49 protein-coding genes and 2 pseudogenes (2 of these 51 running past the window's edge) are annotated in these 56,717 nt (G+C 74.9%); 28 read left to right on the top strand and 23 right to left on the bottom strand.

Annotated features, from left to right (window positions below; genetic code table 11):
* The 3 genes from AB0953_RS22895 to AB0953_RS22885 all read right to left on the bottom strand — a co-directional run.
* On the bottom strand, positions 1–78 hold the 5' end (the start) of the coding sequence (locus tag AB0953_RS22895; protein WP_366861383.1) for a helix-turn-helix transcriptional regulator. Its footprint begins 810 nt before the window's first position; only the first 78 of its 888 coding nucleotides appear in the window; the start codon lies at positions 76–78; its stop codon lies off the left edge, out of view.
* Positions 79–356: 278 nt separating this feature from the next.
* The gene (locus AB0953_RS22890) at positions 357–836 is read right to left on the bottom strand and encodes an NUDIX hydrolase (RefSeq protein WP_366861382.1); all 480 of its coding nucleotides are present in this window, start codon (positions 834–836) and stop codon (positions 357–359) included.
* Positions 837–1,489: 653 nt separating this feature from the next.
* Positions 1,490–1,708, bottom strand: coding sequence for a hypothetical protein (locus AB0953_RS22885; protein ID WP_366861381.1), 219 nt, complete (start codon positions 1,706–1,708; stop codon positions 1,490–1,492).
* A 367-nt stretch (positions 1,709–2,075) separates the two neighbouring features.
* On the opposite strand from AB0953_RS22885, the gene AB0953_RS22880 reads away from it, so the two are divergent.
* Positions 2,076–2,288, top strand: coding sequence for a hypothetical protein (locus tag AB0953_RS22880; protein WP_366861380.1), 213 nt, complete (start codon positions 2,076–2,078; stop codon positions 2,286–2,288).
* Between the two features lie 132 nt (positions 2,289–2,420).
* Here the strand turns inward: AB0953_RS22880 and AB0953_RS22875 are convergent, their stop codons facing one another.
* On the bottom strand, positions 2,421–3,020 hold the full coding sequence (locus tag AB0953_RS22875; protein ID WP_366861379.1) for a GNAT family N-acetyltransferase: 600 nt from the start codon (positions 3,018–3,020) through the stop codon (positions 2,421–2,423).
* Positions 3,017–4,009, bottom strand: coding sequence for a MerR family transcriptional regulator (locus AB0953_RS22870; protein WP_366861378.1), 993 nt, complete (start codon positions 4,007–4,009; stop codon positions 3,017–3,019). Before AB0953_RS22870 ends, AB0953_RS22875 begins: the two co-directional genes overlap by 4 nt.
* A gap of 137 nt (positions 4,010–4,146) precedes the next feature.
* On the opposite strand from AB0953_RS22870, the gene AB0953_RS22865 reads away from it, so the two are divergent.
* Positions 4,147–4,974 carry a class I SAM-dependent methyltransferase gene (locus tag AB0953_RS22865; protein WP_366861377.1) on the top strand — a complete coding sequence of 276 codons (828 nt, stop codon included), beginning with the start codon at positions 4,147–4,149 and terminating at the stop codon, positions 4,972–4,974.
* Between the two features lie 53 nt (positions 4,975–5,027).
* Here AB0953_RS22865 and AB0953_RS22860 read toward each other — a convergent pair whose 3' ends face one another.
* Entirely contained in the window at positions 5,028–6,284 is a 1,257-nt protein-coding gene (locus AB0953_RS22860) for a hypothetical protein (RefSeq protein WP_366861376.1), read from the bottom strand.
* 316 nt (positions 6,285–6,600) lie between these two features.
* Here AB0953_RS22860 and AB0953_RS22855 point away from each other — a divergent pair, with 316 nt between their 5' ends.
* Together AB0953_RS22855 and AB0953_RS22850 are read left to right on the top strand one after the other, a co-directional pair.
* On the top strand, positions 6,601–7,377 hold the full coding sequence (locus AB0953_RS22855; RefSeq protein ID WP_366861375.1) for a PIG-L deacetylase family protein: 777 nt from the start codon (positions 6,601–6,603) through the stop codon (positions 7,375–7,377).
* A gap of 84 nt (positions 7,378–7,461) precedes the next feature.
* Positions 7,462–8,112 carry an HAD family hydrolase gene (locus tag AB0953_RS22850; protein WP_366861374.1) on the top strand — a complete coding sequence of 217 codons (651 nt, stop codon included), beginning with the start codon at positions 7,462–7,464 and terminating at the stop codon, positions 8,110–8,112.
* A gap of 22 nt (positions 8,113–8,134) precedes the next feature.
* Here the strand turns inward: AB0953_RS22850 and AB0953_RS22845 are convergent, their stop codons facing one another.
* The gene (locus tag AB0953_RS22845; protein ID WP_366861373.1) at positions 8,135–8,902 is read right to left on the bottom strand and encodes a flavodoxin family protein; all 768 of its coding nucleotides are present in this window, start codon (positions 8,900–8,902) and stop codon (positions 8,135–8,137) included.
* 150 nt (positions 8,903–9,052) lie between these two features.
* Between AB0953_RS22845 and AB0953_RS22840 the strand changes: the two genes are divergently transcribed.
* Both AB0953_RS22840 and AB0953_RS22835 read left to right on the top strand, forming a co-directional pair.
* Entirely contained in the window at positions 9,053–9,949 is an 897-nt protein-coding gene (locus tag AB0953_RS22840) for a LysR family transcriptional regulator (protein WP_366861460.1), read from the top strand.
* Between the two features lie 256 nt (positions 9,950–10,205).
* Positions 10,206–11,546: a hypothetical protein gene (locus tag AB0953_RS22835; RefSeq protein WP_366861372.1), complete on the top strand. Its 1,341-nt coding sequence runs from the start codon at positions 10,206–10,208 to the stop codon at positions 11,544–11,546.
* A gap of 71 nt (positions 11,547–11,617) precedes the next feature.
* Here the strand turns inward: AB0953_RS22835 and AB0953_RS22830 are convergent, their stop codons facing one another.
* Complete coding sequence (locus tag AB0953_RS22830) at positions 11,618–13,462, bottom strand: transglycosylase domain-containing protein (protein ID WP_366861459.1); 1,845 nt, start codon at positions 13,460–13,462, stop codon at positions 11,618–11,620.
* Positions 13,463–14,026: 564 nt separating this feature from the next.
* On the opposite strand from AB0953_RS22830, the gene AB0953_RS22825 reads away from it, so the two are divergent.
* The 5 genes from AB0953_RS22825 (at position 14,027) to AB0953_RS22805 (ending at position 18,630) form a co-directional block, all read left to right on the top strand.
* On the top strand, positions 14,027–15,175 hold the full coding sequence (locus tag AB0953_RS22825) for an amidase domain-containing protein (RefSeq protein ID WP_366861371.1): 1,149 nt from the start codon (positions 14,027–14,029) through the stop codon (positions 15,173–15,175).
* Positions 15,176–15,358: 183 nt separating this feature from the next.
* Positions 15,359–15,970 carry a sugar O-acetyltransferase gene (locus tag AB0953_RS22820; RefSeq protein ID WP_366861370.1) on the top strand — a complete coding sequence of 204 codons (612 nt, stop codon included), beginning with the start codon at positions 15,359–15,361 and terminating at the stop codon, positions 15,968–15,970.
* Positions 15,971–16,014: 44 nt separating this feature from the next.
* Positions 16,015–17,385, top strand: a complete 1,371-nt coding sequence (locus tag AB0953_RS22815; protein ID WP_366861369.1) for a pyridoxal-dependent decarboxylase — start codon at positions 16,015–16,017, stop codon at positions 17,383–17,385.
* Between the two features lie 146 nt (positions 17,386–17,531).
* Positions 17,532–17,960 carry a hypothetical protein gene (locus AB0953_RS22810; RefSeq protein WP_366861368.1) on the top strand — a complete coding sequence of 143 codons (429 nt, stop codon included), beginning with the start codon at positions 17,532–17,534 and terminating at the stop codon, positions 17,958–17,960.
* Between the two features lie 28 nt (positions 17,961–17,988).
* Positions 17,989–18,630 (top strand): endonuclease, encoded by a 642-nt coding sequence (locus AB0953_RS22805; RefSeq protein WP_366861367.1) that lies wholly within the window; start codon positions 17,989–17,991, stop codon positions 18,628–18,630.
* A 351-nt stretch (positions 18,631–18,981) separates the two neighbouring features.
* On the opposite strand, the gene AB0953_RS22800 is transcribed toward AB0953_RS22805, so the two are convergent.
* Genes AB0953_RS22800 through AB0953_RS22790 form a run of 3 tightly spaced genes read right to left on the bottom strand, consistent with a single transcriptional unit; the run spans position 18,982 to position 22,650 of the window.
* Complete coding sequence (locus tag AB0953_RS22800) at positions 18,982–21,312, bottom strand: FtsX-like permease family protein (RefSeq protein WP_366861366.1); 2,331 nt, start codon at positions 21,310–21,312, stop codon at positions 18,982–18,984.
* Between the two features lies 1 nt (position 21,313).
* Complete coding sequence (locus tag AB0953_RS22795; protein WP_366861365.1) at positions 21,314–22,147, bottom strand: ABC transporter ATP-binding protein; 834 nt, start codon at positions 22,145–22,147, stop codon at positions 21,314–21,316.
* Positions 22,144–22,650 carry a PadR family transcriptional regulator gene (locus tag AB0953_RS22790; RefSeq protein ID WP_366861364.1) on the bottom strand — a complete coding sequence of 169 codons (507 nt, stop codon included), beginning with the start codon at positions 22,648–22,650 and terminating at the stop codon, positions 22,144–22,146. The genes AB0953_RS22795 and AB0953_RS22790 overlap by 4 nt, the downstream gene beginning before the upstream one ends.
* Positions 22,651–22,827: 177 nt before the next feature.
* On the opposite strand from AB0953_RS22790, the gene AB0953_RS22785 reads away from it, so the two are divergent.
* From AB0953_RS22785 to AB0953_RS22745, 9 genes and pseudogenes are all read left to right on the top strand, one after another.
* Positions 22,828–24,105: an ABC transporter substrate-binding protein gene (locus tag AB0953_RS22785; RefSeq protein ID WP_366861363.1), complete on the top strand. Its 1,278-nt coding sequence runs from the start codon at positions 22,828–22,830 to the stop codon at positions 24,103–24,105.
* 257 nt (positions 24,106–24,362) lie between these two features.
* Positions 24,363–26,045, top strand: a complete 1,683-nt coding sequence (locus AB0953_RS22780; RefSeq protein WP_366861362.1) for a glycoside hydrolase family 13 protein — start codon at positions 24,363–24,365, stop codon at positions 26,043–26,045.
* A gap of 84 nt (positions 26,046–26,129) precedes the next feature.
* Positions 26,130–27,464 carry an ABC transporter substrate-binding protein gene (locus AB0953_RS22775; RefSeq protein WP_366861361.1) on the top strand — a complete coding sequence of 445 codons (1,335 nt, stop codon included), beginning with the start codon at positions 26,130–26,132 and terminating at the stop codon, positions 27,462–27,464.
* An 11-nt stretch (positions 27,465–27,475) separates the two neighbouring features.
* Positions 27,476–28,819, top strand: coding sequence for an ABC transporter permease subunit (locus AB0953_RS22770; RefSeq protein ID WP_366861360.1), 1,344 nt, complete (start codon positions 27,476–27,478; stop codon positions 28,817–28,819).
* Positions 28,816–29,766, top strand: a complete 951-nt coding sequence (locus tag AB0953_RS22765; RefSeq protein ID WP_366861359.1) for a carbohydrate ABC transporter permease — start codon at positions 28,816–28,818, stop codon at positions 29,764–29,766. The genes AB0953_RS22770 and AB0953_RS22765 overlap by 4 nt, the downstream gene beginning before the upstream one ends.
* A 343-nt stretch (positions 29,767–30,109) precedes the next feature.
* On the top strand, positions 30,110–30,661 hold the full coding sequence (locus AB0953_RS22760) for a hypothetical protein (protein WP_366861358.1): 552 nt from the start codon (positions 30,110–30,112) through the stop codon (positions 30,659–30,661).
* Positions 30,662–30,854: 193 nt separating this feature from the next.
* Entirely contained in the window at positions 30,855–31,955 is a 1,101-nt protein-coding gene (locus AB0953_RS22755; protein ID WP_366861458.1) for a substrate-binding domain-containing protein, read from the top strand.
* 104 nt (positions 31,956–32,059) lie between these two features.
* Positions 32,060–32,281: pseudogene (locus tag AB0953_RS22750) on the top strand (methyltransferase type 11); the annotation flags it as partial.
* A 130-nt stretch (positions 32,282–32,411) separates the two neighbouring features.
* Positions 32,412–32,507: pseudogene (locus AB0953_RS22745) on the top strand (IS5/IS1182 family transposase); the annotation flags it as partial.
* Positions 32,508–32,526: 19 nt separating this feature from the next.
* On the opposite strand, the gene AB0953_RS22740 reads toward AB0953_RS22745, so the two are convergent.
* Positions 32,527–33,009: a MarR family transcriptional regulator gene (locus tag AB0953_RS22740; protein WP_366861457.1), complete on the bottom strand. Its 483-nt coding sequence runs from the start codon at positions 33,007–33,009 to the stop codon at positions 32,527–32,529.
* Positions 33,010–33,220: 211 nt separating this feature from the next.
* On the opposite strand from AB0953_RS22740, the gene AB0953_RS22735 reads away from it, so the two are divergent.
* The 5 genes from AB0953_RS22735 to AB0953_RS22715 all read left to right on the top strand — a co-directional run bounded on the left by AB0953_RS22735 (position 33,221) and on the right by AB0953_RS22715 (position 36,745).
* Positions 33,221–33,937, top strand: coding sequence for a response regulator transcription factor (locus tag AB0953_RS22735; protein WP_366861357.1), 717 nt, complete (start codon positions 33,221–33,223; stop codon positions 33,935–33,937).
* A complete protein-coding gene (locus tag AB0953_RS22730) occupies positions 33,934–35,379 on the top strand; it encodes a HAMP domain-containing sensor histidine kinase (RefSeq protein WP_366861356.1) in 1,446 nt (481 codons plus the stop codon). The genes AB0953_RS22735 and AB0953_RS22730 overlap by 4 nt, the downstream gene beginning before the upstream one ends.
* A 154-nt stretch (positions 35,380–35,533) precedes the next feature.
* The gene (locus AB0953_RS22725; RefSeq protein ID WP_366861355.1) at positions 35,534–35,941 is read left to right on the top strand and encodes a hypothetical protein; all 408 of its coding nucleotides are present in this window, start codon (positions 35,534–35,536) and stop codon (positions 35,939–35,941) included.
* Positions 35,938–36,150, top strand: a complete 213-nt coding sequence (locus AB0953_RS22720; protein ID WP_366861354.1) for a hypothetical protein — start codon at positions 35,938–35,940, stop codon at positions 36,148–36,150. The genes AB0953_RS22725 and AB0953_RS22720 overlap by 4 nt, the downstream gene beginning before the upstream one ends.
* A 139-nt stretch (positions 36,151–36,289) precedes the next feature.
* Entirely contained in the window at positions 36,290–36,745 is a 456-nt protein-coding gene (locus tag AB0953_RS22715; protein ID WP_366861353.1) for a YbhB/YbcL family Raf kinase inhibitor-like protein, read from the top strand.
* 43 nt (positions 36,746–36,788) lie between these two features.
* Here the strand turns inward: AB0953_RS22715 and AB0953_RS22710 are convergent, their stop codons facing one another.
* The 3 genes from AB0953_RS22710 to AB0953_RS22700 form a co-directional block, all read right to left on the bottom strand.
* Complete coding sequence (locus AB0953_RS22710) at positions 36,789–37,745, bottom strand: hypothetical protein (protein ID WP_366861352.1); 957 nt, start codon at positions 37,743–37,745, stop codon at positions 36,789–36,791.
* A gap of 14 nt (positions 37,746–37,759) precedes the next feature.
* Positions 37,760–38,629: a papain-like cysteine protease family protein gene (locus tag AB0953_RS22705; RefSeq protein ID WP_366861351.1), complete on the bottom strand. Its 870-nt coding sequence runs from the start codon at positions 38,627–38,629 to the stop codon at positions 37,760–37,762.
* A 416-nt stretch (positions 38,630–39,045) separates the two neighbouring features.
* Complete coding sequence (locus AB0953_RS22700) at positions 39,046–39,687, bottom strand: sortase (RefSeq protein WP_366861350.1); 642 nt, start codon at positions 39,685–39,687, stop codon at positions 39,046–39,048.
* 483 nt (positions 39,688–40,170) lie between these two features.
* Here AB0953_RS22700 and AB0953_RS22695 point away from each other — a divergent pair, with 483 nt between their 5' ends.
* Entirely contained in the window at positions 40,171–42,624 is a 2,454-nt protein-coding gene (locus tag AB0953_RS22695; RefSeq protein ID WP_366861349.1) for a SpoIIE family protein phosphatase, read from the top strand.
* Positions 42,625–42,626: 2 nt separating this feature from the next.
* Here the strand turns inward: AB0953_RS22695 and AB0953_RS22690 are convergent, their stop codons facing one another.
* From AB0953_RS22690 to AB0953_RS22665, 6 genes are all read right to left on the bottom strand, one after another.
* On the bottom strand, positions 42,627–44,459 hold the full coding sequence (locus AB0953_RS22690) for a thiopeptide-type bacteriocin biosynthesis protein (RefSeq protein ID WP_366861348.1): 1,833 nt from the start codon (positions 44,457–44,459) through the stop codon (positions 42,627–42,629).
* 7 nt (positions 44,460–44,466) lie between these two features.
* Positions 44,467–46,608 (bottom strand): TOMM precursor leader peptide-binding protein, encoded by a 2,142-nt coding sequence (locus AB0953_RS22685; RefSeq protein WP_366861347.1) that lies wholly within the window; start codon positions 46,606–46,608, stop codon positions 44,467–44,469.
* A 167-nt stretch (positions 46,609–46,775) separates the two neighbouring features.
* A complete protein-coding gene (locus AB0953_RS22680) occupies positions 46,776–48,731 on the bottom strand; it encodes a hypothetical protein (protein ID WP_366861346.1) in 1,956 nt (651 codons plus the stop codon).
* Entirely contained in the window at positions 48,728–49,879 is a 1,152-nt protein-coding gene (locus AB0953_RS22675; protein ID WP_366861345.1) for a lantibiotic dehydratase C-terminal domain-containing protein, read from the bottom strand. The genes AB0953_RS22680 and AB0953_RS22675 overlap by 4 nt, the downstream gene beginning before the upstream one ends.
* On the bottom strand, positions 49,876–52,734 hold the full coding sequence (locus AB0953_RS22670; protein ID WP_366861344.1) for a lantibiotic dehydratase: 2,859 nt from the start codon (positions 52,732–52,734) through the stop codon (positions 49,876–49,878). The genes AB0953_RS22675 and AB0953_RS22670 overlap by 4 nt, the downstream gene beginning before the upstream one ends.
* A gap of 251 nt (positions 52,735–52,985) precedes the next feature.
* A complete protein-coding gene (locus tag AB0953_RS22665) occupies positions 52,986–53,174 on the bottom strand; it encodes a thiazolylpeptide-type bacteriocin (RefSeq protein ID WP_366861343.1) in 189 nt (62 codons plus the stop codon).
* Between the two features lie 669 nt (positions 53,175–53,843).
* Here AB0953_RS22665 and AB0953_RS22660 point away from each other — a divergent pair.
* Positions 53,844–54,116 (top strand): SH3 domain-containing protein, encoded by a 273-nt coding sequence (locus AB0953_RS22660; RefSeq protein ID WP_366861342.1) that lies wholly within the window; start codon positions 53,844–53,846, stop codon positions 54,114–54,116.
* Between the two features lie 92 nt (positions 54,117–54,208).
* On the opposite strand, the gene AB0953_RS22655 is transcribed toward AB0953_RS22660, so the two are convergent.
* Both AB0953_RS22655 and AB0953_RS22650 read right to left on the bottom strand, forming a co-directional pair.
* Complete coding sequence (locus AB0953_RS22655) at positions 54,209–54,979, bottom strand: CAP domain-containing protein (RefSeq protein WP_366861341.1); 771 nt, start codon at positions 54,977–54,979, stop codon at positions 54,209–54,211.
* Positions 54,980–55,380: 401 nt separating this feature from the next.
* Positions 55,381–56,178, bottom strand: coding sequence for a class E sortase (locus AB0953_RS22650; RefSeq protein WP_366861340.1), 798 nt, complete (start codon positions 56,176–56,178; stop codon positions 55,381–55,383).
* 456 nt (positions 56,179–56,634) lie between these two features.
* On the opposite strand from AB0953_RS22650, the gene AB0953_RS22645 reads away from it, so the two are divergent.
* Positions 56,635–56,717 carry the 5' end (the start) of a ferredoxin reductase family protein gene (locus tag AB0953_RS22645; RefSeq protein WP_366861339.1) on the top strand. The gene runs 1,222 nt beyond the window's last position, so only the first 83 of its 1,305 coding nucleotides appear in the window; its start codon is at positions 56,635–56,637; its stop codon lies beyond the right edge, outside the window.

The following is a 56,717-nucleotide window of genomic DNA, read 5'->3' as shown; positions in this document are numbered from 1 at the left end:
CGCGATGTCTGCCTGGGTCAGGTCGGCGGCTCGGCGTACTTTGCGGAGCAGGTGTCCGTCGACGTGACGAACAGGCATGAGCTCTCCTGGGCTGGGTCGGCAGGGGACGCACCAACTTTACCGAGTGCGCGACTTGATTGGTTCGCCAAAGCTAGATAACTTCATTTCAGCGAACGGGGGTCGCTCCTCCGGGCACCGGACTGCACCGGCTTCGGCCGTGCATTGCAGTGCCCTGCCGTGGACCGAAGCACAGGGGGTGCTTCGGTCCACGGGTTCGAGGAATCCCGTACCGACACCGGTGACGAAGCCCGCAGACCGCAGAAACCGCAGAGTCGGCCGGTTGCCGCTGGGGCGGCTCAGCTCTCCAGGTAGGTCACGGTGCCCGTGCGCCGGGCTTCATCGGTGGCCTTGAGCCGGGCGAACTGGCCGGCGTCCATGATGCCCTCCCACTCCTGAAGGGTGTGGACGCGGAGTTCGGTGTGCTCGTTCGGGTCGAGCGTGAGGGCCGAGATCTGTTCGTCGGTGAGCCGGCCGCCGTCGAAGATGACGCCGAACCTGTTGAGCGGCCAGCCGTCGCCCTGGGTGGTGAAGCGGACCGCGAGCAGCCTCTGCGGTCCCGTGAACGTCATCTGCGTTTCCTCGAAGCACTCCCTCAGGGCGCACTCCCAGGGCGTCTCGCCGGGATCCATGTTCCCGCCGGGCCACTGCCACGCGTCCTCGTCGCGGACGGCGCGGAGCTGGAGCGGGCGACCGGCGGTGTCGGTGAAGTAGAGGCCCGCGTAACTGGTGGCGTTCGCGATGGTCTTGACGTACTCCTCGGGCGGGATCCAAGTCATGCCGAAGCCTCCTTCTCGGCGGAGCGGTAGTACGTTACCCGCATACGCCGCCGGCCGTGGGCCGAAGCCGCCTCCAGGCCCACGCGGCCGGCAAGACCGCGCGCCTGCGCGTCGGCATGATGCCGTTCCACGTGTACGAACTGCGCCGCTGCCGGGACACCTTCCGCTCCCGTCACCCCGGTGGGAGCTGCAGGTGCGCCGGGCGTCCTTCATCGACCCGTTCGCCAGGCTCCGCGAGGGCGACATGGACGTGCTCCTCTCGTGCTGCCGGTGGAGGAGCCCGACTTGACCGTCGGCCCGATCGTCTTCCGCGATTGCCGCGTCCTCGGCGTCGCTGCCGAACACGACCTCGCGGGGCGGCACCGCGCACTGCTCGATCCACGGAACTGAGGCGCGGCCCCTCGTTGGTTCGCGTTCGCTCGACGCGCGCGGGGGCGCGCCCGTTCCCGCGGACGTCCTCGGCTTCGCGTGGGTGGACTCCCGCATGGCGGGCACGGTCGAGGTGGCGTTGCGGTGGCGCGGCGCGCGCCACGCGGACGCCGACGCCCTGACGGCGGCCTTCGCCCCGGCCGGACGGCTTGGCCGCGTTCAGCGACCGGCGGCACGGGGTCGGTGGCCCGGGCAGAGCGCGGGCCCTGCCCCGCGCTGCGGGGCTACGGAGGTGATTCGGCCCAGGTCTCCGGGCCGCCGCCCCGCCATTCGACGAGGGTGGGGTCGGTCAGGTCGAGGTCCTCGGCCCCCGTCACGCCGGCTGCCGTCAGGAAGGCCGCGATGTCGGACGGCTTCTGCGCCACGCCGATGGCAACGCCGTCCCAGCGCACGCGCCGCCAGCCGTTCTCGTCGGGCGGGTAGATGACCAGGCGGGCAGACATGCCCACCAGTCTTCCGGCGGCGGCACGGCGGTGCACCCCGGGGCCGCCCGTTCGTGGAGCGGGAGCCTCTCTCCCCCTCGTCCTCTTCGTCCGCTCAGGTGACCCTGCACGCGGCGGCCCAGGTCAGGGTGGGTGGGCCGGCGGGGCTCACCTTGGCTGCCCCTGGTGCGCGTCCGCTGCCGGCACTCCCCGACCCCTCCGCCCGGGAGGCGGACGAGCGCACCGGCCGCGTCCGTCAGGAGCACGCGTCGGCGGCGCCCGTGGCGGCGGGGCTGCTGCGGCGGGCGGTGAAGCCCCACGTGATCACCAGCCGGTACACCCCTCCGCTGCTGGTCGCCCGTGAGAGAAGCCGCCCGGGATCGCGGCCGTGGCGATCACGCCCGGTTTCCTGCGCTCGGAGGCCGCGCTGGAGCAATTCGCAGTCGCCGAGGCCGACTGGCGCGACACCGCGTCCCAGGAGCCGAATTTCAGCCATTCCCAGCCCCCTGACTACCTGGGCCGCGCCGTCGCCGCACTGGCCGCCGCCCCCCCCCGACGTCAGGGCCAGGACCGGCCGCGCCCTGGCCACCTGGCCCTGTAGCGGGCGTACGGCTTCACCGACGCGGACGGCACGCAGCCGGACCGCGCCGCGCACCGGGCCGAGAACCTGGCGGAGCAGTACGGGCCCTGGGCAGGCCGCTGTAGGGCATGCAGTTGGCGGCCCCGCACCCGCTCAGGGGGCCGCGTGCCGTACGTGGAGATGGCCCTCGAGGGGGAAGGCGGGCGGGGCCGGCGGCAGGAGCCCGGCGAAGGCGTAGCCGCTCTTCTGCGCGACCCGGCAGGAGGCGGCGTTGTCCGTCCGGTGGATGAGCTCGACGCGTTCCAGGCCCTCGGCCCGGAAGGTGTCGAACGCCCAGGCGGTGACCGCCTCCAGGGCCCGCGGCGCCACACCGCGGCCGCGCGCCGGGCCGGCCGTCCAGTAGCCGACCTCCGCCGACGGCGCGCCCGGCACGACCTCCTTGAGCACCGCACTGCCGGCCAGCCGCCCCGGAGCGCCGTCGGGGCCGGACTCCACGACGGCGAAGCAGAAGCGATCGCCCGCAGCCCAGCGCCGCTCCTGTTCCCCGACCCACCGCAGTCCGTCGGCCTCGTTCGCCATGCGGTGGCTCGTCCAGCGCAGCAGCTCGGGATCCCGGTAGGCCTCGACCAGCGCCGGTGCGTCCTGCGGGCGCCAGGGCCGCAGGAGGAGGGCCGGAGCGGTCGGCGTCGCAGCCGCCGTCAGGGTCAGGCCGCTCGGCGGGTGCGGGTACGGTTGCGGGAGCCGCCCCGTCATCGCTCGACCCGGTCGCGCAGGGCCCGGACGGACCAGTCGAGCGCAGGGTGCAGACCCTGCGGGCCGGGCCATCCGTTGACGACCGCGAGGAGGCGGAAGTAGCGCTCCCTGCGCGGGTCGTTCAGGCCCTCCAGCCGGGCGAGGAGCGGCCGCAGGGGAGCGACGGGGCCGCCGCCTCCGCCTTCACCTCCGCCTCCGCGTCCGCCTCGGCACAGGTTCACCAGCTGCGCGACGAACGGGTCGGCCTCGGGGGAGTCGGGTTCGACACCGGCCGCCAGGGCAGGGGCGACCGCGTCGCGGACGGTCGCCGCGAGGTCCCGGCTCCTGCTCGGCGGCACCCCCTGCCCGCGCCCGGCCACATGGTCGCGGACCATCTGGCGTACGTGGTCCCGGAAGCCGGGGTCCTGCGACAACTCGGCCAGTTCCAGCCAGGCCTCGATCTGGTCCGGACGGGGGTCCGCGGGGAGCTCCGGAGTCATGGAGCACATGACCGCCGAGAAGACGGCGTCGTCCGCCGGTGCGTGCTCACCACCGCCGTCGCTGTCGCTGCCGCTGCCGTGGAAGACCGCCCGGAGGAAATCGTCGACCAGCTCCCGGCGTTCGGAATCGGACAGTCCGGCCAGCTTGTGCATGAGATGGGTCTCCTCAGGGGTGGCCCCGCGCTTCGCCACGGCGGTCAGCACCGCGCGCCGCAACCGCAGGGTCCGGATCTGCACGTCCAGCGCCTCGGCCTGGGCCGCGGCGACCTCCGGGAGCTCCCGCTCCCGGTCCATGACCTGCCGGATGGCCGGGAGGCCGAGCCCCAGGTCCCTGAGGGTGCGTACGAGTTCCAGGCGCGCGAGGGCGTCGCCGCCGTACTGGCGGTGGCCGGCCGGGGTGCGGTCGGCGGGCGAGACGATGCCGGAATCGGAGTAGAACCGGATGGTCTTGACCGTCGTACCGGTCTGCCGGGCCAGCTCGCCGATCGAGTAGAGCGTGTCGCCGTTCATGCCCCCACCTTCGGATCTCCCCTTACGGGAGACGCAAGCCCCCTTCCGCCTCCGGCCGAGTCTCTCACGGGTGACGCCACGGCCGGTTCGCCCGTGTCTGCCCGGCGGCGGGGCGTCCGGTCGGGGAGGGTGGCGGGGTGGAGGAGCAGCGGTTCGACGTGTGGGCTGCCGGTGAGGCGTACGACCGGTACATGGGGCGGTGGAGCCGCCTGGTGGCGGAGGAGTTCCTGACGTGGCTCGGCTGCGCGGACGGCCTGCGGTGGCTGGACGCGGGGTGCGGTACGGGCGCGTTGACCGCGGCCGTGGTGCGGCGCTGCCGGCCGCGGAGGGTGCTGGGGGTCGACCGGTCCGCCGGGTTCGTGGCCGCGGCCCGCGCGGCCGTCCCTGCGCCGGCGCGCTTCGCCGTCGCCGACGCGCTGTCGCTGCCGGTGCGCGACGGCGGTTGGGACGTGGCCGTGAGCGGATTGGCACTCAACTTCCTCCCGGACCCCGGCGCGGCGGTGGCCGAGGCGGTCCGGGCCGTGCGGCCGGGGGGCGGGATGGTGGCGGCGTACGTCTGGGACTACTCCGGCGGCATGGGCTTCCTGAACGCCTTCTGGGCCGCGGCGGTCGCCCTCGACCCGTCGGCTGCCGCACTGGACGAGGGGCGCCGCTTCCCGCTGTGCCGTCCGGATCCGCTGCGCGCCGTGTGGGAGGCGGCGGGGCTGGCCGGTGTCGCCGTCGCCCCGGTCGAGGTGCCCACCGTCTTCGCCGGTTTCGCGGATCTGTGGGAGCCCTTCCTGGCCGGGCAGGGGCCCGCTCCCGGCTACGCCGCGGCCCTGGCCCCGCCCGCCCGGGACCGGTTGCGCGACGCGCTCGGCCGGGCCGTGGCGAAGCGGCCGGACGGCTCGATCGCGCTCACCGCCCGCGCCTGGGCGGTCCGGGGAACCCGGCCGCCCCGGCCCGGCGCGCGACGGCCGGCCTGACGGAGGCTGCGGTCCGGTACCCCTGACGCCGTTCAAGCAGAGGGAGACGAAGGTCAGAAGTGGTTGCTGGGGACCGGGCCCTTGGAGCTCAGCGGGGTACGGGGGCCGGTCAGCCAGAGCGGGGCGACCGCCGTGACGAAGTCGCGGAACGCCGCGTCCTCGTCGGCGGGGCCCTCGCCGTCGCCCGGGTCGGCCGACGGGTCGGCGGTGACGATGTCCCGGGCGATCTCCGCCTCGGGTCGGCCGTCGGCCGGACCGCGCCCCTCGGCGCCGAGCTGTTCGCCCCACGGCTCGGCTCCGAACTGGCGCTGCAGCGTGCTGAAGTCCGCCGGCACGGCAGCCGGTTCGGTCCAGGTGTTCGCGTGCTCGTACAGCACCTGACCGGGGGCCCGCTCCCGCAGCCCGGCCAGCAGCTCGGGCTCGTGGTCGCCCAGGTCGTAGGCCACGACCAGGGTGCCCGGGCGATCGGGAGCGTACGGCACCTGCGGCAGGTCCAGCAGGTCGGCCGCCGCCAGGGCCAGGATCCGGTCGGAGCGGCCGGGCAGGGCGCTCACGGCCGTCGGGCGGTGCCCTGCGCAGTCGAGGGCCGTCGCGAGGCGGTCCAGCCCGCGGCGGCAGGCCTCGTAGGTGTCGCTGAGGTAGGCGTAGCGGCCGGTCATGACCTCGAAGCCGTACGGGGAGAGCGTGCCGAGCACGGTGCCGGTGAGGGCGAACTGCCAGCCGCGCAGGTCCGTCCGGTCGAGCGGCGTGGTGCGGGAGGCGGCTTCGGCGCGGCCCACCATCGCGCGGAGCCGTTCATGGGCCCAGCTCCAGGTGGTGTCGGCGGGTTCGGGCAGCCGGGCGGTGCGGGCCCGGGCGGAGGCGAGGTCGCCGGCCAGGAGGCAGTTGTAGGCCAGCAGGTAGCCGCCGGGCCAGGGTTCCAGTGCGGCCTCGTGCCGGAGCAGGACCTCGGCGGCCTCGGCGTGGCGGTCCTCGGCCTCGAAGGCGGCGACGAGCTCGTCCAGCACGGGCCGGGCGCCGGGGGAGAGGCGCAGCGCCTCGCGCAGCGCGGGCACGGCGAGGAAGGCGATCCCGCGCTCGACGCAGAGGTAGCCGAAGTCGTGGAGGCACCGGGCGTCGCCGGGCTTGCGGGAGGCCTTCTTCGCGGCGCGCGCCAGGTCGTCGAAGCCGACGGCCTCGGCCAGGGCGCGGACCTCTGCGGCCAGGTCGCGCAGGGGCGCCGTGTCGGTGAGGGGGCGCAGGGCGCGGACGGCCGCGGGTATGTCGCCGGTGCCCAGCAGGCGCCGTACGTCGTCGAATGAGTTCGTCATCAGGGGTGATGATGTGGGGGAGCGGCGTCGAGGGCAACGTGATTTTCCCGGGGGTGCGGGCACGCGCCCCCGGGCGTCCGCCGGGCTTCGCGCCACCGCGATGGCGGCCGCCGCCCGCCGCGGATGCCGGGACGCACCGCGGCTGCGGAGCACGGAGCCCCTTCACCCGCCCGTTCACCCCGATCACCCGATCAGGCGGCATGCCGCCGGCGCCGGGCCCCCTGGCCCCCGACCCCGTAGCCTGGGGCCTTCCGTACCCCGGCCGCGGCCGCGCACGCACCCCCGGGCCGCGCAGCGCAGAGAGGTACCCGTACCCGTGCCCGAGCCCCCTTCCCCGCCCGCCGTCCTCGCGGTCTTCGCGCATCCCGACGATGAGTCCCTGGTGGCCGGCGGCGTGCTCGCCCGGCACGCCGCCGCGGGCGCCCGTACCGCCGTCGTCACCGCCACCTGGTCGGCCGGGAGCCACCGGGCCGCCGAACTCGCCGACGCGCTGGCCGTCCTCGGCGCCGGCGAGCCGAGGCTGCTCGGGTACGCCGACGCCCGCATCCCGCAGTCGGCGCCGCTGCGGCCGCGCTTCTGCGATGCGCCGATGGACGAGGCGGTGGCGCGGCTGGTGTCCCACGTGCGCCGGTTCCGGCCGGACATCGTGGTCACCCACGACGCGCACGGCGGCCTCACCGGCCACCCGGACCACGTCCACACCCACCGGGTGACCGCACTCGCCGTCCACGCCGCCGGGATCGAACACCTCTACCGGGACTGCGGACCACCGTGGCGGCCACGCGCCCTGTACCTGGCCACCCACCCCGCCTCGGGGGCCGGCGCGCTGGGCGGCCTGCTCGCCGGGGTGGGCAAGCCGGTGCTCACGGTCCCGGACGAACAGATCACCGCGACCGTCGACGTCGGTCCGTGGCTGGAGCAGAAGTGGGCGGCCGTCCTCGCGCACCGCAGCGAAGTCCAACGGGACCGCTCCCTTCCGGCCGTCCTGTCCCGGCTGCCGGAGGACGTCCGCCGGGGCATCCTGACGACCGAGTGGTACACGCGCCTCGACATCAGGTCCGCAGCAGGCGACCTGCGCGAACTGACCGCATGAGGCAGGCGCCGGCCGCCCCCCCGGCAATGCGCCGCCACGGCCGCGGCCGGACCGCCGACCGACCCCGGCCCCTATGCTGCGGGAATGATCAAGCCCATCGAACTCGTCATATTCGACTGCGACGGCGTGCTGGTCGACAGCGAGCGCATCGCCGCACGCGTACAGGTCGCCCTCGGCGCCGAGCTCGGCTGGCCGCTGACCGAGGACGAGGTCGTCGACCGCTTCATCGGACGCTCACACGCCGCCATCCGCGAGCAGATCGCCGCACGGCTCGGCGAGGACACGGCCGCGGTCTGGGCGGAGCGCTTCGAGGAGCTGCACCGCGAGGCCGTGGACGCCGGGCTGGCGCCCGTCGAGGGCCTGCCGGAGGCGCTCGACGGGCTCGGCCTGCCCACGTGCGTCGCCTCCAGCGGCTCCCACGACAAGATGCGGCACACCCTCGGCCGTACCGGCCTCCACGCGCGCTTCGCGGGCCGCATCTTCAGCGCCACGGAGGTCCCCCGCGGCAAGCCCGCCCCCGACCTGTTCCTTTACGCCGCCCGGCAGATGGGCGTCGATCCCGCAGCCTGTGCGGTGGTGGAGGACAGCCGGCCCGGCGTCGAAGCCGCCCGCGCCGCTGGCATGCGCGCCTTCGGCTACGCCGGCGGGCTGACGCCGGCCGAGCGCCTCGCAGGCCGCGACACCGTCGTCTTCCACGACATGCGCGACCTGCCGGCCCTCGTCGCGGCCCGGTGACCGTTCCCCCCGCCGACGGCGGTCAGACGCCGGTCAGGGCCGGCCGGGCCGTGTGCGTCTCCCTGAGGGAGGCCGACAGGGCGCGGGCCTCGTGTTCCGTCATCCGCGAGGTCTCGTACGGGACGGCGTTCACCCAGCGCTGGGTCAGCCGGGCGATCCGCTCGCCGTACCGCCGGGCGGTGAGCAGGTCGCCGCGCGAGCCGGCCTGCTCCGGCCCCTGGTCGGCGTGGCTCTGGCTCATCAGACCCAGCCACGAGCCCAGCCGGTTCACGTCATCGCGGGAGCCGCCGCTCCAGTTGTTGCCCGGCATGTCGCCGACACCGATCCACTGCATGCCCATCTGCGCGCCGAAGACGGCCAGTTGCTCAAGGACGGCCAGCTTGTCGCCGCTCTGCGAGGCGGACATGGTGAACCCTCCGGCCAGCTTGTCCTTCCACGCCTGCGTCGTGAACGGCGTGAACGCCGCCTCCATGAACGCCTTGAACACCGCCGACACGCTGCCCATCAGCGTCGGGCAGCCGAGGACGATGGCATCGGAGCGTTCCAGCATCGCCAGTGCCTCCGCATCGTGCCAACGGCCCGCGGTGACGTCCTCGGCCCGGATCTCGACGAGCTCCACCCGGGCGCCGGGCACCAGGCGCGCCCCCTCGGCGAGGTGCTCGGCCAGGACCCGGGTGTGCCCGTGCACCGAGTGGTAGACCACGGCCACGGTCACCGTGCCCGTGCCCGCATCCGTGCCCGTGGCCGTCGGTGCCGCACCGTGCTCGGGTGCGATGTCATGGAACGTCATGTGCTCTCACTGCTTCCGCTTGTGTGTGGGGGCTTCCCCCCTGCCTGCCCAGCCATCACACCCCGCGGACGGCACGGCATCAACGCCGAACTCCGGCATGCAGCGATCGGTCCCGCCGATCGATCGCGTTAGCCTTTTCCCGTGGACAGGATGGAACTGGAATCGTTCGTCGCCGTCGCGGAAGAACTCCACTTCGGCCGGGCCGCCGCGCGCCTGCACCGGGGCCAGCCCACCGTCAGCGACGCCGTCCGGCGGTTGGAGAACACCCTGGGCGGAAGGTTGTTCCACCGCACCAGCCGTCGGGTGTCCCTGACCGAGCTCGGCGAAGCGCTGCTGCCGGACGCCCATGCCGCCCTGGCCCAGCTGCGCCGCTTCCAGCAGCGCGGACGCTCCCTGGCCGCCGGGGACCGGATCCGCTCCACGCTCGTCGTCGGCCACGCCGAGTTCACCGGCCAGCAGCTGCTGTTGCGCTGCCTGCCGCAACTGCGCGACCGCTTCCCCGACGTCACGATCGTGCCGGAGGCCATGTCGACCGCGGCCCAGGTGACCGCCCTGCGGGCCGAGGCCATCGGACTGGGCATCGGCTGGGCGACCGGCGACGTCACCGGCGTACGCGCCCGGGTGCTGTCCACCGAGCGGTTCGTGGCGCTCGTCCCCGCGGCCCACCCCCTCGCCGGACGCGCCGAGCTGAGCGCGTCCGAGCTGTCCACCACCGACCTGCTCACCTGGCCCCACCAGATCAACAGCGGTCTCTGCGACCGCCTCCTGTCCGCCTTCCGCATCGGGGGAGCCGACCTGCGCATCATCAGGACCGCCGACAGCGTGCACGCCATCGCCGCGCACGTCGCCGCGGGAACGGGCATCGGCATCACCGTCGAATCCGCACTCGACCACCGGCCGCCCGGCCTGCGCACCATCCCCCTCACCGGCCCGTCGACCACCGTCGACCAGGTGGTCCTCACCCCCGCCGAGCCGTCGGACGCCGCCACGGCACTGCGCGACCTGCTGCTGCACGCCTCGGCGGAGCCGCCCGCGGCCGATCACTGAACGTCCTCCCTGCACCCCGCCGCGCGCGGCGGCGATCCCCTCGCGCGGGGTGGGGGGACCAGACGATCAGGCTGCCCTATTCGTCGGTTCTATGCCCATACGATCCCGATTCGGGATCCGGGCGCACTGTGCGTTGGCTGTGAAGTGGCGGAATGAGGGGGTCCGGGGTGGGGGAGCTGTTCCGAGAAGTTCTATATTCGTACGAACCATCCATGCGCGGCCCTGCTGCGGTTGATTCAGGAGGGGTGCGACCGCGATGGTCGAGACCGAAGGCGCTCCCGGCGCCCCAGCGGAATCCCGCTCATCCCGCACGGCGCGCAGGAAGGCGCAGAACCGCAAGCGCCTCGGCATAGGCGCCGCCGTCATCGCCGCGGGCGGGATCGCCGCCACCGCGGTCGCCTTCACCTTCGGCGGTTCCTCGGGCGCCGAGGCCGGGGGAGACGCCCGGCTCGCCGCCCCCGCCGCCTCGGGCGGGCCGGCCGGCGCCGGCAGGCCGGGTGCCGGAAAGGGCCCCAAGGAGAACTGGGACGGCAAGGTCGAGGTGCTGGGAGACGGCTCCACCTCCTACACCGGCCCCCAGCCGGGGCAGCTCAAGCCCGAGAAGCTCAAGCCCGGCGAGAAGCCGCCGCAGTTCGTGGTCTTCTCCTGGGACGGCGCGCTCGAGGGCGACGACCACCTCTTCTCGCACTTCCGCCAGGTGGCCCGCGAGAGCAAGGCGCACATGACCTTCTTCCTCACCGGCATCTACCTGCTGCCGGACGGCAAGAAGGCGCTCTACCGCCCGCCGCAGCACAACCAGGGCGCGGCGGCCATCTCGTACCCGACCCCCGAGCACGTGAGGACCACGCTCGGGCAGCTGCGCGGGGCCTGGACCGACGGCAACGAGATCGGATCCCACTTCAACGGGCACTTCTGCGGCCCCAAGGGCGGCGGCGACTGGAGCCCGCAGGAGTGGAAGAGCGAGATCGACCAGGCGTACGCGTTCATGAAGAACTGGAAGACCAACACCGGGTTCACCAAGGAGGCGCCCCTGCCCTTCGACCCGGACCGGGAAGTGGTCGGAGGCCGCGCGCCCTGCCTGGAGGGCCAGAAGAACCTCATCACCGCGATCAAGCCGTACGGCTGGCGCTACGACGCCAGCTCCTCCGGCGATTTCCAGATGTGGCCGTCCAAGCAGAACGACATATGGAACTTCCCGCTCCAGCTCGTCCCGTTGCAGGGCAAAGAGGTGCAGGTCCTCTCCATGGACTTCAACTTCCTCTACAACCAGTCCGGCGACAGCACGCAGGGTGATCCGGCGAAGTTCTCCGCCTGGCAGACCCAGACCCGGATGTCGTACATGAACGGCTTCAACCGCGTCTACAACGGCAGCCGGGCCCCGATGTTCATCGGCAACCACTTCGAGGACTGGAACGGCGGCATCTACATGAAGGCCGTCGAGGACGTCATGCGGGACGTCTGCCCGCGCCAGGACGTGCGCTGCGTGTCCTTCCGGGAGCTGTCGGACTGGCTCGACGCCCAGGACCCCAAGGTCCTGGCCCAGCTGCGCATGCTCGACCCCGCGCAGGCCCCGGACTGGAACACCCTGATCAAGTAGCCGGTCGGTTGGCCGGTCGGGCGGGCTCCCGCCCGACCCGCCCCGGCCCGCACCGATCCGCCCGGTTGGTCCTACTTGACCGCCTTGATGTAGTCCGCCCACAGGGCCACCGCCCGCGCACTCCCGGGCGTCGCCGGCGAGTCCCCGCCCAGCCCCGTCAGCGGCAGCGGGATCAGGTCCGTCAGCGACATGCGGTAGACCACCACGGCCGTGGACTCCTGCTCGGTGCTGGCCACGAACCAGCCCGCCGTGTTCGCCGCCGTCGTGCCGGTCTTGCCGGCCGCCCCCGGGTGGGCCTTGGCCGCCGCCTTCGCCGAGCCCTCGGTCAGGGTCGCCCGCAGCGCGTCCGTCACCGCCCGGGCCGTCTTCGCCGACATCGCCCGGCTCGGCTTCGGCCCGTCCAGCGGCACCGCGGCGCCGCCGCGGGTGGCCGAGCGCACCGAGTAGGGGTCGGTGTGCATGCCGTCCGCGGCGAAGGTCTGGTAGGCCGTGGCCATGCGGATCGCGCTGGGCGTCGAGTTCTCCCCGAGCGCGAACGTGGGGATCCGCGGCCCGAGGCTCGGCCCGAGCAGCCCCGACCGCTCGGCGTAGGACTCCACCCGGTCCAGGCCCACGTCGAGGCCGAGCTGCAGCATCGGCGTGTTGATCGAGTCGGCCACGGCCTGGCGCAGGGTCACCTGGCCCCAGTTGCGGTTGCCGTCGTTGTGCCCCTTGACCACCTTGCCGCTGCGGTCCCAGTAGGGGCCCTCGGGCGTCTGCACGGTGACCTGGTCGTTGCCGTCGTACGTACTGGACGGGGAGACGGGCGTGCGGGCCTTGCCGCGCGTGCGCAGCACCCCGTCCTCGAGCGCGGCGGCGTACACGAGGGGCGTGAACGCCGTCCCGGCGGGGATGGTCGTCGCATTCGACTCGTTGAAGCCCTGCTTGAGGTAGTCGGGCCCGCCGTACACCGCGAGGAGCCGCCCGTCGGGGGCGATGCTCGCAGCGCCGATCTTCGCGTACTTGTCCGTGTCGGGGCGCTTCTCGGCGTCGAAGTCCTTCTGCGCCTCCTGGACCGCCGTGGTCAGGGCGGTCATCCGGGCCTGGTCGAAGGTGGTGTAGATCTGGTAGCCGCCGAGATCGAAATCGGACTCCTTGATGTGCCCGGCCTTGATCGTGTACTGCTTGGCCAGCTCCACCAGGTAGCCGGTCTGCGCGCCGGGCATGCCGGCGAGGGACTGGCTCGACGGCTCGGGGAACGCCTTGTACGCGGCCCGCTCGGACGCCGAGAGCTGACCGGTCTCCACCATGCGGTCCAGGATCCAGCTCCAGCGCTCCACGGCCCGCTCGTGGTTCTCCTTGCCGAGGGTGGGGTCGTACAGGCCCGCGCCCTTGAGGAGGGAGGCGAGGAAGGCGCCCTCGCTGGCGTTGAGCTGCGAGACGTCCTTGCCGTAGTAGGCCTGGGAGGCGCGCTGGATGCCGTACGTGCCGCGCCCGAACCAACTGGTGTTGAGGTAGTCCTGGAGGATCTGCTTCTTGCTCGTCCGGTTGTCCAGCTTCAGGGCGAGGAGGATCTCGGTGAACTTCCGGGAGAGGGTCCGGTCCTGGTTGAGGTAGGCGTTCTTCACGTACTGCTGCGTGATGGTGGAGCCGCCCTGGGTCTCGCCGCCCGTCACCGCGGCCCGCACGGCGCGCAGGACGCCGGAGGGGGAGACCCCGGGGTCGGAGTAGAAGCTGGCGTTCTCGGCCGCGAGGACGGCTCCCTGGACCTTGGGGGGCACCTTGTCCAGGGGCATCTCCTGCCGGCTGACCCAGCCCGTGCGGGCCATCGTGGAGCCGTCCGCCCAGTAGTACACGTTGTCCTGCTGTGTCGCGAACGAGTTGAGGTCGTCGGGTATGTCCGTCACGGCGTACGCGATCGTGACGAAGCCCGTCATGCCCAGGAGCGCGTACACGCAGGCGCCCAGCCACTGGCGCCACGACGGCACCCACCGGCGCCAGCCGCTGCGGCCCGGCCTCGGGTACGCGGGCCGCAGGCGGCGCAGCTGCGGGCGCACCGCGGCGAGGACCGGCGCCAGGGCCGACACGAGCGCCGGCGGGAGCGCCCGGCGCCGCCCGGAACCCGTACGGGGCCGACGCCGCGTGCCGGAGGCCCGGCGGCGGCCGGCGGGGGATCCGCCGGTGCCCTCCGGGGTCGCCTGACCCCCGCCTGACCGCCCTCTTCCGGACGTATCCTTCCTGCCCACTGCGAATGCCCCTCTGCCGTGCTTTTCCCGCACACCCTAGAGGGAGATCCTGTGGGCCGTGACGGGTGGTGGGTGCCTTCGCGCCGCAGCCGCCGCCGACGGCGGCCCGGCGGCGAAGCGGAGGCGGCAGGGGCGGGCGCGGGGCGGGTGCCGCCGGAGAGCAGACGCAGAAGCGGAACGCAAAGAAAACGTCGCCTACTTGTGCGAAGATTCCGTCCCCCGGTTCGAGTGGACCGGGTGACAAGGGGAAATGCAGTGATACCAAAGAGGTTCAGGCTCGCCGCCGGTGCGGCCCTGACCGTTGCCCTGGTGTCGGGAAGCCTGTTCGCCTACTCCGCCACCGCGGAGCCCGGGCCACACGACGCCGACCGCGCGACCGCCGACACCTTCGGCCGCCTCGCCACCGACGTGCTGTCGCAGCGCACCGACGCCCTCGTCGAAGACCAGGCAGGGCGCCACAATTCCGGGCATTCGGGTCATAACTCCTCGAAGGCCCGGATGTCGGACCAGCTGAAGAAGGACGAGGCCGCCGCCCTCCAGTCGCTGCGCTCGCGCAAGACGCGGCTGGCGGAGCTCGGCGAGGCCTACACCGACGCCGACACCACCGTCGCGGTGGACAAGGCCACGGTCGCGGGCGGCAAGGCGACCGTCCAGGTCACCGAGCACACCACGCTCACCTACAAGAAGCTGCGCGGGGACGAGCCGGCCAACACGGACTTCAAGACGAAGTACGAGCTGACGCTCACCAGCAAGAAGGGCGGAGCCTGGGAGCTGACCTCCATCAAGTCCCAGGACAGCGGCCCCGTCGCGGTCAACGAGCCCGTGACGGCGAAGGTGGCGACCGTCAACGACGACGGCAACCAGTACCCGGACGGCACGCCCGCCTCCACCAAGTACCCCGCCCCCGCCAATCCCAAGGCGAAGACCGGCGGCGCCTACGACTACGCCGCCATGGCGAAGTACGCGGAGAAGTACTGGAGCAGCTACAACCCGGCGTACCGGAAGTTCAACGGCGCCGGGGGCGACTGCACCAACTTCATCAGCCAGGCGCTGAAGGCGGGCGGTTGGAAGCCGGTTCCCGGCTCCTCCTCGGACTACCGCAACTGGTGGTACGACGGCACCCGCCAGTCCGACTCCTGGGTCGGCGCGAACGAGTGGGCCTGGTTCACGCTGTCCAACCAGCGGGCCGCCAACCTGGCCAACGTCTACCAGGCGGACGTCGGTGACATCGTGCAGGTGGACTTCAACAAGGACGGGTCCAAGGACCACTCCATGATGGTGACGTACCGCAGCGGCGCCGGAATGCCGTACCTCACCTACCACTCCACCAACACGTACCGGAAGTCGCTGGCGAGCATCATCGCGTCCTACCCGGACGCGCGCTACTTCGCGTACCGCACCTGACCGGTGCCGCCCGGCCCCTCCTGCCGCGGAGCCACCCGGCAGGAGGGGCCGGCGGCCGCACCGCTCGCGGACCCGCGCGCCGCGCCGACGGCCCCGCCGCCTTGACGCGCGGCCCGTTGCCCGGCGAGCGTACGGGGCGGCGTGCAAGGTCAGGCGCAGAGGCTTTCCGAGCGGAGGTCACCCGTGGGCGAGAACAAGCGGCGCATGCTGGCCGGCGACTGGTACCTCCCGGACGATCCCGAGCTCGCCGCCGAGACCCTGCGCCGCACCGAGCTCTGCGCGCGGTACAACGCCCCCGGCCCGCTCACGCCCGGGGAGCGGGACGCCATCCTGCGGCAGCTGCTCGGCTCGGTGGGCGAGGGGGTGCGGATCCGGCCGCCCTTCCACTGCGACTTCGGCCGGTACGTCCATATCGGCGCCGGTACGTTCGTCAACTTCAACGCGGTCTTCCTCGACACCGCACCGATCACCGTCGGCGCCGACGTCCAGATCGGGCCGAACGTCCAGCTGCTGACGCCCACGCACCCGCTGGACCCGGAGCCCAGGCGGGCCGGCTGGGAGCGCGGCCTGCCGGTGAGCGTGGGGGACAACGTCTGGCTGGGCGGCGGCGTGATCGTCTGCCCCGGCGTCACCATCGGCGAGAACACCGTCGTCGGCGCCGGATCCGTGGTCGTGCAGGACCTGCCGCCCGGAGTGCTGGCCGTCGGGAACCCCGCCCGGATCGTGCGCACCCTCGGCCCCGGCGAGTCGGGGCCCGGCCGCCCGGCCCGCGTCGGCGCCGGCCCGGGCTCCTGACGGACGGCTTGCGGCAGTGCGGCGGCTGTCCCATAGTCCGAGGTATGGACGCGCGCGAAGCCGCGCTCCGGCAGGCGCACGACCACGCCCTGCGCTGGCTGGCCAGCCTGTCCGACCGCCCGGTCCCCGCCCGCGCTGCGGTCGAGGAGATCGTACGCGCGCTCGGCACCGAACTGCCCGACGGGCCGAGCACCCCCGCCGACGTCGTGGACCTGCTGGCCACCGCCTGCGAGCCCGGGCTCACCGCCTTCCCCAGCGGCCGCTTCCACGGGTTCGTGGTCGGCGGTACGGAACCGGCCGCGCTGGCCGTGGACTGGCTGGTGAGCGCCTGGGACCAGAACTGCGTGATGCGCGCCGCCTCACCGGCGTACTCGGCCGTGGAGGACATCTCCGGCGCCTGGCTGCTCGACCTGCTCGGCCTGCCGGGCGGCAGCGCCGTCGGCTTCACCACGGGCGCCACGATGGCCAACTTCACCTGCCTGGCCGCCGGCCGCGACGCGGTGCTGGCCCGCGCCGGCTGGAACGCCGGCCGCGACGGGCTCCCGGGCGCGCCGGCCGTGCACGCCGTCGTGGGCCGGGACCGGCACATGGCCGTCGACATGGCGCTGCGCTACCTGGGGCTCGGCGCCCCCGAAGCGGTGCCGGCGGACGACCAGGGCCGCATCCGGCCCGAGGCCCTGCGGCGCGCCCTGGCGGCCGGGGAGCCCGGCGGCCCGACGCTGGTGGTCCTGCAGGCCGGGGAGATCCACACCGGGGCCTTCGACCCCTTCGCCGAAGCCGTCGCCGCCGCTCGCGAGGCCGGCGCATGGGTGCACGTCGACGGCGCCTTCGGGCTCTGGGCGGCCGCCTCCCCGGCCCTCGCCCACCTCGCGGCCGGCTGTGCCGACGCCGACTCCTGGGCGACCGACGCCCACAAGACCCTGAACGTCCCGTACGACTGCGGGCTCGCGATCGTGCGGGACGCGGCCGCGGTCCGGGCGGCGATGGGCCTGCGCGGCGACTACCTCATCCAGGCCGACGAGGGAGACCCCATCGACAAGGTCCCGGAGCTGTCCCGGCGCGGCAGGGCCTTCACCGTGTGGGCCGCGCTGCGGTCCCTCGGCCGGTCGGGCGTGGCCGAGCTGGTCGAGCGGCTGTGCCGGCACGCCCGGGCCTTCGCCGACGGCATCGCCGCGATCGACGGCGCGAACGTCCTCAACGACGTCGTCTTCACCCAGGTGTGTGCCGAGTTCGGCAGCGAAGCGCGCACGGAGCGGGTCCTCACCCGGCTGCTGGCGGACGGTACGACCTGGATCAGCGGCTCCACCTGGCACGGCCGGCGCGTCATGCGGATCTCGGTGAGCAACTGGTCGACCACGGACGAGGACGTCGCGCGCGCCCTCGCCGCGGTCCGCCGTGCGGCGGCGGCCGCCTGAGGAGCCGCCCCGGGGCGTGGAGGGTCGGGGGCACGGCGTTCGCTGTTCCGGCCGCCGCCGCACGCAGGAGTCGGATGCGGCTGCGGGGGTAGGCGCGTGCGCAGGAGGGAGGGGGCCGGTTCACGGATCAGGGAAGGACGTGCGCCATGCTGGTGCTGGGTTTGCTGCTCTTGGGGGCGACCGGGGTCTTCATCGGGCTGCTGGTCGCGGACAACACCGACGGTCCGATGTACCACGTGACCGTCCTCGGCCAGGGGATCGCCACCCTGAACGGGCTCGCCGTGTTCCTCGCCGGGATCGCGCTGACGCTGATCCTCGGCCTCGCCCTCCTCATGATCAAGGCGGGCGTCGCCTCGGCCCGCCGCCGCAGGCAGCTCCTGCGCGACGGCCGCCGGCCGGCGCCGCCCGCGACGCACGAGCCGTACCCGCCGAACGGGCGCGGCGAGTTCCACGAGCGGCGGCCGGACGCCCCGCAGGACCAGCGGAGCGACGGCGACGCGGACCTCGGCCGCGGCGGCGACGAGGCGCCCGCCCGCACCCGGCGCTCCCGCAGGCGTCTGCGCTTCGGCCACTGAGCTCGGCCACTGAGGAGGAGCGCTTCCGATGGGCACCGCCGAGGTGACCGCCGCACTGCTGCGCGACCACGGCCGGACCTACGCCGACGAAGCCGGGATCACCCTGCGCGACAAGCCCGCCCCGCTGTACCGGTTGCTCGTGCTCACGGTCCTGTGCTCGATCCGGATCCGCGCGGAAACCGCCACCGCCGCCGCCCGGGAGCTCTTCGCGGCCGGGCTGCGCACGCCCCGGGCGATGGCCGGCTCACGTTGGCAGGACCGGGTGGACGCCCTCGGGCGGGCGCACTACGTCCGGTACGACGAGAGCACGGCCACCGCCCTCGGCGAGGGCGCGGAGCTGGTGCTCGACCGCTTCCACGGCGACCTGCGCCGTCTGCGGGAGGCCGCTTCCGGCGACACCGCGGAGCTGCGCGCGCTCGTGCAGGAGGTGCCGAGGATCGGGCCGGTCGGCGCGGACATCTTCTGCCGGGAGGTCCAGGCCGTGTGGCCGGAGCTGCGCCCCTTCTTCGACGAGCGCTCCTGTGCGACCGCGGCCGATCTGGGGCTTCCGCCCACCCGGGAGGGCCTGGGGAAGCTGGTGCAGCCGGAGGACCACGCCCGGCTGGCGGCGGCCCTCGTCCGCGTGAGCCTGACCAGGGGCGCGGCCGAGTCCTTGCGCGCGGCGGCCTAGCGGCGGCCCGCCCGGGCGAGCCCCACCGGGGCGTGGTGTCCGTACTCCGGCCGCACCGAGCCGGGCGCCGCCCCCAGGGCAGTCCTCCACGCCTCGGCGAGGTCCTCGGCGAGGGCGGCCAGGGTGGCGAAGACCCGCGCTTTCCCGCGTCCGCGCGAAACGCCGGGCTCCTCGGACCAGTCGGCTCCGCCGAAGTCGGCCGCGCCGCACAGGGACAGGGCCGCTTCCTCCGGGGGCTCCGGTACGTCCGGCTGCTGCGCGCGCTGCGGCGGCGCGTCCTGCGACGCCGCCGCCCGGGCGCCGGCCCGGCGGGCGTGCCGGCGGGGTCCTGAGGGAGCCGGACCGGCCCGCTCAGAAGGTCTCGTTCAAGGTGTCCGCCGGGCGGCTGCGCGCCGCCCGGGTCGCCGGCAGCGCCGCGGCGGCCACCGCGCCCAGGACCGCCCCGAGGACCACCGCGGCCAGCACGGGCAGCGGCGGCAGGGTCGCGATGCCCGCGCCGATCCCGCTCGCGGCGCCCTGCCGGTCCACCAGCCAGCGACCGGCCAGCGCTCCGACGGCCGTGCCCGCCGCGGCGGACACCAGCGCGGTCAGCCCCGCGGCCGTCACGATCACCGCCCCGATCTGCCGGGGTGTCAGCCCGATCGCCTTCAGCGCGAGCAGGTCCCGGCCCCGCTCGCGCACGCCGGTGCCGATCAGCGTCAGCAGCTCCGTCAGCCCGATCAGGGCCAGCACCCCGATCAGGGCGGCGATCACCGCGCGGGCGGGCTCCAGCCGGTCCGCCGGATTGGGCGTCTCCCGGACCTCCAGGGCGCCGCCCGCCGCCGCGGCGAGCCCGCTGCGCACGGCCCGCGGGTCCGCCCCCTCCCGCAGCACCACGGCGTGGAAGCCGGTCCGCAGCTGCTGATCGCCCTCCCGCAGCGCGTCGAGGGTCGTGGTGATGACGCGGCCGCCCGACTCGGGCTCGAGGGTGCGGCCGACGAGGTGCAGGATCTGCGGCCGTCCCTCGACGGTCATCCGCACCCAGTCCCCGACCCTGACGCCGAGCAGGTCCAACAGCCCCTGACCGGCCACGGCCTCGTCCGGGCCCTCCACCGCGCGCCCCTCCACCACCGTCGAGGGGTACGGGTGCCCGGCCGTGCCCAGCCCGCGGAGGGTGATGGTGCCCGTCTGGCCCGGTACGAGCGCCGCGGTCTCGGCGCCGGGGTGGACGGCGGCCACACCCGGGACCGCCATGAGGGCCTGCTCCACCTCCGCGTCCGAGGGGCCGGCGGGCTGCTCTGCCCGCACGGTCAGCGCCGCGGGCAGCCCCACCCGGGCGGGATGGCTGCGGAACTGGTCCAGGGTCGACCACGAGACGAGGGCGACGGTGATGAGCGCCAGCGGCAGGGCGAGCCGCAGCACCGCCGCCGGCGTCCTGCCCCGGCGCTGGAACGCCGCGCGCCACCCCAGGACCAGGGCGGGGGAGACCCGCATCCCGAGCGCCCGCCTGCCCAACGCGGTCAGCGGCGCGGCAGAGGGCAGCGCCGCCCGGGCCACCGGCACCGGCGGTACGCGTCCGGCCCGCCAGGCCGCGAGCCAGGTGGCCGCCGCGATCAGCAGCAGCGCCCCGCACGGGACGCCGATCATCAGCGCGCCGTGGCCGGGCAGCCCCTGCCACAGCTTCGCCGCGGCCCCGATGCGCCCCGGTATGCGCGAGCCCAGCAGGGCGATCGCCGCCGTTCCGAGGGCCACGCCGAGGAGCGCGAAGGCCAGGTGCTGGAGGAGGAAGCCGCGGACGACCTGCCCGGGGGTGAAGCCGACGGCCTTCAGGACGGCGATGTCCCTCAGCTGGCCGCGGACCCGCGCGGCGATCGCCCCCGATGCGGCGAGCGCCGCCGCGAGCAGCGCCCCGAGCCCGAAGACGGCGAACATCTGCCCCAGGAGCCGGTCGTCGCCGCCCGCCTCGGCCCGGGCCTGCCGCCACGTGGTGACCCGGGCCACCCGGTCGGCACCGAGCGCGGTCACGGCGCGCTGGACGAGGAAGTCGGTGTCTTCCGGATCCGCCAGGCGCAGCCCCACGCTCTGCCCCGTGTCCCCCCGGGCGATCGCATCGAGGGTGCCGGCCGGCACCCAGCCGGTCCCCGGGGCGCCACCGGGCTGGTAGCGGGGCTCGGCCGCCTCCGCGATGCCGCTCACCCGCAGGGCGTGCGCGGCGCCGTCCGGCCCGGTCACGCGTAGCGTGTCCCCCGGCTCGGCCCACAGCGCCCGCGCGACGGAGCGCTCCAGGACGACGCTGCCGGCCCCGCCCGCGCCGCCGCCTTCCGCCGGGGCGGGCCAGCCGCCCGCGGTGAGGAGCGGCCGCGCCGTCTGCGGGGGCTCCGCCGCGGCGGCGCGCAGCGTCACCGCGGCCCGCGCACCATGCGATTCGACGGTGGTCGCCGCCGTGCGGAAGGGCCCCGAGACGGAAGCCACCCCGTCCAGGCCGGCCAGGGCGTCCGTGGGCGCCCCGCCGCGGGTGTGCAGCCAGATGTGCGCGCCCCGGGACTCGTTGAAGATCCGCTGCCAGGGGTGCGCGGCGTACCCGAACAGGGCGCCGGCCAGCAGGAGCGAGGCGATGATCCCGGCGCTGGCCAGGACGACGAAGAGGGCTTCGCCGCGGTGCGCGCGGAAGTCGGCGTGCGCCCAGCGCAGCGTGGCCCGCACGTCAGTCCTTCAGTTCCAGTACGCCGGAGACGCCCCCGGACGCCGCACCGCGCCGCCCGGCGCCGGCGGCGGGCCCGTACCCGAGCGGCGCGTCGTCGGCTATGCGCCCGTCGAAGAAGCTGATGACGCGGTCGGCGGCGCTCGCCATCCGGGCGTCATGGGTGACCATCACGATGGTCTGGCCGCGCTGGTGGAACCGCGAGAGCAGCCGCAGCACCTCGCGCGTGCCCTTGCTGTCGAGGCTGCCGGCCGGCTCGTCGGCGAGCAGCAGGGCCGGGTGGTTGACCAGCGCCCGGGCGAGAGCGACCCGCTGCTGTTCGCCGCCCGACAGCTCCCCGGGCACCGCCCGCTCGCGCCTCTCCAGGCCCAGCTCGGCGAGGAGCTCGCGCCGGGAGTCGCGGGCGGCCCGCGGGGAGGCGCCGGCGAGCAGGGCGGGCAGTTCCACGTTGTCGGCGACGGTGAGGTTCGAGACCAGGTTGAAGAACTGGAAGACGACGCCGATGCTGCGGCGCCGCAGCACCGCCCAGCGGGCCTCGCCGTACCCGTCGACCCGCTGCCCGTCGAGCCACAGTTCCCCGCCGTCGGGCCGCTGGAGCCCGCCGATCAGGTGCAGGAGGGTGGACTTGCCGGCCCCCGACGGCCCGGTGACGGCCACGAACTCGCCGGGCCGCACGGTCAGGTCGACCCCGCGCACCGCGTGCACGGGCCCGCCCTCGCCGTGGTGCGTCTTGGTCAGTCGCTCGGTGCGTACGACGGGCACGACGGGCACGACGGGTCCGACAGGTGCGGTGGGCACGGCGGGAGCGGCGTCGGCGGTGTGGGCGGCGTCGCTCATTCCAGCTCCTCCTGGCAGCGTTCCAGCCAGTCGAGGTCGGCCTGCAGGTGCAGCATGGCGCCCTCGATCAGCAGGTGGGAGATCTTGTTGTCGCGGTCCTCGGCCGCGGCCAGCTTCGACAGGTCCCGCATGGTGTTCAGGTACTGCCGCCGCTGTTTGTTGATCAGCGCGATCGGGTCGGCCAGACCCGACTGCGGCGCGAGGGCGAGCTTCATGAAGAACTCGTCCCGTACCCGCGGCTCCTCGGCGGTCTCCTCGAACCAGGCCAGCACGGCCTCGCGCCCGGCGTCCGTCAGCCGGTAGGTGCGCTTGTTGGGCCGGCCCGACTGCTCGACGTCCTCGCCCTCGATCAGCCCGCTCTTCTCCAGCCGGCCGAGGGTGACGTAGATCTGCCCGACGTTCGGCTGAGGGTACGCGGCCCCCAGGAGCTTCTCAAGGTCCTGCTTCAGCTCGTAACCATGGGCCGGGCCACGGGTGAGGAGTGCCAGGAGCGGCAGCCGCACTCGCTCCCCCTTCCTTCCCGCTCCGTAGTCGACCGTTCACCGGGCGGGGGCCGGTCCGCACCGCCGTCCGGCCCTCCCACCTGGACCTCTAGTATCGCCCATGCCTAACAGGTATATATAGGCCCCACAGTTCGGCGGCCGGTCGGCGCGCAGCCGGACCGTGTACGGGAGGAACCTATGCGGTGGATGCGTGCCGCGGGAAGAGCTCTCCTGGTCGCGGCGGTGGTGCTGGCGGGTCACGCCGGTTTCGGCGCCCGCACCGACTCCGGGGCGGCGGCCGCCGGGGCGCGCGGCCCCATGACGCTCGTGACGGCGGGCGATCTCACCGGCTACCTCTCCCCGCTGCTCGACGACTGGAACCGGGGCCATCCCGGGGAGCGCGTCACCCTCGTGGAGCTGCCCGATTCGGCCGACGAGACCCGGGCCCAGATGATCAGCGAACTCCGCTCGGGCAGCCATCGCTTCGACGTGCTCAACATCGACGTCGCGTGGACCTCGGAGTTCGCCGCCGCCGGATGGATCGCCCCGCTGGAGCGCGCCCGCTTCCCGCTGGAGACCTTCCTGCCGCCGGTCGTCGACACCGCGACCTTCGACGGCCGCCTGTACGCGGTTCCGTACGTCACCAACGCGGGGCTGCTCTACTACCGCAAGGACATCCTGGACCGCGAGGGCGAGGCGCCGCCGCGCACCTGGTCCGAACTGGCCCGCCAGGCCCGCACCATCGCCCCGAAGTACGGGCTGGGCGGATACGCCGGCCAGTTCCTGCCGTACGAAGGGCTCACGGTCAACGTCACCGAGGCCGTGCACTCGGCGGGCGGATCGATCCTGCGGGACGACGGCGCGCTGGTGGCCGTGGACTCGGACGCCGCGCGCGCAGGACTGCACTTCCTCGCGGACGGCGTGCGCGACGGCTGGATCCCCCGTGAGGCGCTCGGCTACAAGGAGGAGGAGTCCCGGCGGGCCTTCCAGGAGGGCCGGCTGCTCTTCCTGCGCAACTGGCCCTACGTGTACGCCGATGCCGGCGCCGCCGGCTCGGAGGTGGCCGGCAGGTTCGGCGCCGTGCCCCTGCCCGGGCCCGACGGGCCGGGGGCCAGCGTGCTCGGCGGCTCCAACCTCGCCGTCAGCAGCCATGCCCGCCATCCCGCCTCGGCGGCCGATCTGATCGCCTACCTCACGAGCGAGCCCGTCCAGCGGCAGGTCCTCACCCGGGGGTCGCTGCCGCCGGTGCGCGCCGCGCTGTACGAGGACCCCGAGCTGGTCCGCGCCTACCCGTACCTGCCCACCCTGCGCCAGAGCGTGCTGTCGGCGGTGCCGCGGCCCAAGAGCCCGCGCTACGACCAGGTGAGCCTCGCCGTGCAGGCCGTGGCGCAGGACCTGCTGGCGCAGCGCCGGACGCCCGAGCAGGCGGTCGCGCGACTCGCGCGCGAGCTCGGATCCATCTCCCGCAAGGGCTGACCCCACCTCCTGCTCCTCCCCGCACTCCGGGTGGGTTCCCGCAAGGGCCTCTACTTACATGTTAAGTAGAGGCCCTTCGTTTTGCATCGGGATGCATCCGTGACGTATCCGCACAAAACACCCCAGATTGCGGCCGTTTCGCGGCGCATCGTTGACACCTTCCGGTTACCGCTACTTAACATGCATGCATAACAGCGCACCTGACAGCGCACCTGCTCAGGGCGCTCTCGCATTCAGCAGAAACAGGTCGACGCGAGATGCTCCGCACCCTTCCGGCCGACATCGGCCACCCCTCCCGCAACGCCCGCACCCCCGACGCCTGGTGGCGCGACGCGGTGATCTACCAGGTCTACGTCCGCAGCTTCCTCGACAGCACCGGGGACGGCATCGGCGACCTGGCCGGCGTCCGGGCCGGGCTCCCCTACCTGCGCAAGCTCGGTGTCGACGGCATCTGGCTCAGTCCCTTCTACCCCTCGCCGCAGCACGACCACGGCTACGACGTCGCCGACTACTGCGACGTCGACCCCGTCTACGGAGACCTCGCCGAGTTCGACCGCCTCGTGGCCGACGCCCGCCGCCTCGGGCTCAAGCTGCTGCTCGACATCGTCCCGAACCACTGCTCCAGCGAGCACCCGTGGTTCCGCGAGGCGCTCGCCGCGGAGCCCGGCAGCGCCGCCCGCTCCCGCTTCCACTTCGCCCCCGGCCGCGGCCCGGACGGCGCGGAGCCGCCCAACAACTGGCGCGCCATGTTCGGCGGCCCCGCCTGGAGCCGGACCACCGCGCCCGACGGCGCCCCCGGCGAGTGGTACCTGCACCTGTTCACGCCCGAGCAGCCGGACCTGAACTGGCGGGACCCGGCCGTCGGCGACGAGTTCGAGCGGGTTCTGCGCTTCTGGCTGGACCGCGGCGTCGACGGCTTCCGCATCGACGTCGCCGCCGGCCTGTTCAAGCACCCCGACCTGCCCGACTCCGACGACCCGGGGGCCGACGAGCGGGCCCGCGACGCCGTCAACCAGCTGGCCTGGAACCAGCCCGAGGTGCACGGCGTGTGGCGCCGCTGGCGCGCGGTCTGCGAGGAGTACACCGCCCGCGACGGCCACGAGCGGCTGCTGGTGGGCGAGGTGTCCGTACCGACCGCACGCGAGCACGCCGAGTACGTCCGCCCCGACGAGCTGCACCAGGCCTTCTTCTTCGACCTGCTCAGCGCGCCCTGGGACGCCGGCGCCTTCCGCGCCACGATCACCGAGGCGATCCGCGACATCGCCGGCACCGGTTCCACCGTCACCTGGGTCCTCAACAACCACGACCAGGTCCGCACCGTCACCCGCTACGCGGGAGAGCCCGGCGTGGAGGGCAGCGGACTGGGCGCCGCCCGCGCCCGCGCCGCGGCCCTGCTGATGCTCGCCCTGCCCGGCGCCGCGTACGTCTACCAGGGGGAGGAGCTCGGCCTGCCCGAGGTCCTCGACCTGCCCGACGAGGTCCTCACCGACCCGATCTTCCACCGCACGGGCAGCCGCAAGCACATCCGGGACGGGTGCCGCGTGCCGCTGCCCTGGTCCGGGCACGCCTCCCCGTTCGGCTTCACCCAGGGCGCGGGCGGCGCCCGGCCGTGGCTGCCGCAGCCCGCCTGGTTCGCCGAGCACGCCACCGACCGCGCCGTCGCCGACACCCGCTCCTTCTGGCACCTCTACCGCGAAGGCCTCCAGCTGCGGCGCAGCCTGCCGCAGCTGGGCGACGGCACCCTGCGCTGGCTGGACGCGCCCCCGCAGGTCCTCGCCATCGCCCGCGGCGAAGGCCTGGTCTGCGCCGTCAACTTCGGCACGGAGCCCGTACCCGCCCCGGTCGCCGGGCCCCCGCTGCTCGCCAGCGGACCCTGCCCGGACGGTCTGCTGCCGCCCGCCACCGCCGCCTGGTGGACGGCGGACTGCCCGACCCCCTGACCCCGCCCCCTGCCGGCGCGACCCCCGCGAACCCCCTCCGCAGCCGGTCCGCAGCCTCCCGACCTCCTCGAAAGGGAACCCCTCATGCGACGACCCAGCACCACGCCCCGACGCACCGCGGCCGCCACGTCCGCCGCCCTCCTCCTCGCCCTCGCCGCCACCGCCTGCGGCGGAGGTACGACCGGCCCCGCATCCGGCGGCGAACTCAGCGGCCAGACCGTGACCGTGGCCGGCGTCTGGACCGGCAGCGAGCAGAAGAACTTCAAGAAGGTCCTGGACGCCTTCACCGCGAAGACCGGCGCCAAGACGGTCTTCGTCCCCTCCGGCGACAACGTCTCCACCTTCGTCGGAAGCAAGATCGAGGGCGGGAACGCGCCCGACGTGGTGATGGTCCCCCAGGTGGGCGTCCTGCAGCAGTTCGCCAAGGCGGGCTGGCTCCAGCCCCTGTCCGACGGGGCCGCAGCCACCGCGGGCTCCACCCTCGCCCCCGTGTGGAAGAACTACGGCACCGTCGACGGCACCTACTACGGCCTGTACTTCAAGGCCGCCCACAAGTCCACCGTCTGGTACGCCCCCGAGGCCTTCTCCCAGGCGGGCGTCGGCGAGCCCAAGAGCTACGCCGACCTGCTCAAGGCCGGCCGCACCCTCGCCGACTCCGGCCGCCCGGCCTTCGCGATAGCCGGCGAGGACGGCTGGACCCTCACCGACTGGTTCGAGAACCTCTACCTCTCCCAGGCGGGACCGGAGAAGTACGACCAGCTCGCCCAGCACAAGATCAAGTGGACCGACGACAGCGTGGTCAAGGCGCTGACCACCCTCGGCGAGCTGTTCAAGGACAAGCAGCTCGTCGCCGGCGGCGCCGAGACGGCCCTGCAGACCGACTTCCCCTCGTCCGTCGAGCGGGTCTTCGGCCCCGAGCCCAAGGCGGGCATGGTCTACGAGGGCGACTTCGTCGGCGGCGTCGCCAAGGACCAGTTCGGCAAGACTCCCGGCAAGGACGCCAGGTTCTTCCCCTTCCCGGCCGTCGACGGCGGCAAGGCCCCGGTCGTCAGCGGCGGCGACGCGGCCGTCGTGCTCAAGCAGGGCAAGAACGCCGCGGCCGGCATGAAGCTGCTGGAATTCCTCGCGAGCCCCGAGGCGGCCGAGGTCTGGGCCGGCGCGGGCGGCTTCCTGTCCCCGAACACCAAGGTCGCCCCCTCCGCGTACGCGGACGACACCGCCCGCGCCACCGCGCAGTCACTCGTCGCGGCCGGCGACTCGGTGCGCTTCGACATGTCGGACCAGGCGCCGGCCGCGTTCGGCGGCACCAAGGGGGCGGGGGAGTGGAAGCTCCTGCAGGACTTCCTGCGCGACCCCTCGGACCCGCAGGGCACGGCCGCCAAGCTCGAGGCCGAGGCCGCCAAGGCCTACGGCAACTGAGGCGACCCACCATGGCTGACACCGCCACTGCCCCCCTGACCGCCCGGGCCGCGGCCGACCCGCGGCGCCGGGCCCTGAGAAGGAAACGCCGCCTCGCGGTCGTCTTCGTCCTGCCGGCCCTGCTGCTGCTCGGCGCACTCGTCGTCTACCCGGTCCTCTTCTCCGTCGGCCGCAGTCTCTTCGACGCCGGCGGCGACCGGTTCGTCGGAGCCGGCAACTACGCGGCGATCGTCCGCGACCCGGCCACCCTCAAGGCGATCCGCAACAGCACCCTCTGGGTCGTCGTCGCCCCGACCCTGCTGACCGGCCTCGGGCTGCTGCTCGCCGTCCTCACCGAGAAAGTGCGCTGGGCGACCGCCTTCAAGCTGGTGCTCTTCCTGCCGATGGCCGTGTCCTTCCTCGCCGCGGGCATCATCTTCCGCCTCGCCTACGAGCAGAACCCCGACCGGGGCGTCCTCAACGCGGCGGTCGTCGCGGTCCACGACGCCTTCCACGACTCCGCCGCGTACCCGACGGCCAGGGCCCGTGAGCACCGCGGGCTGGCGGGTGGACCGGGAGGGCCTTACAGCACCGAGCAGACCGTCCGCCCCGGCGAATCGGTGAGCCTCGGCCTGGTCGGGGTGGCCCCCGAGGCCGTCCCCGCCGGGGCGCGCGCCGCGGCCGCCCCGGCCCCCGGGGCGGGCTCGATCACCGGACTCGTCTACCTCGACTTCGCCCCCGGCGGCGCCGGCACCCCCGGCGCGGTCGACCCCGGCGAGAAGGGCCTGCCCGGGATCACCGTCGAGGCCGTACGGGACGGCCGGGTGGCCGCGACCGCCACCGCCGCCCCGGACGGATCGTTCCGCCTCACCGGACTGGCCGACGGCGCGTACACCGTCCGGCTGCCGGCTGCCAACTTCGCGGCCCCCTACCGGGGCGTGGACTGGCTCGGCCCGGCCCTGGTCACACCGGCCATCATCGGCGCGTACCTGTGGGTGTGGACCGGCTTCGCGATGGTCCTGATCGGCGCCGGACTCTCGGCCATCCCGCGCGACGCCCTGGAGGCCGCCCGGATGGACGGCGCCAGCGAGGGCCAGATCTTCCGCAGGATCACCGTGCCGCTGCTCGCACCCGTGCTCACCGTCGTCTTCGTGACCCTGGTGATCAACGTGATGAAGGTCTTCGACCTCGTCTACATCATCGCCCCCGGCCCGGTCCAGGAAGAGGCGAACGTCCTGGCCACCCGCATGTGGCTGGTCTCCTTCGGCGGCGGCAACGACCAGGGGCTCGGCAGCGCGCTCAGCGTGGTGCTCCTGCTGCTCGTGGTCCCCGCCATGGTCTTCAACATCCGGCGCTTCCGAAGGAGCGGAGCATGAGCAGCCACAGCACCGTCGAGCGCCGACGGCCCCCGCGCACCCGGGCCGACCGGTCCGGGCCCGCCGCCCCGGCCGGCCCGCCGCCCGGCCCGCGCCACCCCCGCCGCCCGCCCCGGCTGCGGCGCCTGCTCGGCAGCTCGGCCGTCCAGGCCGTGCTGGTCCTGGTGGCCCTCGTATGGATCACGCCCCTCGCCGGGCTGCTGCTGTCCTCGATGCGCTCCGAGCAGGACAACGCCTCCAGGGGCTGGTGGACCGCGCTCACCGACCCCTCCCGGCTGTCCCTGGACAACTACACCGCCCTGCTGAAGGACTCGGGCATCGCAGCCGCGTTCGGCAACACCGTCCTGATCTCGGTGCCCGCCACCGTCCTCGTCGTCGGGATCGCGGCACTCGCCGGATACGCCTTCGCCTGGCTGGAGTTCCCCGGCCGGGACGGCATCTTCCTGGTCGTCGTCGGACTGCTGGTCGTCCCCGTGCAGATCGGGCTGCTGCCGGTGGCCAAACTCTTCGGCGCGATCGGGCTGTTCGGCACCATTCCGGGCGTGGTCCTCTTCCACGTCGCCTACGGGCTGCCGTTCGCCGTCTTCCTGCTGCGCAACTACTTCGCCGAGATACCGCGCGAAATGCTGGAGGCCGCCCGGATGGACGGAGGCAGCGAATGGCGGATCTTCTCCCGGCTCGTCCTGCCGCTCGGCCGGCCGGCCATCGCGAGCCTGGCCATCTTCCAGTTCCTCTGGGTCTGGAACGACATGCTCGTCGCGCTGCTCTTCGCGGACAGCGGGTCCCAGCCGCTCACGGTCGCCCTGCAGTCCCAGATCCGGCAGTTCGGCAGCAACATCGGCGTCCTCGCACCGGGGGCGTTCCTGTCCCTGGTCGTCCCGCTGATCGTCTTCTTCGCCTTCCAGCGGCATTTCGTCCAAGGCGTGATGGCCGGCTCGGTCAAATGACGACCCGGCCGGGGCGGGCGGTGCACGCCGCCAGGAGCGGGCAGGGGAGGCGACGGCGGTGCACAGCAGTGCGATGCTCCGCTCGAACCTCGCGTCCTCACTCCACCGGGGCATGTCGGCCCGCCGGCAGCTCCGGCGCCGCGTACTTCCCCGCCGCGATCCCGGCCCCCGGCCGCTGATCCGTTCGGGCAGCACGAAGGAGCGGCCCCTCGCAACCGCCGTGCAGGCGACGAGGGGCCGGCGGTACGGCGGGCAGGTGAAAGCGATGCCGGTGCGGGGGGCGGTCGCCGTGACCGGGTACACGTAGCGGCGACGACCGGACCCGCGGGGAGAGGCTGAAGGCATGACGAGCGACGCCGCGCACGGACCGGCAGCGGCCGCAGAGGACCTGCACACCTCGGCCAAGGGCTGGCACGGCATCCAGCTGGCCGTCCTCGGCTTCATCGGCCTGTGCGGCGTGCTCAAGGGCAGCGGACCGGCAGGGGTTCCGCGCACCGTCCAGGTGGTGGCCGGGCTGCTGGCGCTGAGCTCCCTCGCCACCGCCTGCTGCGCCATCTTCCTCGTCGGCCTCGCTGCCTGGCCCCTGTACCGGGGCGGGGTCCGCCCGGCCGACCCGGGGCGCACCGGTCGTGCCCTGCGCACCGGGATCGCCCTCACCTTCACGGCCGTCGCGCTGCTCGCCCTGTCGGCGGGCGCTTCCTGGTGGCCCACACCCGAGAAGAAGAAGGAGGGCGCGGCGCGCAGCCTCGTCCGCGTCAGCACCGAGGCCGGTACGGTCTGCGGGTCCCTCGGCGAGAGCGACTACGGGCGCGTGGCCCTTCGGACGGCCGACCGCACCGTCACCCTGGCCCTCGGGGAGATCACCGCCCTGCAGCCCGTGTCCTCCTGCGGCTGACCCGCCCGCGGAACAGCGGCATGCCCTCCTCGTTGGGCCTCGGCTTCACACAGTGAAGTGCCCGCGGCTTGGCAACGTTGTCATCTCGATGAGAATCCGCTCCTTGACGGTCCTGGGACTGCCGAGTTGACTGCGTCCACCTCGGCCGCAGGGATACGGCCTCGTCAGGGAGGTTTACCTCGTGAACACGTTCATGCGCCGCCGGGCCGCCGTGGCCGCCGCCGTCTGCGCCGCCCTCGCACTCTCCCTCACCGCCTGCGGCGGCTCGGAGGACGCCGATGCGAGACCCGGCGGCTCCGCGAAGGGCTACGCGGTCAAGATCGGCCTGCTGCTGCCGGAGAACCAGACCGCGCGCTACGAGAAGTTCGACAAGCCGCTGATCGAGAAGGAAGTCGCCAAGCTCACCCGCGGCAAGGGTGAAGTGGTCTACGCCAACGCCAAGCAGAACGCCGCCACCCAGAGCGCCCAGGTCGACGCCATGGTCGCCAACAAGGTGAACGCCCTCATCATCGACGCCGTCGACTCCAAGGCCATCGCCGAATCCGTCAAGAAGGCCAAGGCGGCGGGAATCCCGGTCGTCGCCTACGACCGCCTGGCCGAGGGCCCGATCGACGCGTACACCTCCTTCGACAACGAGGACGTCGGCAGGGTCCAGGGCAAGGCGCTCCTCGACGCGCTGGGCGACAAGGCCAAAGACGGCCAGATCGTCATGATGAACGGCTCGGTCACCGACCCCAACGCCAAGGGGTTCAAGGCCGGCGCGCACGCGGTCCTCGACGGCAAGGTGACCGTCGGCCGGGAGTACGACACCGTCGACTGGAAGCCGGAGAACGCCCACACCAACATGACCGCCGCCCTCACCGCGCTCGGCAAGGGCAAGGTGGTCGGCGTCTACTCCGCCAACGACGGCATGGCCGGCGGCATCATCACCGCCCTCAAGGCCGCCGGAGTCTCCCCGCTGCCGCCGGTCACCGGCCAGGACGCCGAACTCGCCGCCGTCCAGCGCATCGTCGCGGGCGAGCAGTTCATGACCGTCTACAAGCGGTACGCCCCGGAGGCGGCCGCCGCGGCGGAGATGGCCGTCGACCTCGCCCTCGGAGAGAAGATCGACGGGATCGTCAACCAGCTGGTCGACAGCCCGACCAGCAAGGACGTGCGCTCGGTGCTCGTCCCCGGAACCCCGCTGACCAGGGACAACGTCCGCTCCACCGTGGTCGTCGACGGAGTCTGGACGGTCTCCGAGATCTGCACCGAGAAGCTCCGGGCCGCATGCGAGGAGATCGGCCTGACCTAGGCCGTGGCTCCCACCTCTTCTTGGGTCCGGAGGCATGAGGGTCTCCGCCGTGCTCGTAGACCTGTGACGTGGCATTCATGAGCACCCCGCACTGCTGCTTCCTGTGCGGCACGGGCTACTACCTGGCCGGCGTACTCGACCAGATGCCTGGCGCCCGTGGTTTGGGGTTGGACACATCGGTGCGCGCGCTGCGCTTGGCAGCCCGTGCCCACGACCGAGCTGCCGCGGTGGCCTGGGAGGTGTTCCGTCCCTTCCCGCCGGCCGACGGGGCAGCCGATGTCGTGCTCAACGTGTTCGCCCCGCGCAATCCGACCGAGTTCCACCGCCCATCGACCCGGACCCACCGGCACGCCACGCATGCAGCCCGGCCGGAGCAGGACATACAGCCCGGCCGGAGCAGGACATCAGCGCTGTCACCTGCCGGAGCAAGAACGAAACTCCGGCTACGCGGTCCACGGCATCCGCACGGTGATTCCCGAGCGTGCCGATCAGCAGGCCTACCGCAAGAGGACAGGCCGCAGCGGCGGACGGCCCCGGACTCTGGATACCGAGTGGAGTCGAGAGACGCGACCTACTCGCCCTCGACGTTGGCCACCATCGTGCGCAGTACCTTGAGCGCGGCCACGTACTCCTCGTCGCTGACGCCCCGGTGGACCACGGCGCGTACCTCGGTCGCCAGCTCACGGAGCCGCACTCTGGCGGCCTCCCCGGCATCGGTGAGGTGCAGGCGCTGCCCGTCATCGATCCTGAGCCACTCGCGGTGGAGCAACTGGTCCACGGCCCTGGCGATCTCATGCGGCCCGTCGGCGAGGTGCGTCAGGGAAGCGACGATCTCCTCGCGGCTCGGCGCCGCGGGGCTGCCGTCCACGCGGTTGAGCACCCAGTACTGCGGCTGCGTCGCGTCGATCCTGGCCATCGCATCACGCAGATGCCGGGTGACGGCCGCATGGACCAGGCCGCTCCAGTAGCCGACCGGCTGAGTGGCCAGCATGTCGTCGGTGGCGGCCGGGTTCGCCGGCGCCTGGTCAGTGGCGTTTCCGATCAGTGACATGATCACGACGCTACATCTCCCCGGCGCGCCGAACCATCGGAAATGCGGCATTCACTGCCACGCGTCCCGGGCGCCCAGCGGACCCGCCTTCCGGTCCGTCCGGCCGCCGTGAGAGGGTCGGCGGCGTCCCGCGGCCCGCAGGCCGGACCGGACCGTGACCGCGGGCCGCGACAGGGCCGGGGGCCGGAACGGGGCCGGGCCGGAAGGAGACAGGGTGGCAGGCAGCACGACCACGGCAGTGGTGCTGGTGGCGGACGACGACGCCGCCATCCGGCGCTCGCTCGAACGCGGCCTGCGCCTCAGCGGCTTCACCGTGCTCCTCGCCGAGGACGGGCCCACCGCCCTCGCCGCCCTCGCCGCCCGCCCCCCGGACGTCCTCGTCCTGGACGTCTCCATGCCCGGCCTCACCGGTACGGAGGTCTGCCGCACCCTGCGCGAACGCGGCGACGAGACCCCGGTCCTGATGCTGTCGGCCCTGGACGAACTGGCCGACCGCGTCGCCGGCCTCCAGGCCGGCGCCGACGACTACCTCGTCAAACCCTTCGCGCTGGAGGAGCTGGTGCTCCGCCTGCACGCCCTGCTGCGCCGCAGCCCCGCCCGCAGCGCACAGGACGTGCTGCGCGCCGGGCCGCTGGAGATGGACCAGGCCACCCGCAGGGTCCGCAACGCCGGGGCCGAGGTCCACCTCACCCGGCGCGAGTTCGAACTGCTCGCCACCCTGGTGCGCAACGCCGACATCGTGCTCTCCCGCGACCAGCTCCTGGACCGGGTCTGGGGCTACGACTTCGCGGTGCGCACCGACGCCGTCGACACCTTCGTCAGCTACCTGCGCCGCAAGCTGGAGGACGGCGGGCGCCCCCGGCTGATCCACACCGTCCGCGGGGTCGGCTTCGTCCTGCGCGTGCCCGCTGCCGGGGACGCCGCCCCGTGAAGCTCGCCACCCGCATCGCGCTCTCGGTCACCGCGGTCATGCCCCTGCTGGTCCTGGCGGCGGGCCTGCTCGTCCTCGGGCTCGTCAGCCGCGACCTGCGCCAGCAGCAGGACACCCGGCTCCACGACCGCGCCTCCGCGGTCCTGCCGGACGTACGGGCCCTGCTCGCCGCCGACCGCAACGGCCGGACCAAAGCGGAGCAGAACCAGCACCGCAAGGTCCTCGGCGACGCCCTCGACACCGGGATACGGGTCCGCAGCGCGGACGGGACGGTCGTCCTGGAGGGCGGCCCGCAGCCCGCCGAGTCCGTACGGCTGCCGGAGCGGACCCCGGACGGCCCGGTCACGGTCCGCGCCAAGGGGCGCGCCTGGCGGGTGCTCAGCGTGCCGGTGGCCGGGCCCGCCCCCGGCAGCCTGTGGCTGTACACGCCCGCCTCCGCCACCGACCCGCAGCTCGCCGTCGTACGCCGCCGCGTGCTGCTGGTGGCCCTGCTGGCCGCCCCGGTCTCCGGGCTCCTCGCGTACGGGCTGGCCCGGCGGGCCACCGTCTCCGTGCGCAGGCTCAGCCGCCGGGCCGCCGAACTCGACCCCGCGGCCGGGGCGGCCGCCTTCGCGGGCGCACCGGCGAGGATCGCGGAGGTGGACGAGCTGTCCGCGGCGATCGGCCAGCTCCTCGCCCGCTACGACGAGCAGGCGGTGCGCACCGCGCAGGCGCTGGACACCGCCCGCTCCTTCTCCTCCGCGGCCTCGCACGAGCTGCGCACGCCGCTGATGAGCATGCAGACCGACCTCGACGTCCTGGCCGCCCACCCCGACCTTCCCCCCGAGGAACGCGCCGAGGTGGTGCGCGACCTGCGCAGCGACCACGCCCGGCTGCTCGAACTCCTGACGGCGCTGCGGATGCTGGCCCTCGGCGACCTCGTCGAGGTCTCCGCGTTCGCGCCGCTCGACCTCTGCGAGCTGGTGGACGCGGCCGTCGGCGAGACCGCCCGCAGCCACGGCGAAGCCCGTCTGGACGCGGAGCTGCCGACCGAACTGCGGGTCATCGGCTGGGACGCCGGGCTGAAGATCATGCTGGCCAACCTGCTGCGCAACGCGGCCGTGCACGGCCGCCGGCCCGGCGAGCCGCCCCGGATCACGGTCCGGCTGCACGCCCGGGGCTCCTGCGCGGTGCTCACCGTCGACGACGAGGGGCCGGGCGTGCCGCCGGCCGAACGCGAGGCCGTCTTCCGGCGCTTCCACCACCGGCCCGGCAGTCCCGGATCCGGCCTCGGGCTCACCCTGGTGGCCCAGCAGGCCGCCCTGCACCACGGCACCGTCACGGTCGGCGACGCGCCCGGCGGAAGGGGGGCGCGCTTCGAGGTGCGCCTGCCGCTGGCCTCGGCGGACGAGCCGACCCTGAGGCTCCCCTTGCGCCGCGACTGGATCTCCCGGGACCACTGAACCACCGCCGGCCCGCCGTCGGTCAGGCAGCACCGGAGGGCAGGGGTACGGGCCGGTTGCGGGATCACAAGGAATCCACAAAAACGGTCCCTAGCTTCGTGCCCGGCCGGCAGCGCCCGAGCGCCGGCCCGTCGCACCGAAGGGGAATACCACCATGCTCCCGAACCGCAAGACCGCCGCCGCGCTCGGCGCCGTCGCCCTGGCCGGAGCCCTGCTGTCGGCCGGTCCCGCGCAGGCCGACGCCGCCAAGCCCAGCCCCGCCGCCTCGGCGAAGTCCGCCCCCAAGGGCGACGGCGCGAAGGCGATCTGCAAGCGGCTGCCGAAGGCCGAGGCCCGGATCACCGCCGCCCTCACCCGGCTGAACGGCGACGCGACCGTGCCCGGTTCGATCGCCCGGCTCCAGCAGCGCGTCGCCGAGGCCAAGAGCGCCGGCCACACCGAGATCGACACCTACCTCAACGACCGCCTGACCTTCCGCAAGAGCCTGCTGCCGACGCTGCAGAAGCGCCAGGAGGACCTGAAGGCCGTCTCCACCTGGTGCAGCGCCCAGGGGTCCAAGTGAGGGCCCGCCGCCGCGGCGCCGCCGGTCTCGCCGCCGCCCTCGCCCTGGGCGCGTCCCTGCTGCTGACCGGCTGCGGGGGCGGGGGCGAGCACCCCAAGGCGGAGCAGTCGGCGGCCGTCGACGGCCAGGCCGGGGACATGCAGGCGAAGCTGGACGCAGCGGAGAGCGCGGCCGCGCAGGCGGACGCGGACGCCTCGCAGAACAACTGACCGGCCGGCCCGCTCCCGCACCGGCCCACACCACGGCCCGCCCGGCACCCCGGGCGGGCCGTGGTGTGGGCTCGGCCGGTCGGGTGGATCCACGGGCCGGGGCGGTACGGGGCCCGGCCGGGCCGGGTAGGGCGCGGCCGTGACCCTGATCAAGCTGACCAGCCCGGCCTTCGCCGACCACGCGGAGATCCCGCGCCGGTACACCGGCGAGGGCGAGGACGTCTCGCCGCCCCTGACCTGGACGGCAGCGCCCGAGGGCACCGCGGAGCTGCTGCTCCTGTGCGAGGACCCGGACGCTCCCCGCGGGACCTTCCTGCACTGGCTCGTCACGGGCATCGACCCGTGGACCGGAGGAGTGGAGGAGGGCCAGACGCCCCACGGCGGACGGTCCTGGCCCAACGGGTTCGGGAAGACGGGCTGGGGCGGTCCCATGCCGCCGCCCGGGCACGGGCCGCACCGCTACTTCTTCCGGCTGTACGCCCTCTCCCACCCCGTACGGCTGCACGACCGGCCCACCGCGGACGCGGTGCACGGCGCCGTACGGGGCGTCGATCTCGGGAGCGGCACGCTGGTGGGCGTCTACCAGCGGCTGTGACCCCTCACCGCTGCGGTGGGCCGGCGCCGGTTCGGACGGTGCGTCAGCCTCCGGCGGTCGTCCGGCGGCGCCGGACGTACACCGCCGCACCGCCGGCCGCCGCCAGGGCCGCGGCCCCGGTGAGGGCGGCCGGCTGCCAGGACGCGCCCGCCGCCGGTGCCGCCGAGGCGACGGATGCCGCCGCAGGCCGGCCCTGCTCCTCCTCCGCCAGGCCGGGGTACCCGCCGGCGAGGCCCTTGCGGTCGTACTCGGATCCGGGCAGCTTGTCGCCGTAGCGGGCCGACACCAGCTTCTGGTACGCGGCGAGGGGGACGGCGCCCTTTCCGCCGAGGCCGGCCGCCGCCTCCTGGTTGAGCGGTTCGACCATGCCCTCGGCGGTGAGCCGGTACCAGGCGTGGATCTGCGGCTCGCTGAAGGCGCGGGCCTGCGGGGTGCCGCGCTCGGCGAGGCCGAGGTCGGTGTCCCCGTCGCGGATGCCGGCCAGCTGCCAGCCCTCGGCTCCGGCGCTCTGGGGGCTGCCGGGCGCGGCCGCGCCGCCCTTGGGCGCGAGCAGTACGGCGGCCGGGCGGCCGTCCGAGGCCGTCACCCGGGAAGCCAGGTAGGAGAGCCGCAGCGCGGTCTGCGGGCTTGCCTGGGCCTTGCCGGCCACGAAGTCGGGGCTGATCTCGAACATCGGCACCGGGTCCTTGAGCTCGAACCGGGGCGGCGCCGCGGGGGCGGCGGGGGCGCTCCCGTTCTTGGGGGCGCCGACGGCGCCCCCGTCCGCGGCGGCGGCACTGCCGGGCTGCCGGGTCGAGACGAGGAAGCGGGAGACGGTGTCGTGGACCTGGTCGCTGCGCAGGGTCTGCTGGGCGGACTGGTAGCCCGCGATGCCGTCGCCGCCCTCCGCGCCGTGCGCGGAAACGTTCCCGCAGAGAGCGGTGGCGAAGGCGGTGGTGGCGAGGACGGCCGCCCGGACGGCCGTGCGCTGCATGCGCCGCATGGTCTGTCTGGTCTGCATGGTCGGTCTTCTCCTCAGCCCTGGATGCCGATGCGCGAGTGGGTCCACTGGAACGAGTTGTTGTTCACGTAGGTGGAGTAGTCCCACCAGGTGTAGGTCTGGGTGGTCTGCCAGGGGTCGCCGACCGCGATCATGTTGGTGGCGCTGTCGTAGCCGTAGATGACGTTCATGTGGCCGCCGCCGCTGCGCCAGCCGAAGCGGACCGCGAAGGGCCGGCCCGCGGCGATCTCGGCCGTCGACTCGCCGAACGAGGCGTTGCGGTACAGGCTGCGGCCGCTGCTGCCGAGCCCCGCCTTCGCCAGGCCGTTGGCCATGTCCTCCAGCGTCGCGGGCTGGTTGTTGCAGTCCACCCAGGTGCCCTGGGCGGCCAGTCGGCAGAACTGCTCCTGGGTGACGTTCCTGCCCCAGTACTTGGCGATGGTCACGCCGGAGGCGTCCCAGCACCACTGGGTCCGGACCTGCTTCTGCATCTCGATCCCGAGCGACTTCTGGGTGGCGGGACCGGGGTTCGGCCGGGTGGGCCCGGGGTTGGGGGTGGAGCCGCAGACGGGCAGGGGGGTGGTGTTCTCGCGGATGAACGCGTCGGCGATGTAGTACGAGCCGGTGTAGATCCACCGCGGGTTGTTCTCCACGGTGTCCCCGGTGGTCCGGCAGGACATCTGGATCCTGTCGCCGACCTTGGAGGAACCGTTGATCCGGGCCGAGAGGGCGGGCTTGGCCCGGTGGTTGACGGTGGCGTAGTTGCCCTGTCCGCCGATGACCGTGCCGGTGACCGTGTCGGCCTGGGCGAGGGCCCCGAAGCCGAACAGCAGACCGCCGGAGAGCGCGGCGGTGGTGGCGGCTATGACGGCCTTCTTGCGGCGGGACATGCGTCGTCTGTGCATCGTGCTCCTTGGGCCGGAAAGGCGGATCAGCCCCGGCCATCCGGTCGTCCGCGGGCGCTATCGGCACCGCATTCCTCGAGTGGATTGGGTGCCGGGAATCTTGCCAGAGAGATACCGGGATGTGGACGGCATTGCTCTACGCGCGAAGAGGTCACCCATTCAACCATCGCGCAGCAAGAATTGACCCACCGTCAACTCGCCCAGCGCCAAAGCGGGTTGGGGTGGCCGCAAGAAATGGTCCAGGCCATTCGGAAGGCCGCGCAGGGCACGGACTTTACGCAAACTTGACGTGGGGAATCGCGTTATTGGACGGCTCGTCAAAAAAGCGAATAGCCCAGCGTGTATGCCGCGTGACTCTCCATCATTTTCCCACCGGAAAATCCCGCCGCGTTGGGCGCGGACCCGTCGGGTGCGGTTCAGGGAGTGGTGCCGGTGAGCACCCCGACCTTGTCCAGGCGGTGTTCGGGGTTGTTCTGTGCGTCGCGCCAGTGGTTCCCCGCCGCATCGTCTTCCGGGGTGAGGCAGGTGGTCACGGTGATCATCGCCCGGGTCGGGGCGGTGCCGGGCGAACCGGGGACCGGGGCCCGCTGCGCGTCCCTCGAGGAGGGGGACCGGAAGGAGGTCGTCCGGGTGGCGGTGATCGTGTACGTGTACGTCACGCCGCCGGCGGTCACCAGCACGGTGGCGCCCTCCCGCAGCGCCGGCAGCGCACGCAGCGGGCCGCCCGCCGTGACGCGGTGCCCGGTGACGATGTAGTTGCCGACCTCGCCCGGGCCGACCCCGCCGCCGGGTCCGTGCGGGCTGGCGGCCAGCCCCTGGTCCTGGATCCGGGTCCCGGCCGCGTCGTCCGGACTGCCCTGGTACGGGACCACCGGCAGCCCGGAGATCCCGATGGAGGGGATCGACAGCTCGGCTGCGGCGGCACGGCCGACGGCCCGGGTGCCCGCCGCGGCCGGGTCGAACGCGGCAGCCCCGGGGGCCGTCAGCGGGACGGCGAGAGCGGCGACGGCCACGGCTGCCGTGAGGGCGTGCAGGCGACGGAAGGGGCGGTGGGGCATGGCACATCCCGGTGAGAGGGGGTGGGGGACGGACCGGGCCGTGTGCGGAGTGACCGGCAGGCCCGGTCGGCTCTTCCAGCGTGGCACCGGCTCGCCCTGACGGCATGTCGGCCCACGACGCCCCCGGGTTTCCCGGCAAGGGGGGACGGTGCGCCGCACCGCTGCACGAGCGGCCGCGCGCCCCTGCTGTCCGCCTCGGGCGACACCCGCCGAGTCCGTTGCGGCACCCCCGGTTCGCGGACTCCGGTACGCCGCCGGCCCCCGCCCTCGGCGCCCGTCCGGATGCGGCCCCCGCGCAGCAAGGCGCATGCTGGCTGTGTGGCCGGGAGAGCGGTGCGACCTGGCGCGGCCGATGCGGGCGGGTTCCGTACGCGTCGGCCGTCGACCGTGAGCGCGTCCAGGCGGACGTACGGCGCGGTGCAGTGCAGTGCAGTGCTGCGGGCAAGAGGTGTCATGCAAGAGGTGTCATGAGCGGGATGTGCCATGAGCGAGATCCCCGGCTTCGATGAACTCCAGGACCCCCTCGACGCGTCCCGCGTGGCCGTGGTGGTCCTCGACGCGGATGCGCGGGTGATCGGCTGGAGTCCTGCGGCCACCGAACTGCTCGGGTACCCGGCGCCGGAGGTGCTCTGGCGGGAGTTCGCCGACCTGGTGACCGATGCCACGGAGCCCGAACTCCTCCCGGGCGCACGGCGCGTGCTCCGGCTGCGCCACCGCGACGGGCACACCACGAAGGCGGCGGTCGCGGTCCACCCCCTGGCCCCCGGCGGCACGGAGCCCGGCGGCCCCGGCGGAAGCGACCCGGGCGGCACGGGGGAGGCCGCGCCGGGGGAGCAGGGCGCCGCGGAGCCGCCGAGCGGGCCGAGCGGGGCGGCCGCGCCGCGGCCCGCACACCTGCTCGCCCTGGCCGACGCCGACGAGACCGACCGGTGGAACGCCCTGCAGTCGATGCTGCGCGGGCTCGCCACCCAGTCGCCCGTCGGGCTGGCCCTCTATGACACCCGGCTGCGCGTGGTGTGGACCAACGCCGCCCTCTACAAGGAGATGGGACCCGCCCAGTACGCCGGCGTCGGCCCCGACGACATGGTCACGCACGGCGTGATCATCTCGCCCGGCATGCCCGACACCCTGGAGCAGGTCATGAGCGAGGTGCTGGCCACCGGCGAGCCCGTGATCGAGCTGCACTACCGGGGCCGGCCGCCCTCCGCCCCCGACCGCGACCACGTCTGGTCCTGTTCGTACTACCGGCTGGAGGGCCCGTCCGGTTCACCGCTCGGCGTGTGCGAGGAGACGTTCGACATCACCGAGCGCTACCTCGCCCAGCAGCGCCTGGACCTGCTGGTCAGGGCGGCCAGGAACGTGGGGACGACGCTGGACACGGACCGCACGGCCCGGGAGTTCGCCGCCGTGACGACCCCGTGGTTCGCCGACCGGGTCACGGTGGACCTGCTGGAGGCGGAGCCGAACGGTGACCGGTCCGCCGGCGCGCCCGACAGCCGGATGGTCCGGGTGTGGCCCCCCGAGGAGACCCCGGGCGGCACCCGGCCGGCCCCCGCCGCCGTCCGCCCGGCTCGCGAGCCGGGGCTCCTGGCCCTGCCGCTGCGCGCCAAGGGCACCGATCTGGGCCTCGTCTCCTTCGTCTGGGACCACCGCACCGAGCCCTTCGACGAGGGCGAGCTGGCCGTGGCCGGCGAACTCGCCGCCCGGCTCGCGGTGTGCGTGGACAACGCCCGGCGCTACGCCCGCGAACACGCCGCCGCCCTGCTCCTCCAGCGCAGCCTGCTGCCGCGGCTGCTGCCCCGGCTCTCCGCCGTGGAGCTCGCGTACCGCTACCTCCCCGCCGACAGCCGGGCCGGTGTGGGAGGCGACTGGTTCGACGTCATCGCCCTGTCCGGCACACGGGTGGCCCTGGTCGTCGGGGACGTCGTCGGCCACGGCCTCGGGGCCGCCGCCACCATGGGCCGGCTCCGCACCAGCGTGCGCGTACTGGCCCGGATGGACCTCGCCCCCGACGAGCTCCTCGCCCGTCTCGACGACCTCGTCACCCAGGGCGCCGACGAACGCGCCGCCGTCCACGCCGGGGGCGAGGAGCTCTCGGAGAACGAGGCCCTCGGCGTCACCTGCCTCTACGCGGCGTACGACCCGGTGACCGGGACGTGCACGATGGCGCGGGCCGGACATCCGCTGCCCGCCGTCGTCCACCCGGACGACGGCACGGTCACCTTCCCCGAGCTGCCCTCCGGCCCGCCGCTGGGCCTGGGCGGCCTGCCCTTCGAGTCCGTCGAGCTCACCCTCCCCCCGGGCAGCCTGCTCGCCCTCTTCACCGACGGCCTCGTACAGGGCCGCGGCCGCGACCTCGACGAGCAACTCGGCGTGCTGTCCGCGGTCCTGAGCCGGCCCGACCGGCCCCTGGACGACCTGTGCGACGAGGCCGTGGGCACCCTGCTGCCCGCCCCGACCGAGGACGACGCGGCGCTGCTGCTGGTCCGCACCCGGCTCCTGGACCCGGACCGCATCGCCGTGTGGGACGTCAGCAGCGACCTCCAGGCCGTCGGCCGGGCCCGCACCGCGGCGGCCGCCCAGCTGCGCGACTGGGGGCTCGAGGAGCTGGTCTTCACCGCCGAACTGGTGGTGAGCGAGCTGGTGACCAACGCCATCCGGTACGCCGGGGACGGCCCCGTCCGGCTCCGCCTGATCCGCGACCAGACGCTGATCATCGAGGTGTCCGACGGCGGACACACCTCGCCGCACCTGCGGCACGCCGCCAACGACGACGAGGGCGGCCGCGGCCTGTTCATCGTGGCGCAGACCGCCCACCAGTGGGGCACCCGCTACACCGCCACCGGCAAGATCATCTGGGCGGAGCAGGTCCTGCCCCCGGCGAAGCGGCCGCCCGCCGGGGAACCCGGCGCGGACGGCGCCCCGCCCCGAGCCTGAGGTCAGGAGCTCCCGGACGTACCGGCCCGGCCGAGGCGGCCCAGCGGCAGCAGGTACTGGACCGGTTCGTCGAGGTCGTCCAGGCCCAGCAGCTCGTGCGCCAGGTCGTCGTGCAGACCGCCGAGCGGGATCGTGGCCAGCCCGTACGCGGCCGCCGTGAGCTGGAGGGCCTGCGTCAGGTGCCCGGCCTCCAGCAGCCCCAGGCGCAGCGCCCGCAGCCCGTAGCGGCGGCGCAGCAGCCCGAGGTCCAGGTGGACGGCCAGGACGGCCGGCGCCTCGTCGATCCCGACCGCGTCGGGATCGTCCGCCGGGCGCGAGAGGTACGAGGACAGCGCCTTGAGCGCGGGGAGCTCCGGAGCGGGTCCGAGCGGGACCAGCGACCGCTGCTCCGGCAGGCAGTGGTAGGTGCCCGCGGGCAGCCCCGCCACGGCGAGCGCCAGCAGCCTGACCCGCACGCTGTACAGGGCGCCTGCGCTCGGGTACGGGCGGTGGCTCAGGGTCCGCTCCGTCCCGTCGGGAAGCCGCCGCAGGGAGGTGCCGGCCGGGGCGAGGGCGTGCCACAGCACGCCGCCGAGCTCCTCCGCGGCGAGCGGGCCCCGCAGGGCACCGCGCGCCGAGCGGCGCAGGCGCAGCGCCTCGCCGAGCGCCAGCTCGGGCAGCGGCGCGGCAGGCAGGGGGCGTTCGCCCCGGGGGCGGTGGCCGGGCGGGTCCGTGGGCCGGGCGACGGCGCGTACGGCGGTGTCCTCGGCGCGGCCGATCTGGAACTTGCTCCGCTCCAGGTACCGGTAGTCGGCCGCATGCAGCCCGGTCTCGAAGAAGCCGCCCGCCTCCCCGGTCTCCAGCAGCGCCCGGCCCGCGAGCCGGCACACCGCCCGCTCCTCGTCCGGTGTCACGCCCAAGCGGTTGAAGAGCATGTGGAGTTGGGAGGCCCATACCCACAGCCGGCGGTCCAGCCGCTGCGGGGCGTCCGGCCGGCCGGCGGGGACGGCGGCCCGCAGCCGCACGTCGGCGGCCCGCACCTGCCGGGCCCACTGCGTGAGCCAGGGCGCGGCGGTGCCGTCGTCGAGCCCCTCGCGCACGGCCCGGGCCCGCCGGCCGAGGGTCTCCCGCTGGGCCGCGAACACGGTGTTGACACGGGTGTGGACGGCGGCCCCGGGCAGCGGCTGCACCTCGGTCACCCAGCGCCAGGACGCGGCGTGCCGGCGCAGCCAGCCCGCGGCGTCCGGGCCGTCGAGGCCCAGTGCGTACGCGGTGGCGTGGGCGAGGTCCAGGGCGAGCCGCAGCCGCTCCCCCCGCCCGGGCACGGCACGCAGCGCGGCGACGGCCGTGCGCGTGGAGTGCACGAAGAGCTCCTCGGCCACGGGGAGCGCGGCCGGACCGCCGTAGCGCTCGGTCTCGGGCTCGTACGGCACCGACCGCACCTCGCCGTGCCGGCCGGGCCGGGGGCCGGCGACGGGGGTGAGGCCGGCGGCCAGCAGGCCGAGCTCCGCGGCCATCCCGTCGACTTCGGCCGCGGTGGTGTCGGGAGCGGTGGCTTCGGGCGCGGCAGCGTCGACCGCAGTGGCGTCGGCCGGGGTGCGGCGGAACCTGATCCGCAGGTGGGGGCCGCCCTCGCCGTGGCGGATGAAGAACCAGGCGCCGGCTCCCGGCCCGTACCGGGCGTCCATCAGCGGGGCGAGCGCGCCGGTGACGAAGGCGTCGGTGTCCGCGCCGCCGGCGTGCAGTGCCAGGTGCAGGCTCTGCCAGCCGCCCGCCGGGGGCGCGAGCGGTGCCGCCGCGCCCGAGGTGGCGTGCGGGCTCGACGGGGACGCGGACGGGTTCGCAAGATCGGTCATCGGGTCCTCACGGGAACGGGTGCGGATACAGGGCGAGTTCGTCGTGGCGCAGCGGCCGGGCGGTGCGCCCGAGCCGGTGGGGCACCTCCAGCAGCCGCGGCAGCCCGAGCGTGCGGCGGTTGACGTGCCCGAAGGTCATCGGGAGGGTGCCGGGCACGACCACCTTGGCGCAGTGCAGCCCCAGCCGGTCCCGGACGCCCGCCTCGTCCTGCGTCACCACGACCACCTCCAGCCCCTCCGCGGCCAGCCGCTCGACCGTCTGCGCCAGCAGCCGGGTCAGGTCCGCCACGGGCGCGGGCGCGCCCGGCCAGCGCTCCTGCCAGGGGGCCCGCGGCGTGTCGGCGAACAGGAACTCCAGCCGCGGCTGCGCCTGCGGCAGCGCGTTCAGGCCCACGTGGTCGTCGAGGTCGACCACCAGCTCGGGCCGCTCCAGCATGGGGCGCAGCCGCTCCGGGTCACGGGCCCCGCCGGGGCCGGCGGGCCGGTGCGCGGCGTCCTGGACGTTGGTGACGACCTCCGCCACCGCCGAGCGGATCGCGGCCCGCGGATCGTGGTGGGCCCCGGCGGCCAGGAAGGCGCGCGGGGCATCGGGGTGGCCGCCCTCGTAGCGGCACAGGGAGATCACCGCCGGGATGCCGAGGTCGTTGGTGGCGTCCAGCAGGCTCAGCCGGTACCCCAGCAGTCCGGCGCGCGCGGCCAGGGCGGTCACCAGCGGATCGTCGGCGGGCACCGCGACACCGGGCAGCGGCGTGCGCGCGTACCAGGCCATCAGGAAGGCGTCCCGCTCCGCCACCTCGAACAGGCCGTACAGGGCGGCCTCCTCGGGGCTGTTGCCCAGCCCGCAGCCGTTCGAGGACTCGTACACCACCCGCGCCCGGCGGCCCGGTCCCTCCTCCGGCACGTCCCAGTACGCCACGTGCTCGGGTACGGCGCGGGCCCGGCCCGCGGTGAGCGACCAGCCGTACACCCAGTCCAGCTCCAGGTCGGGGTGGTAGGGGACGGTACGGGACGCGGGGTGGCCGTGGTGGGCCGGATCGGGCAGGCCCAGCCGGGCCGGGTCCACGGCGGCCTCCGGGCCCAACGCGGCGAAGGACGCGCGCAGGGAGGTCCGGCGGCCCATCGGCCGCATCCCGGCCAGCCGCTCCACGCCCTCGAACAGCGCCACGCGCTCGCTGGACGCGAAGTCCGCGGAGCGCCCGTAACCGCCGTCGTCGAGGAGGCGGCCGTCCGTCACCCAGGCGGTGGTGAGGGCGAAGGCGGAGTCCTCGGTGCGGAAGAGGCGGCGCACCGGGCCGAAGCGCTCGTCGTGCAGCTCCTCCCGCAACCGGTCCGCCGCCGTGCGGTCGTTGGGGCCGCGCAGCACGGAGGGGTCGGGCAGCGGCCGTGGCGCGGCGGTCAGGGCGGCCGCGGCGGGGGAGTCGTCGGGCAGCGGGCGGCACACCGGGCACCCGCCGACCGGGCGGACGCGGTGCGCGGACCAGGTGGCGCGGTTGCCCTGCACGACGTACACGGTGGCAGCCGCCGTCCCGGCCGCCGATCCCGCCGCCGATCCCGCCGCCGTCCCGGCCGCCGATCCCGCCGCCGTCCCGGCTGCCGTCCCGGCCGCGGCCCTGCCGGGACCCGGGCCCCCCGGACCGGCCTGCGGCTTCGCCGTGCTGCGGGTCCGCACCGACTGCGCATCGGCCGGCCGGCTGGGACGGGAGTCCGGCAGATCCTGCCGCGCCGGCGTGTGAGGCGCGCGTCCGGGCGGAGCCCCGTGCCCGGCGGAGCCGGGCTCGCCCGACCCCGGTCCGGCCGCGGCGCCCGCTTCGGCCTCCAGCAGCTCGGCGGCGAGCAGCAGGGCCCCCTCCGCCAGGGCCGGCGTACCGGTGCCGGCGAGCCCCAGCCGGGGGCTCTGCCACGGCACCCGGCCGCCCGCCGTGGCCAACCGCTGGTACTCGGTGCACACCAGGCAGGCCCGCGCACCGGGTTCCAGCACGGGCCCGACCACGGTCAGCGCCCCGTCCTCCCGGACCGGCACCAGCCGCACGGGGTGTGCCAGCGCATGCCGGCTGAGCCGCTCCGCCGCCTCCAGGGTCCAGGACCGGAGGTGGACGACAGCGGTTCCGCCGCGCAGGGCCAGGGCCGCCGCCGGATCCAGAACGGTCACCGCGCCGCCACCGGCACCCCCCGGCCCCGCACCGGCACCCGCACCGGCACCTCCCGCGCCGACCGCCGGGCCGCCGCTCGCCCCGGGGCCCACGGCCGGCGTCGAGTCGGCCACCGCCCCCTGCGTGGTCGTCCCGCCCGTCGCCCTCGCGCTCTTCGCCGTCCGGCTCATCGTCCGTCTCCCGTCGTCCCGGCCAGCACCGTGAAGCCGCAGGCGCGCAGCGCCGCCCCGACGCGCGCCGCGCCCGGCCCGGCGGCCGCCGCTCCCGCCGCCGGGTGCGCGCGCTCCGGCCGCCACGGCCGCGGGCGCAGCCCCGTCAGCCGTGCCAGGGCCGCGCACAGCTCCGGCTCGCGTTCCGCGATCCCGGCCAGCCAGCGGTCCGTCCACCCCTCGTCCGCCCAGGCCGCCGGGGTGGTCCCCGCCGCCGCGAGCGCGGCCTCGGCACCGCCGAACGCGGTGTGTGCAGCCCCGGCCGGGCCGTGTTCGGCGGCCATGGCCCGGGTGACCGCCCCGAGCGCGGCCAGCGCAGCCGCGTCGGCGGGCGTGGCCTCCACCGCGCGGGCCGCCACGGCCGCTCCGGCGGGGCCGTGCGCTCCGGGCCGCGGCGCGGACTCCCGTACGACGGCCAGATAGGCCTGCTCCGCCCCCAGCCGCCGGACGGCCATGTGCGCCGGACGCCCCAGGTGCCGAGTCAGCACAGTCCACCAGTGGCGGGCCTGCGGATGCCCCCGCCATTCCTCGTCGGGCAGCCCGGCACCGGCACCGGCACCGGAGCGGTCTTCCGCGGCGAGCGCGGCCCGGCGCAGGGCCCGTCCCAGGGCGTGCGCGGGCCCGGCGCCGACCACCGGAGCCCCCGGCGCCCCGTCGGCCAGCCCGAGTTCGGCCGCGCGGCAGGCCGCGGTGAGGCGGGCCAGGTCCGCCCGGGGCGCCCCCGCCACCAGCGGCCCGGCCGGGGTGCGGCAGGCCGCGAGCGCGGCGGGCAGCTGCGGCAGCCCGCCCGGCAGCGGCGCGTCGAGCACCCCCAGGTACGGATCGCCCAGCGCACCGATACGGCGCAGTGCCCCGGCCAGATCGGCGGCAGGCGGCGCCGACGGGGCCGCCGCGCCGCCCGGGCCGGTGACCCACGGGTGGTAGGAGGCCTGCGGCGGCCGCGCCTCGGCGACGAGGACGGCGGGCGGTCCCGGCAGCAGCCCGGGGTCCTCCTCCCGCTCGGCCGGATCGGGCAGCCCCGCAACGGCGGACAGCAGCCGCTGCGCCGCGGCCCCGGCCAACAGCGCGACCAGCGCCGCCGAGGCCCCCGCCCGGCCCGCCACCGTCGCGGTGCCTGACGCTGCGCCTGCCGGGGCCGGCGCTGTCGGCGGCGTGCCGCCGGCGCGGCGCACTCCTGGGCTCGCGTCCGGGGCTCGGGCGCCCGATGCGTCCGGCCCGTCGGCGGTCGGCCCGGCGGCCCGCCCGGCGGTCGGCGGAACGGGGGCCCCGGCGAGCGACGCGGCGACGGCGGCGGCGTCCGTACGCGCGCGTTCCGGTGCGGTCGGGGGCGTGACGAAGCCGCCGGTCGGGGTCTGGGCCACCGCCACGGCCCACGGGGGCGTGCCGGCGGCCGCCACGGCCCGGTCGGCCGGGAGGGCGGGGTCGCGCCGGGCCTCGGGGCGGGTCCCCGCGCGGGCCAGGGCGCGCAGCAGCGCCGCCGCGAGGGGGCCTTCGGGGTCGGCCGCCGTGACCACGGGGCGGGCGGCGGCCAGGGCCTCGGCCGCGGGGCCGGGCCGAGGGGTGGACGCCGCCAGCCAGGCGGGCGGTTCGGCGGCCTCGGCCGGGAGCTCCATGAGCAGGCCCTGCGCACGGAGCCGGTCGGTCAGCGCGTCCAGGGCGGCCCCGACCCGGGGGTCGGCCGGGTCGAGTTCGAGGCGGCGGCCCGGCCGTTCCCCGGCCCCCTCCCCGCCGTCCCCGTCCCCGGGCCCGTGGCCCAGCCGCTCGGACAGCAGCAGCTCCCACAGGGCCGGCAGGGCGCGGCTGCCCTCCAGCGTCACGCTCCCGTCCCGGCCGCGCAGGTGCAGCCCGGCCCGCAGCGGGGTGACTGCCACCCCGGGCTGGAGCCGCAGGCGCGTCGGACCGGCGGCGGTCACGGCGTGCCCTCCACGGCGGCGACGGCCTCGTCGAGCCGCTCCTGCCACCGGTGCCCGGTGAGCCCCGGCACGCTCCGCACCACCAGGTATGCGGCCATGCAGCGCTCCACGGGCCGGACGTCGCAGAGGGCGAAGAGCCGGTACAGCCCGTTCGTACCGGCCCGGTGGACCACGTAGTCGGGGCGCCTCCACATCGTGCCGTGCGGATCCGAGCGGTGCAGTTGCCGGTGGAAGTCGCTGTACCGGGTGCGCAGGTCCCGGTCCCAGCGTTCGGCGGTGTCCGGGTCGCCCAGTGCCGCCGCCCGCTGCCGGTACTCCTCGGGGTCGCCCCCGAGGTCGGCGCCGGCGGTGAACCGTTCCGCCGCCGTCCGCCACGCCCCGGCGGACCAGTCGGCCCAGGCCCGTTCCCAGCCGGCCGCGCCGCCGCCCGCGATCCGTCCGACCAGCCGGGAGATCCCCTCGCCCGCCGCCGCCCAGCGCCGCTCGAAGGCCGCCCGGAGCCGGCCGTCCGGGTCCTCGTGGAGGAGGAAGTCCTCCACGTGGGAGACGTACGAGTAGTGCGCGCCCACCACACCTCCGGGGTGCGCGGCCGCATGCGCCGCGAGGGCCGCCACCACGAGCTCGACCCGGGCGCCCGAGCTGTCCCCCCGCCCGCCGAGGAAGGCGGCGCCCGCCTCGAGCGCGGGCAGCCCCAGGGTCAGCAGGTCCTCCCGCAGCCGCACCCCGTCCGGGCCGATCAGCGCCTCCAGGGAGCTCCGCTCCACCGGCTCCACCCGTACGGTGTTGTCCGGTACGAGCGGACCGTACGGCGGCGGCACCAGCTCCGCCCGCCCGGCCAGCGCCGCCTGGGCCAGCAGCTCCCGCGCGTCGACCGCGGCCCGCGACGGGCGTACGGCCACATGGGCGCGCAGCGCGGCGGCGGTCCGCTCGGCCGCGGCGGCCACCGCGTCCGGCGCGCCGCGCAGCCGCAGCCTCAGGTGCGGGCCGTACAGCCAGTGGCGCTCGACGTGGACGGCCAGCCCGTCCGCGGCGGCCCGCCGGGCGAGCGGCAGCACGGCCTCGCGCAGCAGCGGCGCCTTGACCGGTTCGTAGTGCCGTACGGCGACGTCGAGGGCTGCGGTGTCCGGGCCGGTGACCGGGGCGTTCAACGGGTGCCTCCTCGGGGGCGGACGACGGGGGCGGCGGAGGCGCCGGGACGCGCCGGGCGGTAGGTCTCGGCGACCAGCTCCACGGCGCGGGCGGGGTGCTCCCGGCCTGCGAACCCGGGCAGGGCCTCCTCCAGCACCACGCCGCGCGGATGGCGGGCCAGCCAGCCGGCGAGGCAGCGCAGGTGCAGGGCGCTGCCCAGGTCGAGGGCCTGCGGCTTCGGCGCGCGCAGGCTGCGTACGAAGTCCTCCACGGCCCGGCCGGCCGGCGGCTCGGGAACCGGGTGCAGGAACAGCTGGTCGGGCAGGCCCAGCAGCGCCCGCCAGCGGGCCGCCGCAGCGGCCGGGACGTCGCCGGGGTCGGCCGCGAGCTCGGCCCGCAGCGCGGCCAGCACCCCCTCGGGCAGGTGCCAGCGCCGCCGGGCGAGCACCAGGTGCCGGTGGCGCAGCCGCGGGGTGCGGACGACCTCGCCGCCGGGGGCGGGCACGGCGCTGCGGGGCAGCAGCGGCCGGAAGTCGACCACGCCGGCGGGGTGGTCGCAGAGGAACGGGGCGAGGCGCTGCGGGAGCATGACCGGGGCGAGGAAGCCGAGGTAGAGCACGTCGAGGAGCTCGCCGGTGGACCGCACCCGCAGCCGGAGCTGGTCGGAGGCCGGCTCGTGGACGAGCTCCACGTCGGACTCCGCGAGGCCGGACCAGTGGCGGTCGGGCCCGAGCTCCTCGCCGGTCAGGAGCGGGTGGAGGTTGGCGTTGAAGCCGCCCACCGGCCGGATCTGGACGGCTCGGGCCCCCTCGCCGAGACCGCGGCGGACCTCGCGGGCCACCTCGGCGGCGGCGACCGGGGGCAGGTCGTCGAGGAAGCGGCTGGTGAAGCGGCCCCAGCCGCCGTAGACGTGGTTCACGCAGAGCAGCCCGGGGCCGTCGCCGCCGGCCGGGCCGTCCGGGACGGCGCGCTGGACGAACCAGGCATAGCCGAGGGGGCGGGCCGCGGTCCAGCCGGGCAGCCGCCCGGCGAGCGCGCGCACCTCGTCGGCGGGCAGGACCACGTCCTCCGCCGGGTCGGCCGCCCCGACGTCCCGGCCCTCCCCGGCCGTCCCGGCCGCCCGGGCGGACCGGTCGGTCGTGGCGGCCCGTACGCTCTGCACCAACTCCTCCCGCAGCCGCGCCAGTCGGGCGAGCTCCTCCGGGAGTCCGGGATCGTCGCCGGGCCGGCCGGCGAGGCGTGCGGCCTCCTCCCACGCGGCGGCGGTGTCGGCGCCGAACTCCCAGGGGGCGGGGCACGTCCCGCCGGGACCGTACCGGGCCACGAAGCGCTCCAGCGCCGCCCGCCGCATCCAGTGCCCCAGGTCGAACAGCTCGGCCAGCGCCGCCGCTTCACCGAGCGCGGCCCGGTCGGCGCCGCTCAGCGGTGCGGCGGACACCGCCGGCCGACGGTCGCCGCGTACGCCTGGATGCGCGGCGCCGGACGCGGGCTCGGTCCTCGGCGGCCCTGCCGCGACGACGTCCTCCGACAGGACGTTCAGCGGCGCCGCTCCGTCCGGGACGGGCCGCCCGGCATCGGCCAGCAGGGCGCGCCAGCGCTCCGCGAGGCCGTCGAGCAGACCGGGCCGCTCCTCGGCGCGGGCGTGCGCGAACAGGGCGGTGTCCGAGGCGAGTCGGTCGATCCGGCCGGCGAGGTCGGCGTCCTCGGGCCATCGGCGCAGCCATCGGGCCAGGGCGCGCAAGGGGGCCGGGTCCTGCGGGGCCACGGGGTCGACGGGCACCAGGAGGCCGCTCTCGGCGAGCCGGGCGACGAACCGGCCGACCGCGGGGTCCGCGGCGGGCCGGCCGAGGACCGCGGCGAGCCGGAAGGCCAGTGCGTCGAGCGGCGCGGGCGTGGCCGCCACCGCGGCCAGGGAGGTCAGGGCGGGGCGGACGGCGAGCTCGATCTCCTCCTCGTGGCTGACGAGGTACCGGCCGCCCGCGAACACCGTGCGGTCCCGGACGTACCGGGCGCGGCCGCCGGCGGTGGGCAGGGCGCTGCTCGTCATCCGGTGGGGAAGTCCGCGGCGGCGGCGGGGTTCGTCGAGCAGCGCGGCGCACAGGGCCGCGACCAGGGCCCGGTTCTCCCGTACGACGGACCGCAGCGGGGGCAGCGCCGGGAGCGGGCCGGCCGCCGGGACCGGGACCGCCGGCGGGGCGGCCGCACCCCCCGGGGGCGCATCCACGGCGGGGTCCGCACCCTGCGCCCACCCCACGGCGGTGAACCAGGAGAGCGGACTGGTCTTCGTACTGGCCCGCAGCGCGTGCCGCAGCACCGAGGGCTCTTCCTTGCGGGCGCGGCGCCCGCCCTCCTCCCGGGCGGCCCGGGTCACCGCGCGCAGCAGATCGGCACTGGTGAGGGCGACGGCCCGGGCGAAGCCGGGGGAGCGGCACAGCTCGGCGAGGGCGGCCCGCTCGGCGGCCAGCGCGGCCGGGGCGGCCTCGGCGAGGTCGGCGAGGAGGGCGGTCCGGCCCGCGCGCAGGTCGAGCCAGTCCCCGAGCCGCGGCACGCGGGCGGGCAGGTCCCCGAGCCGGGCCAGCAGGGCGGGGCGAGGGGTGCGCCCGTTGTGCAGGGCGCGCCGCAGCGGAAGCACCACCTGGCGGTGGAAGTCCTCCGGGTGGCCGGAGCGGGAGGCGAAGAGGTCGTCGCACAGGGCGGGCCGCAATGCGGCCTCCCGGGCGGCGGCCTCGGTGAGGCGGGCGACCAGTGTGCGCACCCGGGCGGCCTCTTCCGGTTGCGCGGGATGCGCCGCCACGGTGGTACGGACCAGCACGTAGGGGGCGGTCCGCGCAGGCGCGACGCGTGGCGGGGCGGCCGGCTCGGCGGGGTGCGGCATGGCGGGGCTCCCGTGGGGCGGTCGGTGGGGCCGGGTGGGGCCGGGGGCGGTCTTCCGGCTCGGCCGGAGTCCCGTGCGGCCGGCCCGGGAAGGCCGGCCGCACGGGGGCGGCCCTGCTCAGGGCGAGCAGGACCTCATACCGGCGGGGGCTCGCGCCGCGGCCCGGGCGACGCGGTCGCGCAGCGCCGTGGCGGCGAACTCACCCGTACGGGGCCGAGACGGCGGAGGGCGTCCGGGGACGCCCGCGCCGGTCAGACGACGGGCGTCTCCACCTGCGGCTGGGCGCAGGAGGAAGAGCCCTGGCAGGAGCAGGAGCCCCAGGAGGCGCCGTTCTCGGGCATCGCGGCGGTGTCGTGCAGCGCCGTGACGGTCAGGTCGCTGAGGTCGAGGTCCAGGTCCAGGTCGAGGCGGCCGGACTCGGGGGCGGTGGATTCGGACATGACGAACTTCCTCTCGTGTGGAAGGGATGCGAAGTGCCGCTGGTGGCGGCGGGGAGTGCTCCCGGGGAGCAGATGGTTCGCGGTTCGTCCGTGCCCGCGTTTCCAGGCGCACGTCCGAAGGCCCCCGGGGGGCATCCGAATGGGCGTTCTGTGGTGCGGTCCGAGTCTCGGCGGCGGAACAGACCAAGGGCAACTGCACGTGTCACCTTGGCCTGTTGTCCTGCCTCGGTTCGTCAGGTGCCGGGCGGGCCGCCCTGCTGCGGCGGCCGCCCGGGCGGACCGAGCCGACCCCGCTGTGGCGCGGGACGGGCAACCCGGACGAAGGGCGGTCTCCGCTCGTGGCGCACGGGCGGGGACGCCGCGGGGGCCGCCCGGAACCAGCGGCTCCGTCGGCCGGCAGAGGGCCGCGGCGGCCGCCGCGGACCTCGGGGAGGCACTCCCGGGCAGACGCCGCCTGCGTCCCGAACCGGTCAACTTCCGCCGACCGGCGATCCCCCGCGTCGCAGCGGCCGCCCCGGCCCACGGCGGCCCCCGTTCCACAGCGGCCCCGGACACGACCGGGCGCCGCTTGCGGCGCTTGCGCGGTCCCACGCCCTAGTCTGCGATCAGGCCGCCCGCTCACGGGGGCGGGGCGGTCACCGCGGCACCGTCCATCACCCGGAGGAAGAGATGCCCAGCCCGCAGCAGCCGTTCGGCACGGTCATCAGCAGCATCGGCGTCAACCTGCGCAAGTACCCCAGCACCGATTCCGCGATCATCGGAACACTGGGCCACGGCGCCGTGATCGGCCTGAAGAGCAAGGTCCATGCCCAGGACATCGAGGGCAACAGCATCTGGTACCTGCTCAGGGACCAACCCGGCTGGGTGGCGGCCCGGCACGTCGACAACACCGGACAGGTCCCGCTGTCCAAGGACGTGGAGCCCGCACCGCCCGCGGGCTGAACGCACCCCGGCGAGCGGGGCCCGCAGATGCGCGCGTGGGGCGACCGGAATCCGGTCGCCCCACACATGTGCTGCCTTTCGGCGGCCGCCTCTCAGCGCGCCGTACCGAAGTCCTGCGTCCAGTAGGAATTCGGCTGGGCGAGCCCGATGCCGATTTCCTTGTAGGAGCAGTCGAGGATGTTCCGCCGGTGGCCGGGGCTGTTCATCCAGCCCTCCATGACCTGTTCCGGAGTGCTGTAGCCGTAGGCGACGTTCTCCCCGTACGAGCTCCACGCGTATCCGGCGGCGCTGATGCGCTGACCGGGGTCGGAGCCGTCGGAACCGGTGTGGGACATGGTGGCGTGGCCGGCCATGTCCACGCTGTGGTCCTGCGCGGCCCGGGTCAGCTGCGGGTTGAGGGTGACCGCGGGGCACCCGACGGCGGCGCGCTCCTTGTTCACGAGCGCGAGGACCTCGGCCACGGCGCCGGAGGCCGGCGCGGAGGTGTTCTGCCCGGGGGAGGCCGGGGCGGGGGAGGCCTTGGGGGCTGCCGGTGCCTGCGGCTCGGGGCTCACGGTCCTCGGCTTCACCGGCGGCCGCTGCGGGGCCCGGGACACCGGCGGGGCCGGCTCGGCGGCCGTTTCGGGGAGGTCGGCGGCGGGGCTGCTGCTCTCCGCCACCGGCACCAGGGGGTCCTCCGAGGCCGGGGCGGCCGGGGGCGCGCCGTGCCACGGGTGCCATTCGCCCTGCCCGGCGTGCGGGGCGCGGGGGGCTTCCTGCGGGTCGAGACAGGCCATGGCCGCACTGGGAATGCCCACGATTCCCAGAGCGCCGACGGCTATGACGATTTTCCTGTAGTTCTTTTTCTTGCGGTGCTTCTGCATGCGTGACCTCACTCGGTGATCGCGAAGCTTCCCGGGCGGAACTGCAAGGCCCCGGAGAGCCGCCATTCTTGGGAATCCGGGAACGGCCTGGCAAGTTTTCGCATCGAATCCGCCGAGAAGATCCGGAACGCGGCTTGAAACAAGTCGGAGATCATGTATGGCTGCGCCGGGAAAGCCCTGCACATGTTTGGCGGTACGTCAGAAGCGCCGTATTCGGCGGAGTTGCCGTCCCGCGGGGAAGCGCGGTGGATTCCGCGGGAGCACGAGAGGGGAATGTCGATTCCAAAACGGACAAATGACGAAATGTCGACGGGGTGTCCTCTTCGGTGAAACCTTCCCGCCCCACCCCGCCCGCGTGACGTATGTCACGACCGGCGAAGCCGTCCGGGCCCGCGCCGCCGCTACTTCGCGGCGGTCCCGCGCAGGACGCCCACCTTGTCGATCCGGTGCTCCGGATTGCCCTGCGCGTCGCTCCAGAAATTGCCCGCGGCGTGGTCCTCGGGCGTGGCGCACGTCGAGATCGTGATCATGGCCTGGGTGGCGGCCGTGCCGGGTGCCCCCGGCACCGCGGCGCGCTGCTCGCTCAGCGAGCGCTCCGACCGGAAGGACGTCGAGCGGGTGGCGACGATCTCGTACGTGTACACCACGCCGCCCGCGGTCACGAGGACCGTGTCGCCTTCCTTCAGCGACGGCAGCGCGTGCAGCGGTCCCCCGGCCGAGGAGCGGTGTGCCGTGATCAGGAAGTTGCCGATCCGGCCGGGGCCGACGCCGCCCCGCTCCCCGTACGGGCTGGCGGCGAGGCCCTGGTCCTGGATGCGGGTGCCGGGCGCGTCGTCGGTCGTGCCCTCGTACGGGACCACGCGCAGCCCGGCGAGGCCTATGGACGGTATGGACAGCACCGAGTCCCGGGGCGGCGCACCGGCCGCCGCCGCGGACGGCCGTGCGGCGGACGGCTGCGCGGCGGGCGGGGCGGAGTCCGCGGGCGAAGCGGCGGCCCGGGAGGCCGCGGGTCCCGTGACGGCCGAGGAGGCGCGGCTCGGGGCGTCCGCGGCAGCGGCGGCCGGGGTCCCGGACGGCGCGGCCCCCTCCCGGGCGGCGGCCTCGGGGGCGCAGCCCGCCAGCAGGACGGTCGCGGCAGCAGCCGCCACGGCCGCCGCGGCGCGGGGCAGGCGGGGCGGGAAGGGCTGGGGCAGGGGCATGGGCGTTCGCGCTTCCGTGTCGGTCCGCCGGGCCCTGCGGCGCAGGGGTGACCCGGTTCGCCCGGACAGGGTGACACGAGGGGCATCCGGTCCATAAGGGGCACCGAGGTGGTGCTCGGCACATGCGTAAAGAGTTCTCCAAGCCCGCCCGCGGATGTGCTGGACCGGCCGACCGCGCATCGCTGTCCTGCAGGAATGCAAAGGCGCATGTCTGCGCGCCAGGTGCAGCCGACATGCCGCCACGGCATGCAGATAGCTCTCGAATCAGGACATCTCGCCCGCTTCTTCCTGAGTGACGGATGTCATTCTGTGTGCTGCGAGATTGCTTGACGTGGACAAGTTTGCACATAGTTGCCGTTGCTACGCCCTGCCGAACAGCGAGTGGAACGGACCCGGCATGACTCTCCCGAGCACTCTTCCCGACTGCCCGACCGCGGCCGGTACGGTGCGGCGCATATGAGGACCCCGCCCGAGCGGCTGCGCGCCGGCCTCGCCGCCGGGGCGGCCGTCGTCACCCTGCTGTGGGCGGCGCAGGTGCA

The organism is Streptomyces sp. NPDC046866, from assembly GCF_040704625.1.
In the GTDB taxonomy this organism is placed as follows: Bacteria; Actinomycetota; Actinomycetes; order Streptomycetales; family Streptomycetaceae; genus Streptomyces.
This window is presented reverse-complemented; position numbering and strand designations above follow the sequence as displayed.

Excerpts from the sequence above, each read along its gene's own strand:
- AB0953_RS22650 (WP_366861340.1), bottom strand. The coding sequence starts at position 56,178 with ATGCCCCTGCCCCAGCCCTTCCCGCCCCGCCTGCCCCGCGCCGCGGCG.
- AB0953_RS22870 (WP_366861378.1), bottom strand. The coding sequence starts at position 4,009 with ATGAACGGCGACACGCTCTACTCGATCGGCGAGCTGGCCCGGCAGACC.
- AB0953_RS22695 (WP_366861349.1), top strand. The coding sequence starts at position 40,171 with ATGAGCGAGATCCCCGGCTTCGATGAACTCCAGGACCCCCTCGACGCG.
- AB0953_RS22660 (WP_366861342.1), top strand. The coding sequence starts at position 53,844 with ATGCCCAGCCCGCAGCAGCCGTTCGGCACGGTCATCAGCAGCATCGGC.
- AB0953_RS22875 (WP_366861379.1), bottom strand. The coding sequence starts at position 3,020 with ATGACGGGGCGGCTCCCGCAACCGTACCCGCACCCGCCGAGCGGCCTG.
- AB0953_RS22815 (WP_366861369.1), top strand. The coding sequence starts at position 16,015 with ATGGACGCGCGCGAAGCCGCGCTCCGGCAGGCGCACGACCACGCCCTG.
- AB0953_RS22835 (WP_366861372.1), top strand. The coding sequence starts at position 10,206 with ATGGTCGAGACCGAAGGCGCTCCCGGCGCCCCAGCGGAATCCCGCTCA.
- AB0953_RS22670 (WP_366861344.1), bottom strand. The coding sequence starts at position 52,734 with ATGCCGCACCCCGCCGAGCCGGCCGCCCCGCCACGCGTCGCGCCTGCG.
- AB0953_RS22845 (WP_366861373.1), bottom strand. The coding sequence starts at position 8,902 with ATGACGTTCCATGACATCGCACCCGAGCACGGTGCGGCACCGACGGCC.
- AB0953_RS22795 (WP_366861365.1), bottom strand. The coding sequence starts at position 22,147 with ATGAGCGACGCCGCCCACACCGCCGACGCCGCTCCCGCCGTGCCCACC.
- AB0953_RS22710 (WP_366861352.1), bottom strand. The coding sequence starts at position 37,745 with ATGCAGACCAGACAGACCATGCGGCGCATGCAGCGCACGGCCGTCCGG.
- AB0953_RS22700 (WP_366861350.1), bottom strand. The coding sequence starts at position 39,687 with ATGCCCCACCGCCCCTTCCGTCGCCTGCACGCCCTCACGGCAGCCGTG.
- AB0953_RS22655 (WP_366861341.1), bottom strand. The coding sequence starts at position 54,979 with ATGCAGAAGCACCGCAAGAAAAAGAACTACAGGAAAATCGTCATAGCC.
- AB0953_RS22780 (WP_366861362.1), top strand. The coding sequence starts at position 24,363 with ATGCTCCGCACCCTTCCGGCCGACATCGGCCACCCCTCCCGCAACGCC.
- AB0953_RS22850 (WP_366861374.1), top strand. The coding sequence starts at position 7,462 with ATGATCAAGCCCATCGAACTCGTCATATTCGACTGCGACGGCGTGCTG.
- AB0953_RS22725 (WP_366861355.1), top strand. The coding sequence starts at position 35,534 with ATGCTCCCGAACCGCAAGACCGCCGCCGCGCTCGGCGCCGTCGCCCTG.
- AB0953_RS22885 (WP_366861381.1), bottom strand. The coding sequence starts at position 1,708 with ATGTCTGCCCGCCTGGTCATCTACCCGCCCGACGAGAACGGCTGGCGG.
- AB0953_RS22665 (WP_366861343.1), bottom strand. The coding sequence starts at position 53,174 with ATGTCCGAATCCACCGCCCCCGAGTCCGGCCGCCTCGACCTGGACCTG.
- AB0953_RS22770 (WP_366861360.1), top strand. The coding sequence starts at position 27,476 with ATGGCTGACACCGCCACTGCCCCCCTGACCGCCCGGGCCGCGGCCGAC.
- AB0953_RS22690 (WP_366861348.1), bottom strand. The coding sequence starts at position 44,459 with ATGACCGATCTTGCGAACCCGTCCGCGTCCCCGTCGAGCCCGCACGCC.
- AB0953_RS22860 (WP_366861376.1), bottom strand. The coding sequence starts at position 6,284 with ATGACGAACTCATTCGACGACGTACGGCGCCTGCTGGGCACCGGCGAC.
- AB0953_RS22775 (WP_366861361.1), top strand. The coding sequence starts at position 26,130 with ATGCGACGACCCAGCACCACGCCCCGACGCACCGCGGCCGCCACGTCC.
- AB0953_RS22705 (WP_366861351.1), bottom strand. The coding sequence starts at position 38,629 with ATGCACAGACGACGCATGTCCCGCCGCAAGAAGGCCGTCATAGCCGCC.
- AB0953_RS22810 (WP_366861368.1), top strand. The coding sequence starts at position 17,532 with ATGCTGGTGCTGGGTTTGCTGCTCTTGGGGGCGACCGGGGTCTTCATC.
- AB0953_RS22840 (WP_366861460.1), top strand. The coding sequence starts at position 9,053 with ATGGAACTGGAATCGTTCGTCGCCGTCGCGGAAGAACTCCACTTCGGC.
- AB0953_RS22785 (WP_366861363.1), top strand. The coding sequence starts at position 22,828 with ATGCGGTGGATGCGTGCCGCGGGAAGAGCTCTCCTGGTCGCGGCGGTG.
- AB0953_RS22805 (WP_366861367.1), top strand. The coding sequence starts at position 17,989 with ATGGGCACCGCCGAGGTGACCGCCGCACTGCTGCGCGACCACGGCCGG.
- AB0953_RS22830 (WP_366861459.1), bottom strand. The coding sequence starts at position 13,462 with ATGACGGGCTTCGTCACGATCGCGTACGCCGTGACGGACATACCCGAC.
- AB0953_RS22755 (WP_366861458.1), top strand. The coding sequence starts at position 30,855 with ATGCGCCGCCGGGCCGCCGTGGCCGCCGCCGTCTGCGCCGCCCTCGCA.
- AB0953_RS22890 (WP_366861382.1), bottom strand. The coding sequence starts at position 836 with ATGACTTGGATCCCGCCCGAGGAGTACGTCAAGACCATCGCGAACGCC.
- AB0953_RS22760 (WP_366861358.1), top strand. The coding sequence starts at position 30,110 with ATGACGAGCGACGCCGCGCACGGACCGGCAGCGGCCGCAGAGGACCTG.
- AB0953_RS22765 (WP_366861359.1), top strand. The coding sequence starts at position 28,816 with ATGAGCAGCCACAGCACCGTCGAGCGCCGACGGCCCCCGCGCACCCGG.